Genomic DNA, 57540 nt, shown 5'->3' with positions numbered 1-57540 from the left:
AACTCGGCCGGCCCGGCCGAACGACGAAGATGAATCGTCCGGCCGTCGATCGTCTGCTTCGCGGCGGTGTCATCGCCCTCGCGCCGCTCCATCATACGCAGCAATTGCGCATCTGTTACGCGCTGCTGAGGAGAATAAGTGTCGGCAAAGCGGTTGAACATCTTCACCGAGTGAGAAATCGGGACCGAGCCCTGGAAGCCGTCCTGGATTCCGGCGTACATATGGATTGGGCTCATCTTGGCGGGCATGCCCATGTAGATCGGCGATCGACGGCGCGCTTCAGCAAGGTTCAAGCTGCCACGCGATGCCGTACATTGCATGATGTCGGAGCCATAATTGTCCGTTCGATGCTGATTATACCATTCCTCCAGGTCGGTGATCGACGCCCAAGCGTAATAGCCGCGTGCATTTACCTTGTTGCTCATCGCCGCGCATAGGGTGGTGTAACCGCCGCCGGAGATGCCGACGACGTAGATTGATGTCGGGTCGACCGGGCCGTGCTGTTTGGCATACTCAATCGCCGCCAGCACGCCGTCGATCACGCCAGCACTGCAGCAAGCATCCGGCGTCCTGTTGGGCCCGGCCAGTGCCGGCCGGATGAAGTTCCATCCCTTTGCTTTCACCTGCTCGTCGAGATGTTTGCCGGCGAACCCCCGCGCGTCTTCTCCCCATTGATGCAGATCAACAATGAGCGGTGCCTTTACCTTAGCCGGATAGAATTGGGCAGTCATTTCCTTGGCAGCGCCAAATGCCGGAACGGTAACGTAGTTGCGGGATCGATCCTCCCTGTAAGCGCCTAGCTCTGCCCGGACGCCGGGGCCAAACTGAACCAACGCCCCGCCAAAGATTGCCGCCGCCAACAACAGCAGTACCAAACTCGCTTTACGAACCAAGTGCATTACGTCCCCCGAATCAATAACGTTCTATTAACGACGCTAAACAATTGGCCAATAGGGATTTTATCGCTTTGCGGAATATAAGGTGAGCCCGCCAGCGGGCGGGGGCGTAGAACCGGCTGCTTGAGGTCGATGGCGACGGCCCGACTCACTAGCGGAGCCCTTCCACATGAAGGACCGGCGGATCGTTCGCATGTATTGCGGACGCCACCAGCGTGGCAGTGTCTATGTGGGGGGGGCGGCGCACGGTGAGGCACCTTTGGCGCAGGCAATACGCGGGGGCTGGCAACTGCCGCGCCAAGGCTCTACGCTAATGGAATGTTAATAAGAGCTTTTCACGCACCGCTCCGCGCCTTTTCCGCCTGGATTTCCGAGGTCACCCGCCAGCCGAAAGACGGCGATTGCCGATGCGGCGAGCCTGCGCCAGCGGGTTCAGTGGAGTGCGTTGACTGCTTCAACGAACGGCAAATGTAACCGGCGGCGGTCACGCGACCGGTGCCGATCAGATGAACCGAATGCCTACGGCCCACCCGGTCGCGCTTCTTCGATCGTGCACTCCAGTGCGCGACGCGCGGAGCGGCGACCGGGGGGAGAACTAAGCTGCAGTGGGCAGTTCGTAGCTGGCGTTCGCAGCAGCGCTGGAGCGGGTAGCGGGAATCGAACCCGCGTATTCAGCTTGGAAGGCTGCTGCTCTACCATTGAGCTATACCCGCATGTGGCGCCTCGGCGCGCGCGATCAGCGCTATGTCACGCCGTCGGCGATCCCTGCCACGCTGGCGCTTCTAGCGTCAATAGCCTCGTGCCCTCGGGCCTAGATGCCGTAATAGTCGCGGTACCAGGCGACGAACTTGGCCACGCCCTCGCGCACGCCGGTCTTGGGCGCATAGCCGGTCAGCGATTTGAGCAGGCTGGCCTCGGCCCAGGTCGCCGGCACGTCGCCGGCCTGCATCGGCAGCAGGTTGCGCTTCGCGGTCAGCCCGGTCGCTTCCTCGATCGCGGTGATGAACTCGCCCAGCTGCACGGTCTGTGAATTACCGATATTCACCACGCGCCACGGCGCCACCGGCGACAGGCTATCGCCCGCCGCGACGCCCGCGCCCTCGGCGGGGCGCACCGGCGGCGTATCGATCAGCAGCCGGATCGCCTCGACCAGATCGTCGACATAGGTGAAATCGCGCTTCATCTCGCCGAAATTATAGACGTCGATCGGCGCGCCTTCGAAGATCGCCTTGGTGAATTTGAACAGCGCCATGTCCGGCCGGCCCCACGGGCCATAGACGGTGAAGAAGCGGAACATGGTGATCGGCAGATCGAACAGGTGCGCGTAGGAATGCGCCATGTTCTCGCCTGCCTTCTTGGTCGCGGCGTAGAACGACATCTGGTGATCGGCCTTGTCCGTCTCGCGGTACGGCATCTCGGTATTGGCGCCGTATGCCGACGAGGTCGAGGCGATCAGCATGTGCTGCGGCGGATAGGCGCGCGCTGCCTCGAGCAGTTCGAACGTGCCGACGATGTTGCTTTCCAGATAGGCGCGCGGATTGTCGATCGAATAGCGTACGCCGGCCTGCGCGGCCAGATGGATCACCACCTCGGGCCGTTCGCGCGCGAACAGCTCCATCAGCAGCCCGGGCGTCTCGACATAGCCGATCACCGCCTCGAACGCCGGCGATTCGCGCAGCCGCGCATGGCGCCGTTCCTTCAGCGTCACGTCGTAATAATCGGTCATCGCGTCGAGCCCGATGACGCGGTAGCCATCGGCCAGCAGCCGCGCGCAGACGAACGCGCCGATAAATCCCGCCGAACCCGTCACCAGCGCCGTGCGCATATTTGTTCTCCCTAGGGCGGGCGCACCCGCAAGCCGCCGGTGGTTACCACGGCTTTTACGCAAGTGCAGCGCGAAATAATGCGCCAATCTGCTCAGTTTGGGAATGCCGGCCTGGTTTGGGAATGCCGGCCTGGTTTGGGAAAGCCGGCCTGGTTTGGGAAAGCTGGCCTGGTTTGGGAAAGAAGGTGGGGGAGAGCGGCGTCCCTCCGCGCTCCATCCCCCATCACTGCATCGCGCCGCTGCCGGTCTGACCGGCTGGCTCCACTCCGCGTACGATTATGTTTTTGATTATTCGGCGTGACGACAGTGCACGGGTCGTAGCGTAAGCCGAGCATAAAAAAAAGGGGGTCGACCCCGAAAGACCGACCCCGTGAAAGTTTTAGGAGAGGATGCCTGAAAGGCACCTGCTTTGTGCGCTGCAGCACGGTTTTCCGCAAGTGCGTATAGCGCTAACGCAATTGCATAAACTGCAACTGTCACGGCCGATCGCGCGCCGCCTAGAACCGCAGCTCCTCGTAAACCTTGGACACGTCACCGCCCCACACGCCGTGATATTTGTCCAGCAACAGCTGCGCCGGCACCTTGCCGCTGCGCACCACCTCGCGCAGCGGATCGAGAAACCCGGTCTCGTTGCTGCCGCTTGCATTCATCCGGTTGCGCGCGCTCAGCCCCGCGCTCGATATATCCAGCACGCGCCCGGCAATATCGCGCAGCGTCCGCCCCCCGGCGATCGGCGCATCCAGCCCCAGCCGGGGCACGGCATCGCGTAAGCGCTGGCGCTCCTCGATCGTCCAGTCCTTCACCATGTCCCACGCCGCATCCAGCGCGCCGCCATCATATAGCAGCCCGACCCAGAAGGCGGGCAGCGCACAGATCCGGTTCCATGGGCCGCCATCGGCGCCGCGCATCTCGAGAAAGGTCTTCAGCCGCACTTCGGGGAAGGCGGTCGACAGGTGATCGGTCCAGTCGTCCAGCGTCGGCTTCTCGCCCGGCAGCACGGCGAGCTTGCCCTCGAGGAAATCGCGGAAGCTCAGCCCCGCCGCGTCGATATATTTGCCGTCGCGGTAGACGAAGTACATCGGCACATCGAGCGCATAATCGGCATAGCGCTCATAGCCAAAGCCATCCTCGAACACGAACGGCAGCATGCCGGTGCGCGCCGGATCGGTGTCCGACCAGATATGCGAGCGATACGACAGCATGCCGTTGGGCTTGCCTTCGGTGAACGGCGAATTGGCGAACAAAGCGGTGGCCAGCGGCTGCAGCGCCAGCCCAACGCGAAACTTCTTGGCCATGTCGGCCTCGGTCTCGTAATCCAGATTCACCTGGATCGTGCAGGTGCGCAGCATCATGTCGAGCCCCATGCTGCCGACGCGTGGCATATGCCGCAGCATGATGCCGTAGCGGCCCTTGGGCATGCGCGGCAGCTCGTCGCGCGTCTTGTCCGGCCACATGCCGAGCCCGAGAAAGCCGATGCCGAATTTCGCGCCGATCGCCTTCACCTGCTCCAGGTGGCGCCCCGTCTCGGCGCACGTCTCGTGCAAATTATCCAGCGGCGCGCCGGAGAGTTCGAACTGCCCGGCGGGCTCAAGGCTGACACTGCCATCGGCGCCGGTCAGCGCGATGACGTGGCCGTTCTCGATCACCGGCTTCCAGCCATAGCCCTCCAGCGCCTTCAGCAGATCGCGGATCCCGCCCGGCTCGTCATAGCTCGGCGCATGATGATCGGAGAGCGCGTAGACGAACTTCTCATGCTCGGTGCCGATGCGCCAATCCGCGACGGGCTTTTCGCCCTGCGCGAAGCTCGCGATCAACTGGTCGCGCGATTCGATCGGCGGGGAAAACTTGGTGGGCGTCGGGCTCGTCATAGCAGCGCTTTAACGAGCGGTATGGAAAGGCGCTAGTGGCGCGGATGGACGCTATCGTCACCCCAGCGAAAGCTGGGGTATCAAGCGGCTCCTGTCCCGCGCCTGCCGCTTGAGATCCCAGCTTGCGCTGGGATGACGGGTCGTGGCGAACATGCCGCCGCCGCGCGCTGCCTCACCAATCCCCCTTGGCCGCCATCCACACCGCCACCGCTGCCGCCGCCGCGGTATCCGCCCGCAGGATGCGCGGACCCAACCCGATGCCGATCGCCCCCGGCACGGCGCGGATCGCCGCCCGTTCCTCGTCGTCGAATCCGCCCTCCGGCCCGATCAGGATCGCCGCCGCCGCCCCGCCGCCCCGCATCGCGTCGAACGCCGGCACGCCGCCCGCTTCGTCGGCGAAAAACAAGGTGCGCCCCGCCGGCCAGTCGCGCAGCAGCGCGGGCAGCTTCACCGTCTCGGCCAGCTCGGGGATGGCGGTGCGCCCGCATTGTTCCGCCGCCTCGATCATGTGCGCGCGCAGCCGCTCCTCCTTGGGCTTGTCGACCACGGCGCGCCGCGTCACCACCGGCACGATGCGCGCCACGCCCAGCTCGCAGGCTTTTTCCACCATCCAGTCGATCCGCCCCTTCTTGAGCGGCGCGGCGCACAGCCACAGATCGGGCACCGCTTCGCGCTCGCGCAGGCGCTCGGTCACATCGAGCGTCACATCGCGCTTGCCCACGGCGCTTGCCACGCCAAGCCATTCGCCGCTCACATCATCGAACAGCTTCACCGGATCGCCGATCTTGATCCGCATCACCGCGACGAGATAATGCGCCTGTGGTCCATCGATGCGCAGCGATCCCGGCGCGAGCATCGTCTCGACGAACAGCCGCGGCGTCGATTGCGGCGGCCAGGCGGGGGTGGCGATCATCAAAACTCCTCGTCACCCCGGACTTGTTCCGGGGTCCACTACGCCGCGAGATCAGGCTTCACGGCGCGGCCCGGCCTAGCCGCCCGGTGGACCCCGGAACAAGTCCGGGGTGACGGAAAGCTATTTCCGCTTGCGCCATGGCCAATAGCCACGCGCCAAGCGCCACAGCACGAACAGCGCCACCAGCCCCGCGCCCGCGCCCAGCGCGATTTGCCCCGCGGCCTGCAGCATCGCCCAGAACAACGCCTCGAAAAAGCGCCCCACCGCAACCGATAGGCCTACCATGGGGGGAGGGGGGGAAGCGTCACATCGGCACCGTTAGCCCCCCGCGCCGCCGCTGGCAAAGCGGCGCCCGCGTGTCGCGGCGCGCGGGCGGGGAACGGCATCATCGAAACGCTGTCCTACAAGGGCCGTTTTCGCTACGCTCCGGCATCATGAACGCCAGCCTCCCCACCGCGCTTGCTCACGCACCCGTCAAAACCCCGCCAGCGTCTCAACAGTGTCAACATTCGCGCGCGGCGAGCCGCACCCGCGTCTCAACATTGTCAACATTCGCGGGTCTTGCCGCATGACCGCCCCCGCCGTGCCGACTCCGGATACCGAGCATCGCGGTCTGGTCGGCGCGCTTCCCGCGCGTGTCCGCCCTTTCGCGTTGCTGGCGCGGTTCGATCGCCCGATCGGCTGGTGGCTATTGTTCTGGCCCGGTGCCTGGGCGGTCGCGCTCGCCGGCGGCGCGATCGAGCGCTGGGATTTGTTGTTGTGGATGCTCGCCGGCGCGATCGCGATGCGCGGTGCGGGCTGCGTCTATAACGATATCGTCGATCGCGATCTCGATGCGCAGGTCGCGCGCACACGCAGCCGGCCATTGCCGAGCGGCGCCGTGTCATTGAAAGCCGCCTGGGCGTGGCTGGCATTCCTCAGCCTGATCGGGCTCGCCGTGCTGCTGCAATTGCAGCTTTATGCCGCGATCGTGGCCGTGCTCAGCCTCGCTTTGGTCGCCGCCTATCCCTTCATGAAGCGTATCACCTGGTGGCCGCAGGCGTGGCTCGGGCTGGTGTTCAGCTGGGCGGCGCTGGTCGGGTGGAGCGAGGTGGCGGGCGCGCTGACGCTGCCCGGCCTGCTGCTCTATGCCGGGTCGATCGCCTGGGTGATCGGGTATGACACGATCTATGCGCTGCAGGATCGCGAGGATGATGCGCTGATCGGCGTGCGTTCGTCGGCGTTGCGCATGGGCGCGCGGGTGAAGGCCGGCACGGCGATTTTCTATGCCATTGCGCTGGCCTTCTGGGCCGCCGCCGTCTGGCTGGTCCGCCCCGATGTCCTCGCGTTGCTCGCCTTGGCCCCGCTGGCGCTCCACCTCGGCTGGCAGATCGCCACGCTCGCCCCCGCCGATGGCGCCAATGCGCTGCACCGGTTCCGCAGCAATCGCGTCGCCGGCCTGCTCATGTTCGCCGCCTGCCTGGTGGTCGGCACGGCATCCACGCTTTGACCTTCGCCGCCCGCATACCTAAGTCCGCTCGATGCTGACCACCGAACAAGCGCAGATGCGCGCCGCCGATATCGTTGCCCTCGCGACCGCCGCCGGCGCCGACGCCGCCGATGCCGTTTTCGCCGCTGATACGGCGCTCGACGTCTCCGTCCGCCTCGGCGCGCTCGAAGATGTCGGCCGCTCGGAAAGCGCCGAGCTTGGTTTGCGCGTCTTCGTCGGCAAGCAATCCGCCAGCGTCTCCACCTCCGATCTGTCGGTCGATGCGCTTGCCGCTCTGGTCGATCGCGCCATCGCCATGGCGCGCGAGGCGCCGGAAGACCAATGGGCCGGGCTCGCCCCGCAGGAGCGGCTGCTGCGCGGTGCCCCGCCGCAGCTCGATCTCGATGATGGCGGCCACGTCGAGCCCGCCGCCTTGAAAGAGGCTGCATTGGAGGCAGAGGATGCTGCCCGCGCCGTCCCCGGCGTCACCAACAGCGAAGGCGGCGGCGCGTCCGCCTCGCGCAGCATCTGGGCGCTGGCCACCAGCCACGGTTTTGCCGCCGCGTATGCCGCCACCGGTTACGGCATCTCGGCCAGCGTGCTGGCGGGGGAGGGCGGATCGATGGTCCGCGATTATGATCATCATGGCGCGCGTCATCGCAACCGGCTGATGTCGCCCGCCGACATCGGCCGCGGTGCTGGCGAGCGCGCCGTCGCGCGCGTCAATCCCGGCACGATCAAGAGCGGCGCGATGCCGATCGTGTTCGATCCGCGCGTCGGCTCCTCGATGCTCAGTCATCTGATCGGCGCAATCTCGGGCGCGGCGATCACGCGCAAGACGAGCTTCCTGCTCGAATCGCTCGGCAAGCGCATCTTCGCCGAGGGCGTCACGATCAGTGATGATCCGCATCGCCCGCACGGGCTGCGCTCGCGCCCGTTCGATGGCGAGGGGCTGCCCGTCTCGCCGACCGAATTCGTCTCCAACGGCATGCTGGAGACGTGGCTGCTCGATAGCGCTTCGGCGCGGCAATTGGGGCTCGAGCCGACCGGCCATGCCGCGCGCGGCGTTGGTGGCAATCCCGGGGTGGCCACTAGCAATCTGTTCATGGCGGCGGGGCATGTGCCGGTGGAAACGCTGCTCGGTGATATTGCTGACGGCATTTACGTCACGGAAATGCTCGGCGGCGGCGCCAATGGCGTCACCGGCGATTACAGTCGCGGCGCGGCGGGCTTCCGCATCGAAAATGGCGAACTCACCACGCCGGTCGCCGAATTCACCATCGCCGGCAACGTGAAGGATATGTTCCTGGCGCTGACCCCGGCCAACGATCTGGAATTCCGTTATGGCTCCAACGTGCCGACCTTGCGCATCGATGGGATGACCGTCGCGGGTGCCTGATCCGGCCCCGGAGCTGGCGCCGGATCTGGCGGACGCCATCGCTGCCATCGCCGCCGAGGCCGGCGCGCTCGCGCTGGCGCAGTGGCGCACCGATTTCGCGCGCTGGGAAAAGGCCCATGGCGAGCCGGTCTGCCAGGTCGATCTGGACGTCAATGCCTTGCTCCGCGCCCGGCTCGAAGCGTTGCTGCCAGACGCCGGCTGGCTGTCCGAGGAAACCGCCGACAATGCCGATCGCCTCCGCGCCGATCGCGTCTGGGTGGTCGATCCGATCGATGGCACGCGCGATTTCATTCGCGGTCGCCCGGGCTGGGCCATTTCCGTCGCTCTGGTCGAGCATGGCCAGCCGGTCGTCGCCGTGCTCGATGCCCCGGCGCGCGGCGAAGTGTGGCGCGCGGCGGCAGGGCAGGGCGCCACGCTCAACGGCCAGCGCATCTACGCCGGCGATCGCCGCGATTTCCCCGGCGCGCGCGTCCCGACCGATGCCTTGCCCAAGATCGACAGCGATCTCGTCGCGGTCGACAAGCCCAATTCGATCGCGCTGCGCATTGCCATGGTCGCCGCCGATCGCGCCGATCTCGTCGCCACATTGCGCTGGGGCCACGAATGGGACATCGCCGCCGCCGTGCTCATCGCATCCGAAGCCGGTGCCGCGGTCAGCGATGCGCTCGGCCAGCCGCTCGCCTTCAACACGCCGAGCGCGCAAGCCTTCGGCGTGCTGATCTCCACCCCCGGCATCCATGACGCCGGCATCGAGCGGCTCCGCGAACGCGCGCAGCGGCTGTCGCGCTGATTATGCCGCGGACATCCGCCCGCGCACCGCGCTGCCGCCGAACACCACGTTGCGGCGCATCTCGGGCGAGAACAGCCCATAGATCATCGCCGCCGCCGGCACGCTCGCCGCATCCAGCGCGGCGCGATGCTCGGCTGCCAGCAGCAGATCAGTCGCGGCGATATTGTCGTGCACCTGTTCCACCCGGCTCACCCCCATCAGCGCGGTGTCGACGCCCGGCTTGCCCAGCACCCAGGCCAGCGCCACCCGCGCCGGCGTCTCGCCAATCGCCTCGGCCACGCCGCGCAGTGCCTCCACGATGTCCCAGTTGTGCGGCGTGAACAGCATGTCGCCAAACGGATTGGGCCCATCGAGCCGCTTGTCTCCCTCGGCGCGCGGCGCGCCGTCCGCGGCATCGCTCGGCAAACCGCCGCCGCGCGGCGCGCCCGCCTCCACCGTCGCCCGGTCATATTTGCCGGTCAGCAAACCGTATGCCAGCGGGCTCCACGGCATCATGCCCAGCCCCATGTCCAGCGCCAGCGGGATATGCTCCGCCTCCACCTCGCGGGCGACGAGTGAATAGAAATATTGCAGCGCAATCGGCCCCGGCTTGCCCTGCAGCGCGGCCAGCGTCGCCAGCCGTGCGACATACCAGGCCGGCGCGTTTGACAGCCCCCAATACCGGATCTTCCCCGCCCGCACGAGCGCGGCCATCGTCTCGAGCAATTCCTCCGGCGGCGTCACCGAATCCCACACATGCACCCAGTAGAGATCGATATAATCGGTCTTCAGCCGCCGCAGCGATCCCCCCAGCGCGGCATGGATATGCTTGGCGCCGTTGCCGCCGGCATGCGGCCCCTGGCCCGCGGCAAAGCCCGCTTTGGTCGCCACGACAAGGCTGTCGCGGATACCGCGCTCGGCAATGATCGCACCGAGCATCTCCTCGCCTCGCCCGCCGGCATAGACATTGGCGGTATCGACCAGATTGCCCCCCGCCGCGACATAGGCATCGAACACCGCCGCCGCCGCCGGCTGCTCCATCCCCCAGCGCGCCACGCCGAACGTCATCGTGCCCAAGGCCAGCGGGCTGACCACCAGCCCGGAGCGGCCCAGCGTGCGATAATCGGTAAGCGCCATGACGAATCTTCCATAGTGATCGATATGGAAGCCCTGTCGGCCCATTGCCGGCGATCGTCAATCGTTATATATCGATCGCTATGAAAGCTCTCGCACCATCGGCCATGTCGGCCGAGCGCCCACGCACCGGCCGTCCGCTCTCGTTTGATCGCGCAGCAGCGCTCGATGCCGCGATGCATCTGTTCTGGCGTCACGGTTACGAAGCGACCTCGATCACCGAACTCACCCGCGCAATGCGCATCACCCCGCCCAGCCTCTACGCCGCGTTCGGCGACAAGCGCCGGCTGTTTCACGAAGCGGTCGATCGCTATATGGGCGGCGGCGACGCGGTGCCCGCGCTGATCGCGGCCGCGCCCAGCGCGCGCCAGGCGACGCGCGACCTGCTCACTGCTGCCGCAATCGGCGACACCGGCGAGGATACACCGCCCGGCTGCCTGCTCGCCAGTTCGATCGTCAGCAGCTCGGCGGCGGCGGCGGATGTGCGCGAAACGGTGGCCGCGATCCGCCGCGAGATCGAGGCCTTGCTCCGCGCGCGGATCGAGCGGGACGTGGCCGCGGGCCGCTTGCCCCCGGGCACCGATGCGGAAATGCTCGCCGCGCATGCCATGGCGGTGGTGCAGGGCATGTCCACCTTGGCCAAGGACGGGGCGGGGCGGGGCAAGTTGTTGCGCATCGTCGAGGGCGCGATGGCCGGTTGGCCGGGCGAACCCAGCGAGGTGGCCTAGGACGGTGTTCCGCCGAGCCCATCGCCCTGATATTTGATCTCGAGATAGCGCCCGCGCGTCGCCAGCAGGTTGAGATCGCCCTCGGCCAGCTGTGCCGACATGCCCGCGATCTGCTCGTCGATCACCTTCAGCCCATCGGCCAGTTGTGCATTTGGCGTCTTGCCGTTGCGCTCCACGCCGCGCAACGCGGCCGGCACGCGCGCATAGCCCTTGAGCAGTTCGGGTAGTTGTTCGCCGACCAGTTTGCGGACTTCCGCCGCTGCCGGTTCGCGCTCGTCCAGCGTGGCCAGTTGCGGTGCCAGTCCTTCGAGCCGCGCGCCGATCCCGTCGATCAAGGTCTGCGCCGGCGCGGGCAAGGCCGGGCGTTGTGTCTCCAGCCATTGCTCGGTCTTCAGTGGCAACGCTTTAAGCGGCACCTGCGCCAACGCTTCGGGTTTTAGCTGCGGCGTCAGCGGGAAGATCGCCAGGATCAACGTCGCCGCGATCAGCGCCGCCATCACCAGCATCGCGCCGCCAATGCCCAGCGGTATGATCCACCCGACCACCAGCGCGGCAACGAGGATCGCTGCATCCGCCGCCGCGATCCGGCCAAGCCGCGTGATGATCTGCGTGCCCTGGCGCTTGCGTCGCCTGGCGCTCAGCGACGCAGCGCGCTCGCGCGTGCGATCGAGATATTCGCTGCTGCGCGCGATCTGGCGATCGACATCGGTCATGACCCTGTCCCGTCATCCCCGCGACGGCGGGGATCCATGGTATCGAGCGCCTGGGCGCTGAACGCACGATCAGCCCGTGACCCCCGCCGTCGCGGGAATGACGGATACGTTTTCGACCGAGCAGCGTTTGCCGTCACCTCACAGCGCCTCCAGCTTGAACGTCTCCGCGCCCGCGCCGGCATTCTGCGTCGCGCCCTCGGCGCGCGCGATATAACCGCGCGATTTTTCCACCTCGTTGCCGAGCGTGTTGACCGTCGTCTTCATGCTGTCGAGCGCTTTCAGCTTGAACGTGTCGATCGCATCCATCGTATCGTAGATATTCTGGAACGCGCGCTGCAGCACCTCGATCGGGATCGTCGCGCTGGCCGCTTGCTCGTGGATCGTAGCGGTCTGGCTTTTGAGCAATTTGCCTGTTGAATCGATGATGTTGGCGGTCGTCGTGTTGAGCGCGGTGATCTGTTCCAGCACCAATTTCTGGTTGGTCAGTGCCTGCGCCACGGTCACCGCGGTGCGCAGCGCCGATACAGTGGTGGTGGAGGCGCGATCGACGCCCTTGACCAGCTCGACATTGTTCTTCTTGACCAGATCGAGCGCCAGATAGCCCTGCACCGTCACGGCCATCTGCGTCAGCAAATCCTGCGTGCGCTGGCGGACATAGAATAGCGCGCTTTCGCGGATCGCCTTGGCCTTGGCGGGATCGGTGTGATCCAGCTCATTGGCCTTGTCCTCCAGCTTGGCGTCCATTTCCTTGGAAAGCACGATCATCTGCTCCAGCCGCCCCATTGCGCTCCACAGATTGGCGCGCTCCACGTCGATCGCGGCATTGTCCATCAGCAGCTCGTCCTTGCCGCTGGTCAGCGATTTCAGGATCGAGGCGATGTGCGTCTGCGAGGATTTGTAGCTGTCGAAATAATTGCGCAGGCCCCCGCCGAACGGGATCAGCCCGAACAGCTTTTTCGGCGCGGTGAGATTGCCGCGCTTGCCCGGATCGAGATCCTCGACGGTGCGGCGCAATTCGGCGAGATCCTTGCCGACGCCGGTTTCCTGATCCATCGCCCGCGTCGGCCGATCGAGAAACCGGTTCGATTGCCCCGCAGCCTCGCGGATTTCCTTCTGCCCCATCGCGCTGATCGCATCGACGCGCTTGCCGAATTCGGGCGAATTGACGTCCTGCGCGACGAGATCGTCGATGAACGTGTCGACGCGCTTTTGCAGTTCGCTGCGCTTGGCATCGTCGACCGGCACCAGCCCGACCGCCCTCTCGGCCGATACCACCGGCACCGGATCGGGCGGGGTCAGCACCAGGCTCTGGTCTGCAATCGCAGTATCGGAAGCGGTCGCCATCGTCGGGATCTCCGGAACAATTGAGCCCGATTTTGGGCGCGAATGCCCATGCGTTCAAGTGTGTTATTCAAATAACACGCAAAATGACGGCCGCTCACATCGAATTGTAACATAAACTGCATCAAACCGACGCGAAGTCGCAATGCATCCCGCCTAGCTGCGGCGCAGCAAAACAAAGGGGATTTATGACAAACCTGTTCGTCCGCGGCAGCATTGCCGCGTTGCTCACCTGCGCGTCCAGCGTGGCCATGGCGCAAGCCAATATCCAGCCCGATCAGGAGCTGGGCAGCGATGATATCGTCGTGACCGCGCAGAAGCGCGAACAGCGGATCGAAGACGTGCCGCTCACCGTGACCGCCATTACCGGCGCGCGCATGGCCGATCTCGGCGTCAACTCGCTCACCGAAGTGGCGATGTATATCCCCGGCCTGCGTATCCAGGAGCAGAGTGCGAACAATCCCGGCTTCGTCATCCGCGGCATCACCTCGGATAACGGTTCGTCGCAGCAGGGCGCGCGCGTCACGCTCTATTATAACGGCGTGGATATTTCGCGCTCGCGCGGCGCTTATCAGGATCTCTACGATCTCGAGCGTGTCGAGGTCGTCAAGGGGCCGCAAGCGACCTTGTTCGGCACCGCCGCAGCGGTTGGCGCGGTGTCGATCATCTCGGCGCGCCCGCAGCCGGGCACGTCGGGCGGCATTACCGCCTCTTATGGCAATTACGATCGCACGCAGGTCTCGGGCTTCCTCAACGCCGGCAATGACGTGCTCGCCGGGCGCCTGGCCTTCGCGTACAAATATCGCGACGGCTATGTCCCCAACATCGCCGGCGATGGCAAGATTCCCAATCAGAATCAGGGCCGCGTCGATCAGGACGATCTCAATGGGCAGGATCAGCGCGGCATCCGCGGGTCGCTGCATTTCGCGCCATCGGACAGTGTCACGGCCGATCTCGTGCTGACGTATGATGGTCAGCGCAATCCCGGTACCGCTTTCAAGAGCCGTGCCTTCGCCCCCACGGGCGGGCAGACCGGTGATTATGGCAATGCCGAACTGTCCGGCTCGCCGTTCAGCCAGGAAGTGCTGGGTGATCGCAAACTTGGCCTCAAGCGCAACGTATATGATGCGAACCTGACCGTCGCGATCGATGTCGCGCCCGGCGTCACCTTCACCACGGTCAATGGCTATCGCCGCTTTGATGCCAATGAAGTGTTCGATGCCGATGGCGGCCCCGCTTGGTATCTCGAATTCGCCGAAGACGCGAAGGGCGACCAATGGAGCCACGAAAGCCGCTTCAACTTCACGGGGGACACGCTGCGCGCCTCGTTCGGCTGGAACGCGTTTTTCGAAAACGGCTATCAGCGCGTGCCCTTCTCCACCGAAGAAGGCACGTATCTGGCCTGCTCGGTAAATGCCGCTTATGCCCCGGTCCGCGCCGCGCTTACCGCGCAGGGCATCCCGACCGGCACGGGCTGCGTTGCCGCCAACGGCACCATCCCTGCCGCGACCCGCGCCACCGGCGTACTGAGCGGCGGTCGTTTGACGCAGCTGCCTTATGCCTCGGTGTTCAGCAATTTCGGCAATAACGATACCTATTCGGTGTTCGCCGACGCCACCTGGACGCCGGTGCCAACGCTCGAACTCACCGCCGGTGCGCGTGTGCTGATCGAGGATCGTCAGGCGGGTTACAGCTCGGTGCAGCCCAATTCGGTGCTGCTCGCCGGGCTCGGGATCAACACCAGCCTGCTCGGCACGGCCAATACCGGCGGCCGCAAGTTCGAGGCGGAGCGTAGCTTCGCGGCCTTCCTGCCGCGCTTCAACGCGCTGTACCGCATCACTGATCGCGTGAATATCTACGGCACGATCAGCAAGGGCCGCCGCTCGCCGGTGGTGCAGCTTGCCGCCCGCGCGGCTGGCGCCACCGTGGTGCCAAATCTGCAGATCATCCCCGAAGAAGTGGTGTGGAATTACGAAGGCGGCATCAAGGGCAATGTCGGCGCGTTCACCGGGTCGCTCGGCGTGTTCTACCAGCGCTATGACGGGTTCCAGTTCTCCGTCACGTCAAACGGTACGACCACCACGCAAAGCGCCAATGCCAAGAATTTGGGCGTGGAAGCGGAGGGCAATCTGCGGCTCGGCCAGATGGTCTCGCTGTTCGGTAATTTCGCTTATATCGATGGCAAGCTGAACGAAGACGCGGCCTTTGGGGTCTATTCGGGTGATCGTTTCCGTCTCCAGCCTAAGATCACGGCATCGGGCGGGATCAACGTCCGCGTGCCGCTGAACGACAGCGTCTCATTCTATGCCGTTCCTTCGGCGACCTATCAGAGCAAGGTGTTCTTCGAACTGCCGAACAACGACGCGATCAGCCAGGGCGGCTATACCCTGGTCAACGCCCGCGCCGGCGTCGAGTTCGCTGAGGGCCGCTACCGCCTCGGCGGCTTCGTCCGCAATGCGACCAACGAACGCTATCTGATCGATGCCGGCAACACCGGCGGCGGCTTTGGCGTGCCCACCTACATCTCGGGCGAACCGCGCATGTACGGCGTGGAAATCGGCGCCAAATTCTGATCGCGCCAACACGGTGAACAGGGCAGGGCGCGCCGGCGGACCACGCTGGCGCGCCCTGCTCGTTTGCCCCGCCCTTGTTGCGCCGCGACAATTGCGCTAGGGGCGCGCCCACCACCTTCCCCAAGCTAAAGCACCGGATATACTCATGGCCCTCCGCAATGTGGCGATCATCGCGCACGTCGATCACGGCAAGACGACCCTCGTCGATCAGCTGTTCCGTCAGTCCGGCACGTTCCGCGACAATCAGCGCATCGAAGAGCGCGCAATGGATTCCAACGATCTCGAAAAAGAGCGTGGCATCACCATTCTCGCCAAGCCGACCTCGGTCGACTGGACCCCGCCGGGCGAAAGCGAGAGCATCCGCATCAACATCGTCGACACGCCCGGCCACGCCGATTTCGGCGGCGAAGTCGAACGCATCCTGTCGATGGTCGACGGCGTCGTCCTGCTGGTCGATTCGTCGGAAGGCGCCATGCCGCAGACCAAGTTCGTCACCGGCAAGGCGCTGGCGCTGGGCCTCAAGCCGATCGTCGTCGTCAACAAGGTCGATCGCTCGGATGCGCGCATCCAGGAAGTGCTCGACGAAGTGTTCGATCTGTTCGTGTCCCTGGACGCGAACGACGAGCAGCTCGATTTCCCCGTGCTCTATGCCTCGGGCCGTAACGGTTATGCCTCGACCGATATGGACGCGCGCGAAGGCACGCTGATCCCGATGTTCGAGACGATCGTGAAGCACGTGCCGCCGCCCGCCGTGGAAGTCGCCGGCGTGCCGTTCACGTTCCTCGTCACCTTGCTCGATCGCGATCCCTTCCTTGGCCGCATCCTCACCGGCCGCGTCAATTCGGGCGTGGTGAAGACCAACCAGGCGATCCACGCGCTGGATAACGATGGCAAGATCATCGAAACCGGCCGCGCCTCCAAGATCATGTCGTTCCGCGGGCTCGATCGCGTGCCGGTCGACGAAGCCAAGGCGGGGGACATCATCAGCCTCGCCGGCCTGACCGTCGCCACCGTGGCCAATACCATCGCCGACATCACGGTGACCGAGCCGCTGCACGCCCAGCCGATCGATCCGCCCACGCTGTCGATGCGGTTCGCGGTGAACGATTCGCCGATGGCCGGCCGCGAAGGCACCAAGGTGACCAGCCGCATGATCCGCGAGCGCCTGTTCCGTGAAGCCGAATCCAACGTCGCCGTGAAGGTCACCGAAGCCGCCGACAAGGACAGCTTCGAAGTCGCCGGCCGCGGCGAGCTTCAGCTCGGCGTGCTGATCGAAACGATGCGCCGCGAAGGTTTCGAGCTTGGCATCTCGCGTCCGCGCGTGCTGTTCGGCGAAGACGAGAACGGCAACAAGACCGAGCCGTACGAAACCGTCATCATCGACGTCGATGACGAACATTCGGGCACGGTCGTCGAGAAGATGAACATCCGCAAGGCCGAGATGACCGATATGCGTCCCTCGACCGGCGGCAAGACGCGCATCACCTTCTCCGCGCCGTCGCGCGGCATGATCGGCTATCACGGCGAGTTCCTGTCGGACACGCGCGGCACCGGCATCATGAACCGGCTGTTCGAGAAGTACGGGCCTCACAAGGGCAAGATCGAAGGCCGCAAGAACGGCGTGCTGATCTCCAACGGCACCGGCGAAGCCAATAATTACGCGCTGGGCCCGCTCGAAGAGCGCGGCATCTTGTTCGTCGGGCACGGCGAGTCGCTGTACGAGGGCATGATCGTCGGCGAGAACGCCAAGCCGGACGATCTCGAAGTCAATCCGATGAAGACCAAGGCGCTGACCAACTTCCGCGCGAGCGGCGGCAAGGACGATCAGGTCCGCCTGACGCCCCCCAAGCGCGCCACGCTCGAGCAGGCGATTGCCTATATCGACGATGACGAGCTGGTCGAAGTGACGCCCAAGTCGATCCGGCTGCGCAAGCGTTACCTCGACGCCAACGAGCGCAAGCGCGCGAGCCGCGCCAAGCAGGCGTAACGCGGGCGGGCCGGGCCAGCCGCAGCGCACGCTGCGGCGCGCCAAAAGGCCCGGCCAGCCTCGCTCGGGCGAGGACTGACGGCGCGGCTTTGCCGCGCCGTTTTCGTGTGTGCGCGGCGCCCGCCCTCCGTGATCGAGTGCGGCATTGGCTGTCATCGAGAGAGATCACTTAGCGAAACGCGGTGGATCGTCCACAGGCCCGCCCTGGCCGCCATGTTGGCGTGCCGCGTGCCCCGAACGGGGCCGAAGCTTTACAGGTCTACAGGGGAAGCCGACATGTTCAACCGCCACACCTATTCCGTTCTGGGAACGATGACCGCGCTCGCGCTGCCGCTCGCAGCGCAGGCGCAAAGCGCCGCCTCGACCCAGGTCGAAACGCGGATGACGACCGTTGCCCAGCCTCTGCCCGCCAGCAAGCCGCTGGCGGCACAAGCGGGCGTCGCCGGCACCGTTGACGCAAAGGGCGATGCCGCCAGCGCTGCGGCGCCGCAGTTCACCCGCGACAATGGCGCGCCGGTCGGCGAAAACCGCCACTCCAAGACGGTCGGCGATCTCGGCCCGGTCTTGCTGGAGGACAGCCATCTGATCGAAAAGCTCGCGCGCTTCGATCGCGAGCGTATTCCGGAACGTGTCGTTCATGCCCGGGGCACCGGCGCGCACGGCGTGTTCACCGCCTCCGCCGATCTCGGTGACATCACGCGCGCCTCGCTGTTTGTGCCCGGTAAGCAGACCCCGACGTTCGTGCGCTTTTCGACCGTGATCCATCCCTCGGGCAGCCCGGAGGGCATGCGCGATCCGCGCGGCTTTGCGGTGAAGTTCTATACTGACGAGGGCAATTGGGATCTGGTCGGCAACAGCCTGCCGATCTTCTTCATTCGCGATGCGATTCAGTTTCCCGATATGATCCATTCGCTCAAGCCCTCGCCGATCACGAACAAGCAGGATCCGAACCGCTTCTTCGACTTTTTCTCGGCTACGCCCGAAGCGACCAACATGCTGACCCAGGTCTATTCCAACCTCGGCACGCCCGCCTCGTACCGGACGATGGACGGCAATGGCGTCCACGCCTTCAAGCTGGTCGACAAGAATGGCGAGACGGTCTTCGCCAAGTTCCGCTGGATCAGCCACCAGGGCGTCAAGAATCTGAACGGCGCGGCTGCGGCAAAGGCGCCGTTCAATTACCTGACCGATGATCTGTATACCGAGATCGCCGCCGGCAATTTCCCGACCTGGGATCTGATGGTGCAGACGATGAAGCCGTCCGAGTTCGCCAAGCTGAGCTACAACCCGTTCGACGACACCAAGGAATGGCTAGACGTGCCGTTCAAGAAGGTCGGCGAGATGGTGCTGAACAAGGTGCCCGACAATTTCTTCGAATTTACCGAGCAATCCGCGTTCGCGCCGTCGAATATGGTGCCCGGCATCGAACCGTCGCCCGATCGCATGCTCCAGGGGCGGCTGTTTTCCTATGCCGATACGCAGCGTCACCGGCTCGGCGCCAATGCGCTGTCGCTGCCGGTCAATCGTCCTCTCGTGACGGTGGTCAACAACAACCAGGACGGCCAGCTCAACCATGGCAACCGCAAGGCGGATGTAAACTACTTCCCGGCGCAGACCGCGCAGAAGACGACCGATGCTCAGTATCGCCAGTCGGCCTATGCCGTCTCCGGCATGGCCGACGTCAAGCCGATCTCGAAGACCGACAATTTTGCGCAGCCGGGCACGTTTTATCGCGCGCTGTCGGCGGCGGACAAAGCGGACCTGATCGCCAATCTGGCGGGCGACCTCAACGTCGTCACGTCGGCGCGGACCAAGACGATCATGGTCAGCTATTTCTATCAGGCCGACAAGGACTATGGCACGCGGCTCGCGCAGGCGACCAACGTGCCGCTGGCCGAAGTGACCCGCGCCGTGGCGGAATATCGCGCCGCCACCGCCAAGCTCGCGACCCGCTGAGCGATCGGCCGGGCCCCGCCGGGGTCCGGCCGTTTTCGAGGAAATACCATGCTGCACTATTTTTTCGCGGCGCTGCTGGCGACGGCGCCCGCCCAGGCGTCCCCCGTCCCGCTGTCCCCCGTCCCGGCGTCCCCCGTCCCGGCAAAGCCCGCCCCGGCCACCGCGCTGCCCTCGCCCGAGCGTCGTCAGGAATTACTGTTCGATGCCGCCAGGCTGGGCCGCGCCGATCTGATCGCGCCGCTGGTCAGGACCGGCGCCAACATCAATGCGCGCGACGCACGCGGTTTTACCGCGCTGATCCTGGCGGCCTATAACGCGCATCCCGATACGGTCGAGGCGCTGATCGCGGCCGGGGCGGATGCGTGCCTGCCCGATCGTGATCAGGGCAATACCGCGCAGATGGGCGTCGCGTTCAAGGGCGATGACGCCATCGCCGCCCGCTTGTTGCTGGCCGGGTGCGATGTGAACGTGCGCAACAGGGCGGGTCAGACCGCGCTGATGATGGCGGCATTGTTCGCGCGGCCCAAACAGATCGAAATGCTGCTCGCCGCCGGTGCGGATCGCACCCTGGTCGATGCCGCCGGCAGGTCGGCAATGGCGGTAGCCGCGGCCCAGGGCAGCGACGCGACGGTGCGGTTGCTCGGCCACTAGGCCGTGCCCAATCCGATTGCACGGCCTCTTCCCCAAGGTCAGGTGAATGCTTCATAAATGCCGCATTCCGGGGCCGTTCAGGCCGACTCGGCTAGCCCCTGGAAACAAGCTCGGTGGGTCACGCGTTATCGGACCCAACGCGAACAAGGGCTTGCTGGCATGAGGAGTATGAACATGAACAGCTTGATGAAGAAAGCGGGTTTGGGCGTCGCGCTCGCCGCGACGGCCCTGACCGCGTCGGCGCCGGCCGAGGCGCAGCGCTATCGTGGTGGCTGGGGCGGCGGTTATGGTGGCGGTTATGGTCGCCATCACGACAGCACCGGCCCTGCGCTGGTCGCCGGCATTGCCGGTCTGGCGATCGGCGCCGCGATCGCGTCGAATGGCCGTGATCGGTACCGCGACGATTATTATCGTGGCCGCGGCTTCCCGCGCAATTACGATTATAACTATTATAATCAGCGCGGTTACTATCCCAATGATGGCTATTATGCGCAGCGCTTCCGTGGGCGCGGTTACGGCGGTTGCCGGGTCGAGCGCCGCTGGGATCCCTATTATGGGCAGCCGGTGCGCGTGCGCGTCTGCTACTGATCATTTGACGCTAACGATACGGCGCCGGAGCGATCCGGCGCCGTTTTCGTGTCTGGCGTCGGCGGGAATTTTACGCCAAAGGGCGAACCATGACCGATACGCCCCCAGACCGCCTCTCCTCCAACCCGCGCAGCCCGTTCTTCGATGAAGACAAATTGGCCCGTGGCATCGGCATCCGCTTCAAGGAGCGCGAGCGCAATGACGTCGAGGAATATTGCCTGTCCGAAGGCTGGATCCGTGTCGCGCTCGGCAAGAAGGTCGATCGCAAGGGCAATCCGCTGACGATCAAATATAGCGGCCCGGTTGAGGCCTGGTACGAGCGCCCCGCCGACGGCGATGCGCCAGCGCAAGACGCAGAAGCTTAACGGCCACACCGCACTTCCCCGGCGAGGGCCGGGGAAGCCCTATCGTTGCCAGCCAGCCCTCAGTGTACGAACCGCGCCACCACGTCGCGGTAGCTGCGCGACACCTTCACCTGCGCGTTCGATTGCAGCACCAGGAAGCATTCGCCATTGGTGTGCGGCTTCACCTCTTTGACCAGGTCGAGATTGACGATGGTCGAGCGGTGCACGCGCTGGAAGCGGCGCGGATCGAGCCGTTTCTCCAGATCCTTCATCGTCTCGCGCAGGATCAGCGTGTTGTCGCCGGTATAGATGCACATGTAATCGCCCGCCGCATCGATGCGCTCGATCGTGTCGACATCGACGCGGAAGATCTGCCCGCGATCCTTGATGTTGATGAGCTTCTCGAAGCGGTTGGAGGAGACCTGCTCGCCGCCTTCGCCAAGCTCTGTCACCGTGTCCGGCGCCACTTCGGCCAGCACTTCCTTCAGCCGGTCGACTTCCTCCGCGCCGCGCTTTTCGCTCAGCCGCAGCCGCACGCGGTCGAGCGTGTCGGCGAGGCGCGATTCATCCACCGGCTTCATCAGATAATCCACCGCCTGCGCCTCGAACGCCTTTAGCGCATGATCGCTATAGGCGGTGACGAACACGAACAACGGCGGCTCGACCTCCATCAGACCCTGCACCACCGAGAAGCCGTCAAAGCCCGGCATCTGGATGTCGAGGAAGACGAGATCGGGTTTGTGCGTCTTGATGCTGCGGATCGCCTCGCGGCCGTTTTGGCAGCGATCGATGATCTCGACATCCTCGTGGGCGGCGAGGCGGAGTTCCAGGCCCTGGATCGCCAGCGACTCGTCATCCACCAAAATCGTTCTAATCGTCATGCAACCTCTCTTGCCAACCCTCTCGACGCATCGTCGAGCTGGAACGGAATTTCGATCTCGACCTCGAAGCCGCCATCCGGGCGGCTTCGCGCATCAAAGCTGTGATCCGGCCCGAACGCCTGCGCCAGGCGTTCTCTGATATTGGCAAGCCCGACCCCGGTTGAAAGGCTTGGACGTGCTTTCATTTCATGCAAGCCCGGGCCGGTGTCGGATACGGCGATCTGCACGCGATCTCCGGCGAGCCGCGCGGTAACGCGGATTTCGGCGCCTTCTTCCTTGGGCGTGACGGCATATTTGATCGCGTTTTCGACCAGCGGCTGGAGCAGCAGCGAGGGCAATTGCGTCTTCTCGACGCGCGGATCGATGTCGAACACCGGGCGCAGCCGCTCCTCGAAGCGCATCTTTTCGATCTCGAGATACAGTTTCAGCGTCTCCACTTCCTGCGCCAGCGTCACGTTCGCGGTCGCCTCGTTGGCCAGCGTGTAGCGCAGGAACGAGGAGAGGCGGCTGAGCATCGTATTGGCGCGCTCGGTCTGTTTCAGCAGCACCAGCGTGGAAATCGAATTGAGCGTGTTGAACAGGAAATGCGGGTTGAGCTGATAGCGCAGCATCGCCAGCTGCGCGGAGCTCGCCTGGTTGCCCAGCGTCTCCAGCTGATCGATCTGCTCCTCGACGATCAGGTAGAAATTGATCCCGAAATACAGCGCCGACCAGCCCGCCAGCACGGTGAAGCTCAGGAATACCGTGCCCAGCACCAGGTTCAGGTTGAGCCCGGGATTGTCGAGCTTGATGAACGAGAAGGAGAAAGCGTTGAGCACCGAATACAGCAACGTCGCTGCCGCCAGCGTCAGGATCGTCAGCAGCACGCCGCTGATCCGCGGCAGCCGGCGATACACGCCGTACAACGTGGAGAGCAGCAAGGTGATGCAATAGCCGACGATCGATTCGATGATCACCGGGATCAGCACTTCCAGCGACGGGCCGTTGGAGATGCTGGAAACGCTGCGCAGGATCAGATAGCCGCTCCACCCCGCCGCCTGCAGCGTCCAGAACGCGCGGCTCTTCTCCTCGAAGAAGGGGCGGGAAAAGATGTCGGGCTTTTTCAGCGCGTGTACGGGAAGGGGCGTGGGCATCGGGCCAGCCTTACAGCGGCTGACAAGGCAGCGCAAAGCGCGCTATGGTCGTCGTCATAGGAGAGACGCCATGAACGCACCGCAAGACCGGGCACAGTTCACCGCCATGACCGAGGGCACGCAGGAAGATTGGCGGCTGATCAGCGGCCATTTCATGCAGTTTGCCAGCAAGCTGCCCGATCGCGTGCTGACGCATCTGAAATTGCTCGATGGCGATTATGGCGGCTTCCCGGTCGATCGGCTCGAACATTCGCTGCAGACGGCCACGCGCGCGCATCGCGACGGGCGCGACGAGGCCTATGTCGTGATGGCGCTGCTGCACGATATCGGCGACACGCTCGGCAGCTATAACCATCCCGAGATCGGCGCGGCGATGCTGCGCCCGTTCGTGTCGGAGGAAGTGCACTGGATCGCCAACACGCACGGCGTGTTCCAGGGCTATTATTTCTTCCACTATATCGGCGGCGATCGCGATCTGCGCGAAAATTATCGCGGCCACCCGCATTTCGAGGCCTGCGCGGAATTCTGCGAGAAATATGATCAGGCGGCGTTCGACCCGCATTATGAAAGCGCGCCGCTGGCCTTTTTCGAGCCAATGGTCGGGCGCGTGATGTCGCGGCCGATCAACAGCATCTATGCCAAGGCGGCGGCGGAAGCGGCGGTCTAGCGGCGCTGCGCCGCCGGTCGCCGCGCGGGCAGCGCCGCCATCACCGCGGCGCGCCATTCGGGCGTGCCGCTGCTCCAGCCGCCGATCTCGTCCAGCGAGCGCCAGCATCCGGTGCACAGGCCCTGCGCATCGATCTTGCAGATATTGATGCACGGGCTCTCGATCTGCACCACCGGCACGGTCTCGACCCCGTCCATGGTCAGTCGACGATCAGCCGCGCGTTGAGGAAGCTCGGCATCGGGCCGTTCCAGCCGCCATCATCGGGCGCATCCTGCTGCTGATAGCGCGGCGGTGGCGCATCGCTGCGCGGCGGGCGGCTGTCGCGCGCCGGGCGCGGGGCGCGCTCTTCGCGGGCTGGTCGTTCCTCACGCGCGGGACGCTCCTCACGGGACGGGCGTTCGTCGCGGGCAGGACGCTCCTCACGTGCCGGGCGCTTCTCGCGCTCGGGCCGTGGTGTGCGGGCCGGGCGTTCCTCGCGTGGCGCCCGCGCCTCGCGCGCGGGCGGCGCTTCCGGCTCGATCGGTGCGGCCACCGGCGCGCTGCCGCGCGCCGCCGGGCGACGCCGCGCGCGGGGGCTACGCTCCTCGCGTGGTGCGTCCGCCGCGGGCGCGGCCCCATCCGCCGTATCGTCCGCCGTCTCCACCGGCGCATCGGCCGCAGCATAGCGCTCGATCTTCATGCCGGTCAGTTTTTCGATATTGTCGATATTCTCGGCATCGTCGGGCGTCACCAAAGTAAACGCCACGCCCGTCGCGCCGGCGCGCCCGGTGCGGCCGATGCGGTGGACATAATCGTCCGGATGCCACGGCGCATCGAAGTTGAACACATGGCTCACGCCCTTGATGTCCAGCCCGCGCGCCGCCACGTCGCTCGCCACCAGGATGTTGACGTCGCCCGCCTTGAACCGGTCGAGCTCGGCGATGCGCTGCGATTGCTCCATGTCGCCGTGGATTTCCGACGAGCGAAAGCCCAGTTTCTGCAGCGATTTGTTGAGCTCGCGCACCGTCGTCTTGCGGTTGGAGAAGATGATCGCGGTGGTCACGTCCTGCGCGCGCAGCAGTTGCGTCAATTTGTCGCGCTTCTTGGCGCTCGAAACAGGCACCACCCACTGCTTGATATTGACGTTGGCGGTCGCCGGGCGCGCCACTTCGATCGTCTTGGGGTTGGACAGGAACTTGTCGGCCAGCTTCTTGATCGGCGGCGGCATCGTCGCCGAGAACAGCAAAGTCTGCCTCGTCTTGGGCAGCTTGGTGCAGATTTCCTCGATATCGGGGATGAAGCCCATGTCGAGCATGCGATCCGCCTCGTCGATGACGAGCAGTTCGCAGCCGTTGAGCATGATCTTGCCGCGCCCGAACAAGTCCATCAGCCGCCCGGGCGTCGCGATCAGCACGTCGACGCCCTTTTCCAGCGCCTTCTGCTGATCGCCCATCGACACGCCACCGATCAGCAGCGCCATGCTCAGCTTGTGATATTTGCCGTATTTCTCGAAATTCTCGGCCACCTGCGCGGCCAGTTCGCGCGTCGGCTCGAGGATCAGGCTGCGCGGCATGCGCGCGCGGCTGCGGCCTTCGCCCAGAATGTCGATCATCGGCAGCACGAAGGCGGCGGTCTTGCCCGTCCCCGTCTGCGCCACGGCAACCAGATCGCGCATCATCAGCACGGAGGGAATCGCGCTCGCCTGGATCGGCGTCGGCTCGGTATAGCCGGATTCGCCGATGGCTTTCAAAAGCGGGTCGGAAAGGCCGAGATCGGCGAAGGTCATGCAGTATCCGGATGTAAAGGGCAGGGGAGAAGCCGCCATGCCAACCGGCAGAGCGCTTGCGGATTAAGGGCCAAATGTCAAGATAAACGGCGTTTCGGGGGGTGCGCCACCGCCGTCATCCCAGCGCACGCTGGGATATCAGGCGGCACAGGGCGGGCAGGAGCGCCATCAGACCCCAGCGTTCGCGGGGGTGACGGCGGCGGTGCGTCCCGCCCTATTTCTTCGGCTTCAGCTTCTTGAACGAGGAGATCGGGCACGCGCCGCCCGATCGCGCGCGGATCACGTCGCGCTTGCCGCACAATTGCCCGTCGGGCGTCTTGCGCAGATACATCCCGCCATAGAAATTCAGCGCCTTGCAATCGTCATCCAGCTTGGCGCGCAGCATCGTGCCATCGGTCAGCAACAGGTCCACGCTGTTTTTGCGCGTCACCCCGGTGCCCGCCAGCCGCTCGATCGGCACGCATTTCGGCCCCTTTTTTTCCGACACGCGCGGGCCATCGTCCGGCATGGGCAACGGCCGGCTGACTGGCGCCACCTGGCGCTGCGTGCGGATGATGATGCGCTGGCGGATGGTCATCTGCGTCATGCCCCAGCCGCGCGGCGGCGGCGCGGCGCCACGCGGCGGGGACGCCGGCGCCGGCGCGACGAGCATCAGCAGCAATAAGGAGGGGAGGGGATTCGCCATCGATGCCCCATGGTACGCGAAACGTTTGAACGCGCGATGAATTTGTCACCGCTGCTGCCGCCGTGATAGTCGAGCGGCATGAACCCCGCGCAATCCCGCCTGCTCCACGCTGTCCGCGCCGCGCTCGGCGACAAGGTGGTGATCGATGATCCCGCCGCGATCGAGCCCTGGCTGCACGATTGGCGCGGCCGCTATCACGGGCGCACCGCCGCGATCCTCGCGCCGGACAGTACCGCCGCGGTCGCCACGATCGTCCGGCTCGCCGCCGAACACCGCGTGCCGCTCGTGCCGCAAGGCGGCAACACCTCGATGGTCGGCGGCGCCACCCCGCCGGCAGATGGCAGCGCGCTGATCCTCTCGCTGCGCCGGCTGAACCATATCCGCCAGGTCGATCCGGCGGCCAATCTCGCCATCGTCGAGGCGGGCGTGATCCTCGCCGATCTGCACGATGCCGCGCTGGCGGCAGGCCGCCGTTTCCCGCTCACGCTTGGCGCGCGCGGCAGCGCCACGCTTGGCGGGCTCGCCTCCACCAATGCCGGCGGCACGCAGGTGCTGCGCTTCGGCACGATGCGCAGCCTCGTCGCCGGGGTCGAGGCGGTGCTGCCCGATGGCCAGATCCATGACGGTCTCACCGCGCTCAAAAAGGATAATCGCGGTTACGATCTCGATCATTTGCTGGTCGGTGCGGAGGGCACGTTGGGGGTGATCACCGCGCTCGCCGTGCGGCTCGTGCCAGCGATCGCCGCGCGCGCGGTCGCCTGGGTCGGCCTGGCCAGCCCGCACGCCGCGCTGGCGCTGCTGCGCCAGTTGGAAGCCGCGACGCAGGCGGTCGAAAGCTTCGAACTGCTGCCTGCGGAATCGCTCGCCGCGGTGCTGCGTCACATCCCGGCCACGCGCGCGCCGCTCGCCGGTCTGCATCCCTGGCACGTGCTGATCGAGGCCGTGACGACGGATCCCGCCGCCGAGCCCCCCGCGCAGGTGCTCGAACGCCTGCTCGCCCCCGCGCTCGCCGCCGACCTGGCCGCCGATGCGGTGATCGCGGCGAGCGAGGCGCAGGCCGAAGCCTTCTGGCGCATCCGCGATTCGCTGTCCGAATCCGAACGCGCGCTCGGCCCCGCCGCGCAGCATGACATTTCCGTGCCGGTCGCGCGGATGCCCGATTTCATGCTCGATGCCGCCGCCGCCTGCGATGCGCGTTTTCCGGGTACGCACGCCAGCGGCTTCGGCCATCTGGGGGACGGCAACGTGCATTTTCACGTCCGCGCCCCCGCCGGCATGGATCCGGCGCATTGGTATGGCGATCTCGCTCCCGTGGTCACCGCCTTCGTCCACGATCTCGTCACCGCGGCGGGCGGCTCGATCTCGGCTGAACACGGCATCGGCCAGATGAAGCTGGCCGAGCTGCAACGGCTCGCCGGGCCTGCGCGCATGGCGGCGCTGCGGGCGATCAAGAGCGGGCTCGATCCGCACAATCTGCTCAATCCCGGCAAATTGGTCGCGCTTGCGCGGGCGCCCGCCACGCCATAGAGCGACACACCTGTATGCCGCCGGGGGGGCGGCCTTTTGTCGATGGAGATACCGATGGCCAGCGCGCCGCAGAACGTCCAGCTCCCGCTTTTCTACAAGGCGCTCGAGCCTCTCTCGTCCGAGGTGCATGCCAATTTCAAGGTCCGCGAGGCGACCAGCGCGCCTTTCGTCGTCGGCCAGCATGCCGTGCCCGTCACGGTCGAGGAATTCCCGCTGGTGCAGCGTCACATGCCGATCGTCTTCACGCTGGGTGACGATGCCGTGCCGATCGCGCTGATGGGCATGAACGAGGGCGTCAACGTGTTCTTTGACGATGAAGGCCGGCTCAACGATCCGACGATCTATCTGCCCGCTTATATCCGCCGCTATCCCTATCTGCTCGCCAAGCTGCGCCCCGATGCGCAGGAATTGTCGCTGTGCTTCGATCCCACCACCGAAACGCTCGGCGCGTTCGAGGATGGCCGCCCGCTGTTCGAGGATGGCAAACCGACCGAAATTGTGACTAATATCCTGAGCTTCAACGAGTCGTTCGAGGAAGCCGGCGCGCGCACCGGCAATTTCATGAACGATATCAAGGAAATGGGCTTGCTCATGGATGGCGAGATCTCGATCCAGCCGGATGGCGCAGCACAACCGTTCATCTATCGCGGCTTCCAGATGATCAACGAAGAGAAGCTTGCTGATCTTCGCGGTGATCAGCTGCGCAAGATTCACAAGAACGGCATGCTGCCGCTGATCTATGCGCATCTCTTTTCGCTGTCGCTGATGCGCGACGTGTTCGGCCGCCAGATGGCGCAGGGCAAGCTGCCCACGCCCGAACTGCAGCTGCAGTAGGCGCGATGGCCGGCGCGCTGCTCCATGCCGAACGCTACCACCGCGTAGCGATCTGGTTTCACTGGAGCATCGCGCTGTTCGTGCTCGCCAATCTGGCGCTCGGGCTGCTGCACGAAAATCTGTTCGATGGGCTCGGCTGGGTCATGCCGGTGCACAAGTCGATCGGGCTCACCGTGCTGGCGCTTACGCTCGGGCGTATCGCCTGGCGCCTCACGCATCGCCCGCCGCCGTATTCGACGGGCATCGCGCCGTGGGAGCGGACGGTCGCGGGGGGCACGCATTTCCTGTTCTACGCGTTGATGCTGGCCTTGCCGCTCAGCGGCTGGGCGATGGTCTCGGGCGCGGCCAAGCGCCGCCCGCTCGATTTCTTCGGTCTGTTCGACGTGCCATACCTGCCGGTCGGCCCGTCGGTCGGCAGCGCCGCGGGCAACGCGCACGGTCTGCTCGGCTGGGTCATGCTGGCGCTGGTCGTGCTCCACGTCGCCGCCGCGCTGCGCCATCACTACGTGCTGCGCGATGCCGTGCTCGGCCGCATGGTCCCCGGCCTGCGCGGCCGCGGCTAGGAATAGCACTCCCCCACCGTCAGCAGCGGCATGACCGCCAATTGCGCTGACGATATTTCATCATCAGTCGGCTGCGAGACGGTCTTGCGCCGCGCTGGCGAAAGCCGCGCACCGTCCCTATTTGCAAGGACTAGCCTCGAAATCAGAACAGAAGTAGAACTCCCGGCATGCTGACTCATATCTCCGTGCGCGGCGCGCGCGAACATAACCTCAAGGATGTCTCGATCGACATCCCGCGCGATACGCTCACGGTGATCACCGGCCTCTCCGGCAGCGGCAAATCGAGCCTCGCCTTCGATACCATCTATGCCGAGGGTCAGCGCCGCTACGTCGAATCCTTGAGCGCCTATGCCCGCCAGTTCCTCGAGCTGATGCAGAAGCCCGATGTCGATCATATCGAGGGCCTGTCGCCCGCCATCTCGATCGAGCAGAAGACCACCAGCCGCAATCCGCGCTCGACCGTCGCGACGGTCACCGAGATCTACGATTACATGCGACTGCTGTGGGCGCGTGTCGGTATCCCGTACAGCCCCGCCACCGGCCTGCCGATCGCCGCGCAGACCGTCAGCCAGATGGTCGATCGCGTCCTGGCGCTGCCCGAGGGTACGCGGCTGTATCTGCTCGCCCCGGTCGTGCGCGGCCGCAAGGGCGAGTATAAGAAGGAGCTGCTCGAATGGCAGAAGGCCGGCTTCACCCGCGTGCGCATCGACGGCGAGATTTACGAGATCGACGAGGCGCCGGCGATCGACAAGAAATACAAGCATGACATCGAGGTGGTGGTCGATCGCCTGGTGGTGGGCGAGGGCGTCGCCACGCGCCTGGCGGAGAGCTTCGAGGCGGCGCTGAAGCTGGCGGAAGGCCTCGCTTATGTCGATCCGGCCGATCCGGTCGAGGCGCATACGCCCAAGCAGGAAGTGCTCGGCGACAATGCGCCGCCGGGGCGCATCGTGTTCAGCGAGAAGTTCGCCTGCCCGATCAGCGGTTTCACCATCGCCGAGATCGAACCGCGCCTCTTCTCGTTCAACGCCCCGCAAGGCGCGTGCCCGGCCTGCGACGGTCTGGGCGAAAAGATGCTGTTCGACGCCGATCTCGTCGTCCCCAATCACGCGCTCAGCATCAGGAAGGGCGCGGTGTTCCCCTGGGCCAAATCCAACCCGCCCAGCCCCTATTACATGCAGGTACTGGGCAGCCTCGCGCGCGAGTTCAGCTTCGATCTCGACGCCGCCTGGGCCGATCTGGACCCGCAGATCCAGGACACGATCCTCTATGGCACCAAGGGCAAGCCCGTCACGCTGACCTTCATCGACGGCAAGAAGTCGTATGACGTCAAGAAGCCGTTCGAAGGCGTGATAGGCAATCTCAACCGCCGCCTGATGCAGACCGACTCCGCCTGGATGCGCGAGGAACTGAGCAAGTACCAGTCCAGCGCCCCGTGCGAAGTGTGCCACGGCGCGCGGCTCAAGCCCGAGGCGCTCGCGGTCAAGATCGGCATGCGCGACATTTCCTCGGTCACCCGCCTCTCGGTGGTCGATGCGCTCGCCTGGTTCGAGCAGGTCCCCAGCCAATTGGGCGACCAGCAGAACGCCATCGCCGAACGCATCCTGAAGGAAATCCTCGAGCGGATCGGCTTCCTCAACAATGTCGGGCTCGATTACCTCAACCTCAACCGCACCTCGGGCACCTTGTCCGGCGGCGAATCGCAGCGCATCCGCCTCGCCAGCCAGATCGGCAGCGGCCTGTCGGGCGTGCTGTACGTGCTCGACGAGCCCAGCATCGGCCTGCACCAGCGCGATAACGACATGCTGCTCAAGACGCTCCGCCGCCTGCGCGATCTCGGCAACACCGTGCTCGTCGTCGAACATGACGAGGATGCCATCCGCACCGCCGACTATGTCATCGACATGGGGCCGGGGGCAGGGGTGCATGGCGGGCAAGTCGTTGCCCAAGGCACGTTGGAAGAAGTGCTCAACACCGAGGGCAGCATCACCGCCGACTATCTAATGGGCCGCCGCGAAGTCGCCGTCCCCAAGACCCGCCGCAAGGGCAACGGCAAGAAGCTCACCGTGCACAATGCCGTCGCCAACAATCTCCGCGGCGTCACCGCCAGCCTGCCGCTGGGCACCTTCACCTGCATCACCGGGGTCAGCGGCAGCGGCAAATCCAGCTTCACGATCGACACGCTCTATGCCGCCGCCGCGCGCGAGCTGAACGGCGCGCGCATCGTCCAGGGCAAGCATGACAAGATCACCGGGCTGCAATATCTCGACAAGGTGATCGATATCGATCAGTCGCCGATCGGCCGCACCCCGCGCAGCAACCCCGCCACCTATACCGGCGCCTTCACGCAGATTCGCGACTGGTTCGCCGGCCTCCCCGAATCCGCCGCGCGCGGCTACAAGCCCGGCCGCTTCAGCTTCAACGTCAAGGGCGGCCGCTGCGAGGCGTGCCAGGGCGATGGCCTGCTCAAGATCGAGATGCACTTCCTCCCCGATGTCTATGTCACCTGCGACGTGTGCCACGGCGCGCGCTACAATCGCGAGACGCTGGAGGTGAAGTTCAAGGGCAAGAGCATCGCCGACGTGCTCGATATGACGGTCGAGGATGCGGTCGAATTCTTCAAGGCGGTGCCGCCGATCCGCGACAAGATGGCGATGCTGGTCGAGGTAGGCCTGGGCTATGTCAAGGTCGGCCAGCAGGCGACGACGCTGTCGGGCGGCGAAGCGCAGCGCGTCAAGCTCGCCAAGGAACTCTCCCGCCGCGCCACCGGCCAGACGCTGTACATCCTCGACGAACCCACCACCGGCCTGCATTTCGAGGACGTGCGCAAGCTTCTCGAAGTGCTCCACCAGCTGGTCGAGCAGGGCAATACGGTGGTGGTGATCGAGCATAACCTGGACGTCATCAAGACCGCGGACTGGGTGCTCGATCTCGGGCCGGAGGGCGGCGTAAAGGGCGGCGAGATCGTGGCCCAAGGCACGCCGGAGCAGGTGGTGAAGGTCGCGGCGAGCTTTACCGGGCGGTATTTGAAGCCGTTGTTGAAGTCGAAGGCAGCCGCCGCCTAATTCCTCCCCGAGCTTGTCTCGGGGAGGGGGACCGCTCGGCGCAGCCGAGTGGTGGAGGGGTAGGGCGCCAACCTTGACGCCCGCCCCAACGCTCCGCATGTTGCGCACATGAATTCGCGCATCGTCATCGATCGGGATGTTTGCGGCGGCCGGCCGATCGTCGCCGGCACGCGCATGCGCGTCAGCGACGTGCTCGACGCGCTGGCCTCGCCGGTCAGCATCGACGAGCTGCTGGCCGACTTTCCCTATCTGTCGCGCGAGGACGTCAACGCCTGCCTCGCCTATGCCGCCCGCGCGGTCGATCATAGCGTGGTGCAAGCCGTATGATGCGACGGCGCTAAGCCCAAGGACTTGGTAATCGATCGGGCGGCGAGAAGGTCGCCGAAGGCACGCCCGACCAGGTAAAGTCGCGGCAAGCTTTATCGCGCGGTATTTTGAAGCCTTTGTTGAAAGCGAGATAGTGGCATCAAAGAAGCGGTCCAGCAAACACTCCGGGGCCAGCCTCGATCAGCATCACCGCGAAGGCAAGACGCTGATCCCCCCGTATGCACGCCTGCCCGGAAAGATTGAATTATCTTCGTGGCGCGATGATCGTTTGCCTGAGATGGTATGGGCTACCTTGATATGTGCTCAAAATAAACGTGATAGTTATCTTTCGATATTTCGTGAGCTGGCTGACTCAGCTCACGACAATCAAGATATTAAATGTGATGGCATGGGGCACTCGCGCTTCGCGACGCTTACTGACGTTCAGTTTGATAAATTATTCGATCCGATCTTAAGTAGCAAAGATCGGCTATTTCAGCTAAGTCCGTTGCTATTACTTAAAAACTTGCCCGATCGCGATCACTGGCTTCGCCATCTGCCGATCCTCGAAGAAGAGGAAACGGCTTGGCAGTTGCTTGGAAAGGGGATTGCCGAGAATCTCTGGCATCAATCACAGGCTGCGACTGACATTAGGTGGCTACGGGTAATCTGTTTGATTGCTAGTGGTAAGATGCATTTTGCGGAAACGATGCGTGAGCATTTACGCGAGGTCATGGAATACCCGACGTACGGCGACATGCGTAAAGTAAGACCATCAATCAGGGCCGCAGAAATGGCGTTTGTTGTGCCGGAAGATGGCCCGACGAGTGGGTGGCCCATAGCATTTTGGCAGGAATGTCTCAACAGTACAAAATGCCATCCCGCCCCTTTCCGGAAGCCGAAGGCTATCAAAATAGAGCGGATGGCCGACGAGGCGTTCAAGCTATATGATGCTGTAAGCAATCATTTTTATGATTCACTAAAGACGACGGATATTGATCCGCGCATGGATGGCGTTTTTGGTATGTGTCTATATGCTATTACGCTGCACATTACTTTATTGTCGTCGGGCTCGCATAGAAGGCTTCAGGGAAGATTCTTCATAAGAACAATTGTTGAGATATATGTAACGTTTGCATTCTTGCTCAAAAATGACACCGAGACATTTTGGAAGCGTTATCGCGTTCACGGAAACGGCCAAGCGAAGTTGGCTTTTTTGAAGCTCGTTGATTTGTCCGATAGCGAAGTTCCATCTTACGTTCGTCCGGACGAATTGGAACAGTTGGCCAATGAGGATCGTTGGCAAGAGTTCCTAGAAATTGACTTAGGAAATTGGGCCAAATCAGATCTTCGTAAAATGAGTGAAGAGGCAGGAGTTAAACCGGTCTACGATAAATTTTACGGATGGCCGTCGGGATATGTTCACGGACACTGGGGCGCCGTAAGGGATACTGTTTTTGATCTTTGTCTAAATCCGCTTCATAGATATCACCGTGTTCCTGCTCCGCCAAGGCTGGATATGGGTAGCGTAGCGCCGGATAGTGTTAAGCTGATCAATCTTATTCTCGATCAATTATCTCAAGCTTATCCGCCATTTAAGGCGAGGCTGCGCATAAAGGAGCCGGATACGGTGACGGAAGCCGCGCCGACGTCGGAGAAATGATATCAACTCGATAAGACTGCGGACTTCATTTTCTGGCGGTGCCTCCGGCTGGCGTCGAAGCCCAGCGCCGCGGCAAAGCCGCGTCGTCGGTCGCGGCTTGAGGCCGCGCCGGCCGGCCCCGCCTTTAGCGCTAAATTCGCCCCGCAAATTTATTTGCCGGCGGGGCTGTCCTACAAGCCCCATTCCAGCATATCTAGTTCTCCTTATGTTCTCATGAGGAGGTTCCGATGACCCTGCACATTCCCAGCGACACGTTCCTGCCCGCAGACGAAACGCCGCTCCTGTCCTCGCGCCGCGCCGATGGCTGGTCTGCCGCCAATCAGCGGCTGTTCCTCGAAGGCATTGCCGAGGGCTATGGCATCGAGGTCGCGTGCGGGCGCGTCGGGCTGTCGCCGGCGTCCGCTTATGCCTTCCGCCGCACCGCCAAGGGCGCTGCCTTCGCGCTCGGCTGGCGCGCCGCCACGCTGGTCGCGCGCGATTGCATCGCCGAAACATTGCTGGTCCGCGCGCTGGAAGGGCAGGTGGATACCGTGGTGCGCCCCGATGGCACCAGCGTCACGCGCCACCGCCACGATAATCGCCTCGCTCTGGGGCTGCTCACGCGGCTCGATCGCCAGGTCGAGCAGGCCCCCGATGCCGATGTGAAGGCGGCGCGGCTCGTTGCGCAGGAATTCGATGCCTTTCTCGATCTCGTCGCGCGCGATGATGGCCCGGCGCGCGCCGGGCTGTTCCTCGCCATGCGCAGCGCGAGTCTGTCGGGGGAGGGGGAGGCGCTGGCCGATCTCGCGCCGATCGCCGCGCTCGCTGCCGCCGATCGCCTGGTCCGCACCGGCGTCGCCACTGCCGGCGAAGTGGATATCGCCGATCTCGATCCGCATGATCGTGCGGGGTGGAGTGCGGAGCAATGGGCGCGTGCCGAGGCCGCCGGGCTGCTCGCCTTCGCCGCCCCCACCGATTCCGCGTCCGCGTCTCAACATTGTCAACATTCGCCCGATCCCGACGAGGTGGAGGATCCGGTCTGGTGGGATGAGGAGGATCAGCAATGGCACACCTTCTTCCCCCCGCCCGCGGCGTTTGACGGGCGCGAATATGGCGAATTCGGGCATATCGAATACGAACGCCGGTTGACTGCGGAGGAAGCCGCCTTGGTCGGCGATCCGCTGCATTTCGATGCGCAGCAATGCGCCGAGCTGGCCGAGCGCCGCGATCTGTTCTTCAGCGATATGGATGCCGCGCGCCAGGCCCTGTTCGGTGGTACTGCGCTTACCGCCGCCGCGCCCGCCGCGCCCGCCGCGCCCGCCGCGCCATCCGCATCCCCGCCCGCCGGAACGCTGGCGCTGCCCGCTGGTTACGCTTCCGACGATCCATTCAAGGGAAGCACCAATGGCCAAGCATACCAAGCATCCGCGCCCGGCTGATACCAGCGCCACCGACACCCGCGCCGACGCGCGCGGCGCATCGCCCCGGCCCGCCCGCTCGCGCGGCGCCACCGCTCTGTCGATCGGCGCGGTCGTGCTCACCATCGGCGCGGCGGTCGCCGGCTTCCTCTCGCGCCGCCGCATCGCCGATCTGGTCGCACCGGGCTCGGCCGAGCATCAGGCGCCCGATCTCGCGCTGGATCAGCCGCACAATGATGGCTCGGTGCGCGCGCCGGTCGATTTCCGGCCCGATATGGATGCGCCGATGTCGGCGGCCGAGCGCGAGGCGCTGCGCCCCGCCACCGGCCCCGCGCCCAGCCTGGTCGCCGATCGTGGCGAGATGAACAGCCAGACCGGCGCGGATAATTGAGCGGCCGATACCGGAGGAATGAGCATGACGCAGGACAAGCCGACGACCACGCAGCCGTCGCCCAACATCTCCACCGGGAATCATGCCGGCGAGGACAGCGCCAACGCGCCCACCACCACGCAGCCCGCGCCCAATATCTCCACCGAGCATCAGGCGCCGGGCGATGCGCGTCGCCCCGGCGATCAGCTCGATCGACAGCAGGATGATACCGGCGAGCAGCAGCGCAAATCGTCCCTAACAAAAGGCGATTGATGGAACGAAGTGTCGGCACGCTGCATTGGGCTGGTATTCAACAGGGAGATGCCAGATGCGCGCACTTACACTCGGTCTGATCGCCGCTTCGACCATGGTCGCCGGCTGCAGTACATATGATCAGGGCGGCCGCCCCGGTTATGCCGGCGCCGGCGATTATAGCCGTTATGATTATAACAATCCGGATCCCGCTTATGGCGGTTACGATGCCGGGCGTTACTATCGCGAGGATAACCGCCGCTATCGTGAGCGTCAGCTCTCGGCCAACGATCGCGTCTATCGCGGTAACGATGGCCGCTATTATTGCCGTCGTGACGATGGCACGACCGGGCTGATCGTCGGCGGTCTCGCCGGTGGTGCGCTGGGTGCGGTGATCGCGCCGGGTGGTTCGGGTCTGCTGGGGGCCGTGATCGGCGCGGCCGGCGGTGCCCTGGCTGGCCAGGCGATCGACAAGAGCGGCAACAACAACAACAACAATCGTCGCGGTAACCGCGGCAACACCGCGGCCCGCTGCCGCTAAGCTGCCGGACGGGCGGGGTCGTCGGCCCCGCCCGCCGTTTAGCCTAGGCTGGCAAGCGGCGAGAAAGTTGCTAGAGGCTGGGGTCACATGGTTGCCCCAGACTCCCCGCCCGTCGCTTTCCGCCTCCGTCGCGATGTCGATGGCGGCGATACTGTCCTCCGCCGCTGGTGGGGGCGCTGGTGGGTCAAGGCGCTCGTCGTCCTCGCCGCGCTGGGCGGTATCGGGCTGCTGCTGATCTGGCTGCTGGTGGCGCGCGATCTGCCCTCGGTCGATAAATTGCGCGCCTACGAACCGCCCTTGCCGACCAACGTCCGCGGCATCGATGGCGATCCGATCTACAGCTACGCCCGCGAGCGCCGCGTCGAATTGAGCTACGCCGAATATCCCAAATTGCTCGTCCACGCCTTCATCGCCGCCGAAGACAAGACGTTTTTCCAGCATCACGGCGTCGATTATCCCGGCATCGCCGCGGCGTTGGTCAACAATCTGCGCAGCAACCGCCGCCCGGTCGGCGCCTCGACGATCACCCAGCAGGTCGCCAAGAACCTGCTGATCGGCAATGAAACCAGTTATATGCGCAAAGCCAAGGAAGCGATCCTGGCCTACCGCATCGAAGATACGCTGACCAAGCCGCAGATCCTCGAGCTGTACCTCAATCAGATCGCTTTGGGCCGCAACGCGTTCGGCGTCGCCGCGGCGAGCTATGCCTATTTCGGCAAGGATCTGAAGGATCTGGATCTGGCGCAGCTGGCCTATCTCGCCATTCTGCCCAAGGGCCCGGCCAATTACGATCCGATCCGCAACACCGATCGGGCGCTCGCCCGCCGCAATTATGTCCTCGGCGAGATGCTCAAGAACGGCTTCATCACCCAAAGCCAATATGCCGCGGCCAATGCCGAGCCGCTCGGCACCGTGCCTCGCCAGACGCCCAAGGCGCAGGTTGCCGGTTCGGGCTATTTCGTCGAGGAAGTCCGCCGCCAGCTGATCGACAAGTTCGGCGAGGATGCGCAGGGCGGGCCGTACAGCGTCTATGCCGGTGGCCTGTGGGTGCGCACCTCGTTTGACGAGAAGCAGCAGAATTTCGCCCAGGAAGCGCTGCGGGATGGCTTGCTCCGCTTCGAGCGCGGCCGCGGCTGGTCCGGTCCGCTGCTGCACGTCGACATTGCCGGTGACAATTGGCAATCGGCGATGCTCAACACCAATGTCGGGCTCGACTATCGGGACTGGCGCCCGGCGATCGTCATCGCCACCGGTTCGAGTGCGGCGACGCTCGGTTTCTCCAACGGCGAGACCGGCGAACTGCCCCGCTCATCGGCGCAAATGCCCCCCCGCGGGCAGGGCGGTACCGCGTTCAACGCGCTGAAGGTCGGCGACATCATCGCCGTGGCGCCGGAGGGTGGCAGTTTCGCCCTGCGCAGCGTGCCCAAGATCTCCGGCGCCTTCGTCGTCGAGGAGCCGGCGACGGGCCGGGTGCTGGCGATGCAGGGTGGGTTCGATGCCCGCATCCAGGCGTTCAACCGCGCCACCCAAGCGCAGCGCCAGCCCGGCTCGACGATCAAGCCGATCGTCTATGCCGCTGCGCTCGCCAATGGCATGACGCCCGCTTCGATCATCGTCGATGGTCCGTTCTGCGTCTATCAAGGCGCCCGGCTGGGCCAGAAATGTTTCCGCAATTTCAGCGGCGGTGGCGCCGGGCCGCACACCATGCGCTGGGGCGTCGAGCAATCGCGTAACCTGATGACGGTGCGCGCCGCCAGCCAGACCGGCATAGACAAGGTCGTCGGGCTGATGGATCAGATCGGCGTCGGCAAATATCCCGCCTATCTCTCTTTCGCTTTGGGTGCCGGCGAAACCACCGTGTCACGCATGGTCAACGCTTACGCCATCCTCGCCAATCAAGGCCGCGCGCATCCGTCGACGTTGATCGACTTTGTGCAGGATCGTCACGGCACGGTCGTATGGCCGGAGAATTGGCGTGCCTGCGATGGCTGCAACGCGCCCGACTGGAACGGCAAGGCGATGCCGCGCCCGGTGATCCGCGGCAAGCAGGTGCTCGATGCGATCAGCGCGTACCAGATGGTGCATATCGCAGAGGGCGTGATCCAGCGCGGCACCGCCACCGTGCTGCGCGATCTCGATCGCCCGATGTTCGGAAAGACCGGCACCAATTCCGGGCCGACGGACGTATGGTTCATTGGCGGCACGCCGCAGATGATCGCTGGCGTCTATATTGGTTATGATACGCCGCGGAAGCTTGGCAGTGCGGTGCAGGGCGGCACGGTCGCTGCGCCGATCTTTAAGCAGTGGGCTGTCAAAGCCTATGAAGGCATGGATAAATTGCCGTTTCGTGCGCCCGAAGGCGTGCGCATGGTGCGGATCGATCGCGCCAGCGGCAAGCCCGTATACGGCACATGGCCCGGCACCGATCCTAAGGCCGCCGTGATCTGGGAAGCGTTCAAGCCAGAAAGCGAACCGCGCCGCGCAATCCGCCGGGCAGGGGTCGTGGCCGATCCCGCAATTGCCGCCGCTGCCGCCAAGGCACGTGCCGCCCGCGCTCAGCAGCGGGCCGAGCAACGCGTCGACAGCGATTTCTTGCAGAGAGAGGGCGGAATCTACTAGTCGCCCTATATTGCGATAGCCGGCGGGTCCGGCTCCCCTATCCATCCGGAGTTACCACCATGCGCGCCGAAGCGCAGGCACATGTCGAAACGATCAACGCCGCGCTGGCTCTGTTGCGCCGTTCCCTCGATTGGGACCGCGCGCTGCGCCGGCTCGACGAGTTGAACGCGCGCGTCGAAGATCAGTCGCTCTGGAACGATCCCAAGGCCGCGCAGGACGTGATGCGCGAACGTCGCCGGCTGGACGAGGCGATCACCGCCACGCGCAACATCGAACGCGAACTGAGCGACAATGTCGAGCTGATCGAGATGGCCGAGGCCGAGGGCGATACCGAGATGGAGACGGAAGGCGTCGCCGCGCTCGCGGAGCTCGCCGAACGCTCGGACCGCGATAAGGTCACGGCGCTGCTCTCCGGCGAGGCCGATGCCAATGATACCTATGTCGAGATCAATTCCGGCGCCGGCGGCACGGAGAGCCAGGATTGGGCCGGCATGCTGCTGCGCATGTATACGCGCTGGGCCGAGCGACATGGCTACAAGGTCGATTTGATCGATTACCATGCGGGCGAGCAGGCCGGGATCAAATCGGCGACGCTGCTGGTCAAGGGCGAGAATGCGTATGGCTATGCGAAGACGGAAAGCGGCGTGCACCGTCTCGTGCGCATTTCGCCCTACGACAGCGCGGCGCGTCGCCACACGTCGTTCTCGAGCGTGTGGGTCTATCCGGTGATCGATGACGACATCAACGTCGAGTATAATGAAAGCGACCTGCGCATCGACACGTACCGCGCAAGCGGCGCTGGCGGTCAGCACATCAACACCACCGATTCCGCTGTGCGGATCACGCATATACCGACCGGAATCGTCGTCCAGTGCCAGAACCAGCGCTCGCAGCACAAGAACAAGGCCGAAGCCTACAATCAGCTTCGCGCCCGCTTGTACGAACGTGAGTTATCGATCCGCGAAGAAGCGGCCAATGTCGAGAATGCCAGCAAGACCGACATCGGTTGGGGCCACCAGATCCGATCCTACGTTCTCCAGCCTTATCAGCTGGTCAAGGATCTGCGTACTGGCACGACCTCTACCGCGCCCGCGGACGTGCTCGACGGGGCGCTTGATCCGTTTATGGCCGCCGCGCTGTCGCAGCGCGTGACGGGCGAGGCGGTTGAGGTAGAGGACGTCGATTGAGGCGTGGGCGCGGTCATCTTCCGACCCTGGTGGTCGTGGGTTTGCTGATGTTGGCCGCGTGCGAAGCCGCGCCCAGTGCGCCCAAACCGCCGGAGGAAAGGATTGCCGCCTTTCCGGCCGCGGATCGCCCGGTTGCGACGATCGTGTCGTCGCGCTGGTCGACCGAGGAAGCACGTGACCGGCTGAACGAAGCGGGGCGGGTGATGGACAAATCGGGCATCAAGCCCGGGATGACCGTCGCCGATATCGGCTCGGGCGAAGGCTATTACACCATCCGCCTGGCCCAGCGTGTCGGCAAGGACGGTCGCGTGCTGGCCGAGGATATCGTGGAGGACGTGCGCGATGCCCTCGCCGAGCGCGTTGCGCGCGAGCGGCTGGACAATGTCAGCGTGCGACTCGGCACCCCGTCTGATCCGAAATTGCCCGATGCGAGCTTCGATCGGATCTTTATGGTGCATATGTATCACGAGATCGCCGAGCCCTACGAGTTCCTTTGGCGCATGCGCCCGTCGTTGCGCCGCGACGGCACCGTCGTGGTGGTCGACGCCAATCGCCCGACGCGCGATCACGGCACGCCTCCGGCGCTGCTGAAATGCGAATTCGCGCGCGTCGGTTACACCCAAGTATCAATGGAGGAGATGCCGAGCGTCGGCGGCTATCTCGCAACGTTCCGCGCCGAGGGGCCACGGCCCGATCCCAAAACGATCAGGCCCTGCCGTTTGCGATAAGGCACCGGGCGTCGCGGACGCAGCACGGCTTGGGAAGCACAGGGATCCTACAGTGTAGGCGATTCGATCCCGCAGGATCGCGGGACCCTTGGCGTGCTGCATTGCCCCGGCTAAGCTCGGTCAATGCAGGCATATCTCGATCTCATGCGCCGTGTACTCGACACCGGCGCCGACCAAATGGACCGTACCGGTACAGGCACGCTCAGCGTGTTCGGCGCGCAAATGCGCTTCGATCTGGCCAAGGGTTTTCCCGTCCTCACCACCAAGAAGCTGCATTTGCGTTCGATCATCGTCGAGCTGTTATGGTTCCTGCGCGGCGACACCAATGTGCAGTGGTTGCAGGAGCGCAACGTGCGCATCTGGGACGAATGGGCCGATGCCAAGGGCGATCTCGGCCCGGTCTATGGCAAGCAATGGCGTGATTGGGTCACTGCCGATGGCCGGCAGATCGATCAGATCAAGGAATTGGTCGAGCAGATCAAAGCCAACCCGGCTTCGCGGCGGCAGATTGTAACGGCCTGGAATCCCGGCGATTTGCACGCGATGGCGCTGGCGCCGTGCCATTGTCTGTTCCAGACCTATGTCGCGAACGGCAAGCTGTCGCTGCAACTCTACCAACGCAGTGCGGACATTTTCCTCGGCGTGCCTTTCAATATCGCGAGCTATGCGCTGCTGACGCACATGCTGGCGCAGCAGTGCGGGCTGGAGGTCGGCGAGTTCATCTGGACTGGCGGCGATTGCCACCTGTATTCCAACCATCTGGCGCAGGCGCGCGAGCAACTGACGCGCACGCCGACCGCGCTGCCGCGGCTGGAAATCCGGCGCGATCCGGGCGCGATCGATGCCTATGAGTATGAGGATTTCGCGCTGACGGGTTATGAGGCGCAGCCGCATATCAAGGCGGCGGTGGCGGTGTGATCACGCTGTATCTCGCGCGCGCCGATAACGGGGTGATCGGCAAAGACGGCAAAATGCCGTGGCATCTGCCCGCCGATCTCAAGCGCTTCAAGGCGCGGACCATGGGCAAGCCGATGATCATGGGGCGTAAGACGTTTGAGAGTTTCCCCAGTCCGTTGCCGGGACGGCGGCATATCGTGTTGACGCGCGATGCGGGCTGGTCGGCGCCAGTGGCGGAGGTGGCGCATTCGGTGAACGAGGCGCTCGCGCTGGCTGGGCCGGGCGATGTCGCGGTGATCGGGGGGGCAGAGATTTATGCGCTGTTGGTTGATCGCGCGGATGCGGTGGAGCTGACGGAAATCCATGTGACGCCCGAGGGGGATGCCCACGTGCCTGCGTTTGCTGGCTGGCGGGAAACGGCGCGGGAAAATTTTGCCGCGGAGGGCGCGCGGCCGGCGTATAGCTTCGTGACGTTGGTGCGCTGAGTGCTTGAGAAGTCTGGCGCCGCTTTCAACTGGCCCCTATAGCCGCCCCATGCAGCGGCTGGAGGGCGGCGCTATCATTCCTGCGGCGCTGGCCGGCGGGATTGTCGCGCTGGGTAATTTCGACGGATTTCATCTTGGCCACCAGGCGGTGATCGGGGCCGCGGTGGCCCGCGCCCGGGCCGAGGGGCGGCCCGCGCTGGTGGCGACGTTCGACCCGCACCCGGTGCGCTATTTCCAGCCCGATACGCGCCCCTTCCGGCTGACCACGCTCGATCAGCGCGAGGAATTGTTTGTGGCAGCGGGCGCGGATGCGATGGTCGTGTTCAGCTTCGATGCCGTGCTCGCCAGTCTGACGGCGGCAGAATTTGTCCAGCAACGCCTGGTTGATGGCCTGGCGATCGGCGGGGTTGTGACGGGCGAGGATTTCACCTTTGGCAAATCCAAGGCCGGCAATGTCCGGGTGATGGCGGAGTTCGGCGCGGCGTTGCGCTTTTCGGTCGAGACTGTCGGCGCGGTGGCGCTGGACGGAGTACCCGTCTCGTCGAGCCGGATTCGCGACGCACTGATCGCCGGCGATCCACGCGAGGCGGCACGGCTGCTAACGCGGCCATTCGCAATCCGCGGTGTCGTGCAACATGGCGACAAGCTCGGCCGTACGATCGGCTATCCCACCGCCAATGTCGACATGGGCAAGTATCTTCGCCCCGCATACGGCATTTATGCGGTGCGCGGGCGGCTTCCCGACGGGGGCGTGCTGCACGGTGCAGCCAATCTGGGCATCCGCCCGACGTTCGATCCGCCCAAGGAATTGCTCGAGCCGTATTTCTTCGATTTTGCCGAAGACCTGTATGGGCAGGAGATCGAGGTCGAACTGATCGAGTATCTGCGACCCGAGGCGAAGTTCGATAGCCTGGACGCGCTGACCGCGCAGATGGACGCCGACTGCGCCCGCGCGCGGCTGCTGCTGGCGGCGGCATAGACAAGGGCTTTCACGCGAAGGCGCGCACCATGAGCTTCGCGCCTTCGCGTGAACCACCTTGTTTAGGCATATTATGGTTCGCGCAGAGGCGCAGAGGACGCGGAGCTAGAAGGAGAAGCGGCGGTCGTCGTCATTTCCCTCTATGTTCTCCGCGCCTCTGCGCGCGCCAATCTTCCTTTCACAAGCCCGCACGAACGCCGTTTGTGTCCGGCCCCGCCTCCCGCTAAAGCCCGGCGCTATGACCGATACAGCGCCCGACTACCGCGATACCGTCTTCCTGCCGAAGACCGACTTCCCGATGAAGGCCGGCCTCGCCGCCAAAGAGCCGGAAATTCTCGCGCGGTGGGGAAAACTCGGCCTGTATGATCGCCTGCGCGAGCAGCGCCAGGGGCGCGAGCGCTTCATCCTGCATGACGGCCCGCCCTATGCCAATGGCGACATCCATATGGGCCATGCGATGAACAAGGTGCTGAAGGACATCATCGTCCGCAGCCAGTCACTGCTGGGCAAGGATGCGCCGTACGTGCCGGGCTGGGACTGCCACGGCCTGCCGATCGAATGGAAGGTCGAGGAAGCGTATCGCGCCAAGAAGCTCAACAAGGACGAGGTGCCGGTCGCGCAGTTCCGCGCCGAATGCCGCGCCTATGCCGAGAAATGGGTCGCGGTGCAGCGCGCGCAGTTCGAGCGGCTGGGCGTGATGGGTGACTGGGCCGATCCGTATCTGACTATGAAGTTCGACGCAGAAGCGGCGATCGTCGGCGAACTGCTCAAGTTCGCCGAGAGCGGCCAGCTCTATCGCGGCGCCAAGCCGGTGATGTGGTCGCCGGTCGAGAAGACCGCGCTGGCCGAGGCCGAGGTGGAGTATGAGGAGGTGGTGTCGACGCAGATCGACGTGGCGTTCGAGATCGTCGACGCGCCGAACGCGCCGGAACTGGTCGGCGCGCATGCCGTGATCTGGACGACCACGCCATGGACGATCCCGGTCAACCAGGCGCTGAGCTATGGGCCGGAGATCGAGTATGTTCTCCTGTCGGAGGGCGACCGCCGATTTCTGATCGCGGAATCGCTTATCGACACTTTCTATTTCCGGGTTTTTGCCTCCCGTCATCCCGGCGAAGGCCGGGATCCACTCACCCCCTTGGGCGAACGCGGCTTGGTGGATCCCGGCCTTCGCCGGGATGACGACGGCGATGCAGCCGGTCGGGGTGCGACCCTCTGGCGCGGCAAAGGCGCGCAACTCGAAGGTGCCACCGCGCGCCACCCGATGCACGCGCTCGGCGGCTTCTTTGCGAAACCCCGCCCGTTCCTGCCGGGCGATTTCGTCACCACCGATGCCGGCACCGGGCTCGTCCACATGTCGCCCGACCACGGCGAGGACGATTTCCTGCTGTGCAAGCAATATGGCCTGGATCCGGTGTTCGCGGTCGATGGCGCGGGCATGTACCGCGCCGACTGGGCGTGGCTCGGCGGGCAGGGGAGCGTGATCAACAAGAAGTTCGTGTCCGCCGATGGCCCGATCTGTGCTGATCTGCGCGCGGCGGGCGCATTGCTCGCCGCGAGCGACGATTTCGCGCATTCCTATCCGCATTCGTGGCGCTCGAAGGCGAAGGTGATTTTCCGCGCGACGCCGCAATGGTTCATCCCGATGGATCGTGAACAATCCCCCTCCCGCTCGCGGGAGGGGCTAGGGGAGGGCGTGTCCGCGGATGCAGCGCTCGCCGTGACAAGCCCTCCCCCAACCCCTCCCGCAAGCGGGAGGGGAGATAATGGCGCCACCCTGCGCGAAATCGCGCTTGATTCCATCGCGCGCACCCGCTGGGTGCCGGCCCGCGCGGAAAACCGTATCCGCGCGATGGTCGAAGGCCGCCCGGACTGGGTAATCAGCCGTCAGCGCGCCTGGGGCGTGCCGATCGCGCTCTACGTCAATCGCGCGACGGGCGAGTATCTTAACGACGCGCACGTCAACGCGCGCATCCTCGCGGCCTTCAAGGAAGCCGGTGCCGACGCCTGGTTCGCCGCCGATCACCAGGCGCTGCTCGGCGCGGACCATAATCTCGCCGATTACGAGGTGATCAACGACATCCTCGACGTGTGGTTCGACAGCGGCAGCACACATGCCTTCGTGATCGAGGCGCGCTACGGCGAGGGCACGCGTGCCAACCTCTATCTCGAAGGCTCGGATCAGCATCGCGGCTGGTTCCAGTCCTCGCTGCTGGAAAGCAGCGGCACGCGTGGCCGTGCGCCCTATGACGCCGTCCTCACGCACGGCTTCGCGCTCGACCAGACCGGGCGCAAGATGTCCAAGTCGCTCGGCAACGTCGTCGATCCGCTCAAGATCATCCAGGAATCGGGCGCGGACATCCTGCGCATGTGGGTCGCCTCGACCGACTATTTCGACGATGTGAAGATCGGCAAGGAAGTGCTCAGCACGGCCAGCGACGCGTATCGCAAGCTGCGCAACACGTTCCGCTATCTGCTCGGTGCGCTCGACGGGTTCACCGATGCCGAAAAGGTGCCGGTGCGCGAAATGCCCGAGCTGGAGCGCTATGTGCTGCACCGCCTTGGCATGATCGATGTCGAGCTCAAGGCGGCGGCGGAAGGCTATGAGTTCAACCGCTATCTGCGCCTGCTGACCGATTTCGCGCAGGAGGATCTCTCCGCCTTCTTCTTCGATATCCGCAAGGATTCGCTCTATTGCGACGCCCCCACGGACATTAAACGCCGCAGCTACCGCACGGTGCTCGACATCCTGTTCCACGCATTGGTGCGCTATGCCGCCCCGATCCTGTGCTTCACCGCCGAGGAAGTGTGGCAGGTGCGCTTCCCATCGGAAGACGGTTCGGTCCATTATCTCGAATGGCCCGAATTGCCCGCTTTGCCGGGCGACGATGCCGCCTCGACCGAGTGGAGCGATGTCCGCGCGCTGCGCGTGCAGGTGACGGAGGCAATCGAGCCGCTGCGCCGCGAGAAGCGCATCCGTTCCAGCCTGGAAGCCGAGGTGACGGTGCCCGAGGCGTTACTGTCGCCCGCCGCGCTTGCCGAGTTGTTCATCGTGGCGAAAGTCACGGAGGGCGATGGGATTACGGTGACTCCAAGCGATTATCATAAATGCGGTCGCTGCTGGCGCTTGCTGCCCGAAGTGACGGACGATGGCGCGCTGTGCGACCGTTGCGCCGAAGTCGTGCAGCCGGGGGTAGTGGCATGAGCCGCGTCGCGGCTGGCGGGTTCGTCACCGCCGCTGCCGTTTTCCTGATCGATCAGGCGGTGAAATTGTGGGTCACCGTTTCGCTCGGCATCGATCATCTTGGGGCGTATCGCGAAATCGTGTCGTTCTTCGACCTGCGCTTCGTGCCCAATATCGGCGTGTCGCTAGGGCTGTTGCCGGCGGGCAGCGATGCCATGCGCTGGGGCATTGTCGCGCTGACCGCGGCGATCGCTTTGGGCGTCGCGGTGTGGATGACGCGCGAGGCCAACCGGTATGATCGCCTGGCGCTGGGGCTAGTGTTTGGGGGGGCGATCGGCAACATCCTGGACCGCATTCGGCTCGGTTACGTGATCGATTTCGCCGATCTGCATATCGGCACGTGGCGGCCGTTTTTGGTATTCAATGTCGCCGATGCGGCGATTACGATAGGCGTGCTTGTCTTGCTCGTCCGCGCGCTTCTGATACGGGACAAGAAGACGGATGCCGCCCAGGCACCAGTGGAGAATTCGAATGCGTAAGTTGGTGTCGATCGCCGCCGCGAGTGTCGTGGTGATGAGTCTCTCGGCCTGTGGCAAAAGCGGCTATGATCGCGCCCGTCCGGACGAATTCGCCGTCGCGCGCCAGGCGCCACTCGTGATCCCGCCCGATTTCTCGCTCGTGCCGCCCAAGCCCGGCGCGGCACCAACTTCGGCCGGCAACCCTAACGCGCAGGCGCTCGACGCGCTGTTCGGCGGCACGGCGGCGCGCAGCGCCTCGGAAAGCGCGACGCTGACCGCGGCGGGGACCGACACCGCGGCGGATGGCATCCGCTCGGATGTCGGCGATCCCGATACCGCAGTGGTCGACAAGGCTGGCACGACGCGCGACATCGTCGCAGCGCCGGAAGGCGATGGCCAGGACGCGCGCGCGACCACGCCGCAGAATTAAGGCTGTTCCCCTGCGCAAGCGGGGGCAGGTTCAGTCGCCGCTCGGCATCTCCATCTGTCGCAGTCGCACGTCGCGCTGCGGATAGGGGATGACGATGCCGTGCTGTTTGAACAGCAGCCACAGGCGGTTCAGCACGTCCGATCGGACGTTACCGACCCCGCCTTCAGGATCGCCGATCCAGGCGAGAATATCGTGCTCCACGCCATTCTCGCCAAAACCGGTAAGCCACACATTGGGGGGCGGATCGTTGAGCACCCGCGGTGACTCCGTGGTTGCGCGCAGCATCAGTTCCTGGGCGAGTTCAAGATCGCACTCATAGGCGACGCGCACCGGTATGCGCACGCGCACGTTGCGATCGGTGAACGACCAGTTTTCCACCTCCTGCGTCATCAAGTTCTCGTTGGGAATCAGATGCTCCTTGCCGTCGCGCGTCAGCACGGAGACGGCGCGGACGCCGATCTTGTTGACCCAGCCGAAACTGTCGCCGACCACGATAACATCGCCCGGCTTGATCGATCGATCCATCAGCAGAATGATCCCGGCGATGAGGTTGCCGATCGTCTTTTGTAAGCCGAAGCCCACCGCCAGGCCGAACGCGCCGGAAAACACCGCAAAGGCGGTGAGATCGACGCCCAGTAAGTCGATGCCAACAAAAAAGGCCCCGATGATCACGGCGATGGCGGCCAATTTCTGCGCGAGCAACTTCTGCGTCGCATCGAATCCGCGGGTCGCCGCGATCCAATGGCTCAGCGCGCGATTGACCAGGCGTACGCCGGCGAACAAGGCGACGACGGTGATCAGCATGGTGATCAGCGTGAGCAAGGATAACCGTCGGCGGCCGATATCGACGCCGATCCGTTCCATCATACTGGTGATTTCGGCAAGGCCACCGACCGAACGGCTGAACAATGCGACGAACAGGATGAGCGTCACGGTCCAGGTCACCGGTCGGGCAATGCCGACGCCGCGCAGAATCTCCCGGGCGGCCAGCACCGTTGCGGCGCCCAGCGCGAGCCCGATCGGGATCCCTGCCACCGGCGGCCAAGGATAAGCAGTCAGCACGATCGCCAATAGCAATGCTGCGGTGGCGTGGCGGATGATTGGCGTCAGCCGGTCGGCTAACCCCTCGCCACGTTGGTCCAGCCGTCGGTGCCAGGCATTGGCCGCCGCACGACCCAATTTGCGGCTTACGAACAACCCGATGGCAAGCGACAGCAGTACGAGCCCGCCGGCGATCGCGCCTTCGGTCAGTGTCCGCTGGTTGAGCAGTATGCCGCCGGCTGCGAACCACGCGGTGATATCGTTCACGTGGGCGTCGCCGCGAACCGCGCCAGACCCGCGGCGAGATCGGCGATCAGATCGTCGGTATCTTCCAGCCCGATCTGCAGCCGCACCATCGGCCCGGCATCGTCGCGTTCCGTCACGCTGCGATAGCGCTGCGGATCGACCGGCAAGGCCAGGCTTTCGAACCCGCCCCAACTATAGCCGATGCCAAAGAGATCTAGCCCGTCGATCAGCGCCGATCGCGCCGCATCGCTGCCACCGTTCAATACGAACGAGAACAGCCCGGACGATCCGTTGAAATCGCGCACGAACACGTCATGCCCGGGGCAATCGGGCAGCGCCGGATGCAACACCCGCGCGACTTGCGGTTGTCGTTTAAGCCAGCGCGCGATTTTTAGTGCGCTCGCCTCGTGCTGTTTCAGGCGCATCGCCATTGTGCGCAGCCCGCGCGCGGCGAGCCAGCAATCGTCCGGGCTGGCGACCTGGCCCAATTGAAAGCTGGTATCGCGCAGCCGCGCGAAATGGCCCGGCGCGGCGGTCACCGAACCCAGCATGACATCGGAATGGCCGACGACATATTTGGTGCAAGCGAGCACCGTGAGATCCACGCCATGCGCGATGGCTGGGAACAGCAGAGGCGTTGCCCAAGTATTGTCGAGCAATGTCGTCACGCCACGCGCCTTCGCGGCAGCGACGATCGCCGGCACGTCCTGCACCTCGAACGTGAGGCTGCCGGGGCTTTCCATCAGGATCGCGCGCGTTTTGTCGCCAATCAAATCGGCGATGCCAGCGCCGATCAGCGGATCGTAGAAACGCGTCGTGATGCCCATGCGCTTGAGCAGGCCGGTGGCGAGCGACCGCGTCGGATCATAGGCGCTATCGACCAGCAGCAGCTCGTCCCCCGGCGACAGCACGGAGAGCAAGGCTGCAGCCAGCGCCGCGACGCCCGAGCAATAGAGGAACGTGCCCTCGGCGCCCGGCTCGAGCTCGGTCAGTGCATCGGCGAGTGACCATTGCGTCGGCGTGCCGCGCCGGCCGTAAAACCATTTGTGATGCGTGTCGGACAGGCGCCCGCGCAGCTCGGCGACCGAATCATACAGGATGGTCGAGGCGCGCCATACCGGCGGGTTGACCACCCCGCCGGTCCATTCCTTGCGCCGCCCCGCCGATACGACCCGTGTCGCGTCGTCGATGGGTCGGTCCGTCGGTTCGCTCATGCTGATCCTGTTGCTTTCGGGGTGTCGCTGGCCGCGCCCCATTCGGACCAGCTGCCGTCATATACCGCCGCGTTATTGCCCAGCAGATGCGCGCCGAATGCCAACACCGAAGCGGTGATGCCAGACCCGCACGTGGTGACCAGCGGTTTGCCAAGATCAATCCCGGCGCCTTCGAACGCCGCCTTCAGGTGTTCGCCCGTCTTGTACGTCCCATCGTCGTTGAACAGCTGGCCGACCGGCAAATTTTTCGAGCCCGGAATGTGCCCGGCATGCGTGGCCGGGCGCGGATCGGGTTCCGCGCCGGTGAAGCGCGCGGCCGAGCGCGCATCGAGCACTTGCTCCCCCGCGCTCTCGATATTGGCCTTCATTTGCTCTTTCGTGCGCACGCCCTTGTCGTCGGCCCAGACGGTGAAGTGGCGATGCCGCACCTGTTCCTTTCCGCTGCTGGTTTCGCGGCCTTCCGCCTGCCATTTGGTGAGGCCACCATCGAGGATCGCCACGTCATGCGCGCCGAACGTGCGCAGCATGAACCAGGCGCGCGCCGCCGTGTGCAGCGGCGAATTGTCGTACAGCACGATACGGCTGCCATCGCCCAAGCCCAGCGATTGCATGCGGCTGGCAAATTTCTCCGGCGGCGGCAGCATCGAGGGCAGATCGCTGGTTGTATCGGCGATTTCGCTCAGATCCATGAACACTGCGCCCGGGATATGCGCTGCCGCATATTCGGCTGCCGGATCCCGATCACCGACACCACCGAAGAAAGTGGCATCCACGATCCTGAGATCGTTCGCACCGAGTTCGCCTGCCAGCCATTCCGTAGTCACCAGCGAGTCCATGAGCCGTCTCCTGTTATCGTTGGGGCGATCCTAGCCATAGCCGGGGGCGGCGTCGAGCGATGCGAGCGTGGCAGCGGCGCTGGCGCGGATATCGGCTTGCGTCCCGGCATTCATCCGCGCCCAGTTGCGATAGGGCATGGCCAGCCGCTGATTGCGGCCAAGCCTGTCCTCATTGCGCACCAGGAAATCCCAATAGAGCGCGTTGAACGGGCAGGAGTCGGGGCCGGTGCGCTGCTTCACGTCGTAGCGGCAATGCCGGCAATAATCCGACATGCGATTGATGTACGCGCCCGCGGATGCATATGGCTTGGAGCTCAGCAGCCCGCCATCGGCGAACTGGCTCATCCCCAGCGTGTTGGGCAATTCAACCCATTCGTAGGCGTCCAGATAGACTTCGAGATACCATTGATGGACTTGGCGGGGGTCGGCACCGATCAGCAATGCATAATTGCCGGTGACCATGAGCCGCTGGATATGATGCGCGTGCGCGGTCTCCAGCGTCTGGACGATCGCCTCTTTCAGGCAGTGCATGTCGGTCTCGCCGGTCCAGTAGAACGCGGGGAGGGGGCGATGCGCATCGAGGAAATTGCGCTCGACATAGTCGGGCCCCTGCGACCAATAGATGCCGCGCATATATTCGCGCCAGCCGATGATCTGACGGATGAACCCCTCGACCGAGTTGAGCGGTGCGCGGCCGGCGCGATATTCCGCCTCCGCCGCTTGGCACAAGGCCAGCGGGTCGAGCAGCCCGGAGTTGATGTAAGGCGACAGGATCGAGTGCCACAGGAAGCGCTCTCCGGTCAGCATCGCGTCCTGATAGTCGCCGAAGCAGGGCAAGGCGTGCTCCAGAAAATAAGCTTGCTGGCGGAGCGCGTCCTCTTTGGTGACGGCATAATCAAATCGGTCGAGCGTGCCGGGATGATCGGCAAAGCGGTCCGCGACCAGGGCCAGCACCGGCGTCGTGATGTCATCCTGCGCGAAGGCCAACGGGCGCGGCATGAGCAGGCTGGCCCGCGCGGGCTTGCGGTTCTCGGAATCGTAATTCCACTCGCCCCCGGCCGGCTTGCCGTCATCGAGCAGCAAACCGGTTTTGCGGCGCATCTCGCGGTAGAAGAATTCCATGCGCAATTGCTTGCGCCCCTCGATCCAGGTCGTGAACTCGGCATGGCTGGCGATGAAGCGGTCGTCGGGGCGGATATCCACGGGCACACCGAAGATCGTCTCCCACGCCTCCAGCATAGCCATCACGCGCCATTCGCCCGCTTCGGTAACGATGATGCGTTCGGGCGCGAGGCGCGCCACCGCGCGGGCGATCTCACCGGTGAAGCTGCCACTATTTTCGGGATCGTCGAGCGTGATGTAATCGACCGTCCAGCCACCGGCGCGCAGGGTCGCGGCGTGGTGGCGCATTGCCGCGAAAATATAGGCGATCTTCTTCTTGTGATGGCGGACATAGGTCGCCTCGTCGGCAACCTCCATCATCAGCAGGCGAACGCTGGCTTGGTCCGCATCACGTAGCGAGGAGAGACCGAGGCTGAGTTGGTCACCGAGAATGGGGATAAGCGTGATCACTTGGGTCATACCACCATCCTTATCGGTTATTCGCTGTTCGACCAAAGCTTCTGCCCGGCGAACGCCGGGTTGGCGCAGGCAAGGTTTGGCCCGTCCGGGGTGACGGTTGAGATTAGCCGTCCTATATTGGCCTCATGAACCCGACCTATCTTGGCAAGCCCAGTGCGCTGCCCGCTTCGCCTGAAGACGCCCTTCTCGATTACGTGCCCAATCCGCGCACCGGCCGCCTCTATCTGGTCCGCTTCACAGCGCCCGAGTTCACCTCGCTCTGCCCGGTGACGGCGCAGCCCGATTTCGCGCATCTGGTGATCGATTATGCGCCCGGGGCAACGATCGTTGAATCCAAGTCGCTCAAGCTGTTCCTTGGCAGCTTCCGCAATCACCAGGCTTTCCACGAGGATTGCACCGTTGGCATCGGCGAGCGGCTGTTTGCCGAGATGCAGCCAATATGGTTGCGCATCGGCGGCTATTGGTATCCACGCGGCGGTATTCCGATCGACGTGTTCTGGCAATCCGGCGCGCCGCCTGAAGGGCTTTGGCTGCCATCGCAGGACGTACCAAGCTATCGCGGTCGGGGCTGAAGAATCCGTTCGTCGCAGGAATCCGTTCACCTGCCGTCAATGTCGAGCGCTACCAGTAGTCTGCCGTATTGCAGTGCAACATCACTGCAACCATATTGACTGCAAGCCGTTTCAGGGAGGCAGACGTTCGGAGCTCCCAGCTCCATCTCACATTTAAGGTCAATGAGGTATGGTGCACGCGGCAGAGGGCGCTTCCGGGATAGATCGTATCGCGTTGATCGGCAATTTCCTGCCTCGCAAATGCGGTCTGGCCACCTATACCACAGACACTTTCACCGCGCTGCGCGGCCGCTATCCTGACATGGCAGTCGATGTCTATGCCATGGATGACCATCCCGGGCTGTACGATTACCCGTCCGATGTGACGATGAGCATCGCCGACCAGGATCCTGCGGCGTACCTCGCCGCCGCCCGCGCGATCGAGACGAGCGGGGCCAAAGCAATCTGGCTGCAGCACGAATATGGCATTTTCGGCGGCGCGGCTGGCGAATATATCCTGACGCTGCTCGATCGCGTTTCGATCCCGGTGATCGTGACGCTGCATACGATTTTGGAAAAGCCCAACGCCGATCAACGCCGCGTTATGGAAGGCCTGCTCCGGCGGGCGTCGCGGATCGTGGTGATGGCCGAGCGCGGTCGCGAAATCCTCGAGCGCGTTTATGGTGCTAGCGGCCGGGCCATCGTCATGATCCCGCATGGCGTGCCGGATCGCGATTTCGTGGCGCCCGATACGCTCAAGGGCCGCTTTGGCTGGGAAGGCCGCAAGGTCGTGCTGACCTTCGGTTTACTCGCGCCCAACAAAGGCATCGAAACGCTGATCGCCGCCATGCCGGCGATCGCCGAGTCCAATCCGGATGTGCTGTACGCCGTGCTCGGCGCGACGCACCCCAATCTCGTTGCCCAGGAAGGGGAAAAATATCGCGATCGCTTAAAGGCGCTGGCCGCCGATCTCGGTGTCGCCCAGCACGTGCAGTTTATCGATGCGTTTCTCGAGCATGACGAGCTTATCGGCTATCTGCAGGCGGCGGATGTCTACGCCACGCCCTATTCGAACCCCGCGCAGATCACCTCGGGCACGCTCTCCTATGCAGTGGGCGTCGGCAAAGCGGTAGTTTCGACGCCCTATGTTCATGCCACGGAAATCCTTGCCGACGGGCACGGCGTATTGGTTGATTTCGGCGACAGCGCGGCATTTGCGCGCGAAATCAACTTGTTGCTCGGCAGCGAGCGCAATCGCACGCGGCTGTCGCAGCGCGCCTATGCGCGTGGCCGCACGATGATCTGGCCGGTCCTGGCCGAGCGCGCGATACACGAGATCATGACGATGATCGCGGCTAAACCACAGCGATTATCCAAAAGCGGCATCGCGCCGGCGGCACTTAAGCCCGACTTCGCCGCAGTTGAGCGCATGAGCGATTCGACCGGCATGTTGCAGCATTCAATCTATTCGGTGCCCGATCGGCGCCACGGATACTGCATAGACGATAACGTCCGCGCGCTGATGCTGCTGACGCGGATGGACGAGGTCGATGAGACCACGCGCGACAAGTGGATGACGATCTACGAATCGTTTATTCAATATGCGTGGAATCCGGACGTTTCGCGCTTCCGGAATTTCATGAATTTCGATCGTACCTGGTGTGAAGAGTTCGGCTCGGAAGACTCGAACGGTCGCACCTTGTGGGCGTTGGGCATCACCGCACGTGACGCCAAGTTGGCCAAGCATCGCGATTGGGCGATGGCGATGTTCGATATGACCGCTTCACTCGCGCTCGATCTTGGCTCGCCCCGTGCGCATGCCTTCTGCATGCTGGGCGCCGCTGCGGTGCTCGATGCGCATCCCGGGCATGTTATGGCCAAGCAGATTCTGGTGCGTTTCGCTGATGAGCTGCTTGCCTTGCTTGCCGTCGCCCGCCGGCCGGAATGGGAATGGTTCGAGATCGTGCTGGCCTATGACAATGCCCGCCTGCCCGAAGCGATGATCCGCGCCGGCCAGGCGCTCAAGCGCGATGATTTGATCAAATCGGGCAGCGACACGCTCGATTGGATCATCGCCCGGCAAACCTCACCCGAAGGCCGCTTCCGCGCCGTCGGCACGGAAAGCTTCGGTCGGGCCTATGCCGAGCCGCTGCCATTTGACCAGCAGCCGCTGGAAGCGCAGGCGACCGTCGATGCCTGCGTTACGGCATTTGAGGTGACGGGCGAGAAGCGCTGGGTCGATGAAGCCCAGCGTGCCTATCGCTGGTATCTCGGGCAGAACGATCTTGATCTGCCGCTCGCCACATCGGCCGATGGCGGTTGTTTCGATGGCTTGATGCCCACCGGATTGAACCGAAATCAGGGTGCCGAGTCGATTCTCGCACTGCAATTGGCCTCTTGCGCCATTTCTGCACTATCAAAAAGCGCGCAAACCGTGGCAGGGCCTTCGAGCGCTGTCGCGTAGCCTCGCTCGCGACGCCGCATCGGTGGGGTCGACGACGAGGCATTTGGTGACTGATCTGTTCCATCACGCATTGCGGCTGCATGCCGATCCATCACGTGTCGTCGTGCGGCCGTTCCATCTCGCCTGGTCGGGCAATGGCGGCAGCCGCACTGAGCGGCTGGTCCGCGAAGTGCTTGCCATGGATGCGCAACAGACGCGCGCCGAGCTTGAGATCGTGCTCAAGGATTTCGAGGCGCGGCATTGGCAGACGCGGCGCGTGTTCATGACTCGCTATGACGAGATCGAGGCCATGATGGGGCTCGACGGCAGCGAGATCGGCGACGAGAAGCGCCAGCTAATCGGCGCCTATTTCTGCCACGAATATAGCTATGCCGCGGCCGCGCTGATGAACCCGAGCGCCACGCCGCATTTCGATCAGTCGGGCATGCCCAAGGGTAGCTTGCGCATCCTGATGTCGTTGCGGGCGGTCGGCGAGGGGCATATTTCTTCGGTGGCGTTTCGCGAGGGCATCATCACCGATCATAACCAGTTGAAGCTGGCGCCGGAGCCGCCCTTTGCGACCGCCACCGATGCCGTCGGCGCGGAGGAAACGGAGCTGCCGGAGGGGCCGATCACCGTCTATCGCCACCGCGATTCGACGCTGTCGGGCACGGTGATCTTCCCGATCACCGCGGCGCAATCGAAGGGGCTGGAGGATCTCCGGCTCGTTCAGTTCACGCATGACGATGGCAGCGTGGAATGGCTCGGTACGTACACCGCGTATAATGGCTCAGTGATCCAGTCCGAATTGATGCGCACGCGCGATTTCCGCGCGTTCGATCTGGTGCCGATGTCGGGGCCCGCCAGCCGCAACAAGGGCATGGCGCTGTTCCCCCGCAAGATCGGCGGCAAATATCTGATGATCGGGCGGCAGGACGGGGAGAATTTGTTCCTGCTGCAATCGGACACGCTGACGCATTGGGAAGAGGGCACGCGGCTGCTCGAACCCAAATTCCCGTGGGAACTGGTGCAGATCGGCAATTGTGGCCCGCCGATCGAGATCGACGAGGGCTGGCTGCTGCTGACCCACGGGGTGGGCGCGATGCGCAAATATTCGATCGGCGCGGTGCTGCTCGACAAGCAGGATCCCTCCAAGGTGCTCGGCCGCACGGTGCACCCGATCCTGGCGGCGGCGGACCAGGACCGCGAGGGCTATGTGCCCAACGTCGTCTATACCTGCGGCGCGATCCGCCACGGCGATACGCTGTTCGTGCCATATGGCGTGGCGGACAGCTCGGTCGCCTTTGCGTTCATTCCGATCCCGGCGCTGCTCGCCGACATGTAAGCGGCGGACCTAGCGCGCCAGCGCGGCGGTCCGCCGATACAGCCACACGATCAGCAGCACGAACACGATCGGCGCGGCGAGCTCGGCAATGCTGGCAAAGCGCTCGCCGACGCCGCCGGGCACCTGACCGCTGCGCGCGGCGATGACGCCGGCGTAGCCGACGCCGAACAGGCTTTCGCCGACGATCAGCCCGGTCGCCGCGAGCACGCCCATGCGCTGGGCGAATTCGGGATTGGCGGCGCGCGCGGCGCGGCGCTCGTACCAATGGCCGATCAGCGCGCCGATCGGGATCAGCAGCGTCAGCGACATCGGCAGATAGATGCCCATGCCAACGGCGAGCGGCGGCAGACGGAATTTGCCGCTGCGGCCGAGCAGTTCGTCGATCACGATCACCACCGCGCCGATCAGCGCGCCGAAGCCGAGCAGATTCCAGTTAAGATCGCCGCCGAGCACGCCC

Annotated in this window: 51 protein-coding genes and 1 tRNA gene (2 of these 52 only partly in view); 33 read left to right on the top strand and 19 right to left on the bottom strand. The window is 64.5% G+C overall.

Annotation, left to right across the window (positions count from 1 at the left end):
• The 6 genes from ABC969_RS12230 to ABC969_RS12205 all read right to left on the bottom strand — a co-directional run.
• Nucleotides 1-899 carry the 5' portion of an alpha/beta hydrolase family protein gene (locus ABC969_RS12230; protein ID WP_345865286.1) on the bottom strand. Its footprint begins 88 nt before the window's first position, so only the first 899 of its 987 coding nucleotides appear in the window; its start codon is at nt 897-899; the stop codon falls past the left edge of the window.
• A 636-nt stretch (nt 900-1535) separates the two neighbouring features.
• A tRNA-Gly gene (locus ABC969_RS12225) sits at nt 1536-1609 on the bottom strand.
• 98 nt (nt 1610-1707) lie between these two features.
• Nucleotides 1708-2721 (bottom strand): NAD-dependent epimerase/dehydratase family protein, encoded by a 1014-nt coding sequence (locus ABC969_RS12220; protein ID WP_345865285.1) that lies wholly within the window; start codon nt 2719-2721, stop codon nt 1708-1710.
• A gap of 497 nt (nt 2722-3218) precedes the next feature.
• Entirely contained in the window at nt 3219-4589 is a 1371-nt protein-coding gene (locus ABC969_RS12215; protein ID WP_345865284.1) for a glutamate--cysteine ligase, read from the bottom strand.
• A 172-nt stretch (nt 4590-4761) separates the two neighbouring features.
• Nucleotides 4762-5502, bottom strand: coding sequence for a 16S rRNA (uracil(1498)-N(3))-methyltransferase (locus ABC969_RS12210; protein ID WP_345865283.1), 741 nt, complete (start codon nt 5500-5502; stop codon nt 4762-4764).
• A 120-nt stretch (nt 5503-5622) separates the two neighbouring features.
• Nucleotides 5623-5766 carry a hypothetical protein gene (locus ABC969_RS12205; RefSeq protein WP_345865282.1) on the bottom strand — a complete coding sequence of 48 codons (144 nt, stop codon included), beginning with the start codon at nt 5764-5766 and terminating at the stop codon, nt 5623-5625.
• 304 nt (nt 5767-6070) lie between these two features.
• Here ABC969_RS12205 and ubiA point away from each other — a divergent pair, with 304 nt between their 5' ends.
• From ubiA to ABC969_RS12190, 3 genes are read left to right on the top strand one after another with little or no spacing between them, the layout of a single operon-like run.
• Nucleotides 6071-6991: a 4-hydroxybenzoate octaprenyltransferase gene (ubiA, locus tag ABC969_RS12200; RefSeq protein WP_345865281.1), complete on the top strand. Its 921-nt coding sequence runs from the start codon at nt 6071-6073 to the stop codon at nt 6989-6991.
• Nucleotides 6992-7022: 31 nt separating this feature from the next.
• On the top strand, nt 7023-8369 hold the full coding sequence (locus tag ABC969_RS12195) for a TldD/PmbA family protein (RefSeq protein WP_345865280.1): 1347 nt from the start codon (nt 7023-7025) through the stop codon (nt 8367-8369).
• Complete coding sequence (locus ABC969_RS12190) at nt 8362-9159, top strand: 3'(2'),5'-bisphosphate nucleotidase CysQ (RefSeq protein ID WP_345865279.1); 798 nt, start codon at nt 8362-8364, stop codon at nt 9157-9159. The genes ABC969_RS12195 and ABC969_RS12190 overlap by 8 nt, the downstream gene beginning before the upstream one ends.
• On the opposite strand, the gene ABC969_RS12185 is transcribed toward ABC969_RS12190, so the two are convergent.
• Nucleotides 9160-10275, bottom strand: coding sequence for an aldo/keto reductase (locus tag ABC969_RS12185; protein ID WP_345865278.1), 1116 nt, complete (start codon nt 10273-10275; stop codon nt 9160-9162). It lies immediately after the preceding gene.
• 80 nt (nt 10276-10355) lie between these two features.
• Between ABC969_RS12185 and ABC969_RS12180 the strand changes: the two genes are divergently transcribed.
• Entirely contained in the window at nt 10356-11000 is a 645-nt protein-coding gene (locus tag ABC969_RS12180; RefSeq protein WP_345865277.1) for a TetR/AcrR family transcriptional regulator, read from the top strand.
• Here ABC969_RS12180 and ABC969_RS12175 read toward each other — a convergent pair.
• Together ABC969_RS12175 and ABC969_RS12170 are read right to left on the bottom strand one after the other, a co-directional pair.
• Nucleotides 10997-11713 (bottom strand): hypothetical protein, encoded by a 717-nt coding sequence (locus ABC969_RS12175; protein WP_345865276.1) that lies wholly within the window; start codon nt 11711-11713, stop codon nt 10997-10999. The two genes, ABC969_RS12180 and ABC969_RS12175, sit on opposite strands and share 4 nt — an antisense overlap.
• Before the next feature lie 138 nt (nt 11714-11851).
• Complete coding sequence (locus ABC969_RS12170) at nt 11852-13057, bottom strand: toxic anion resistance protein (RefSeq protein ID WP_345865275.1); 1206 nt, start codon at nt 13055-13057, stop codon at nt 11852-11854.
• A 185-nt stretch (nt 13058-13242) separates the two neighbouring features.
• Here ABC969_RS12170 and ABC969_RS12165 point away from each other — a divergent pair, with 185 nt between their 5' ends.
• The 6 genes from ABC969_RS12165 to ABC969_RS12140 all read left to right on the top strand — a co-directional run bounded on the left by ABC969_RS12165 (nt 13243) and on the right by ABC969_RS12140 (nt 21174).
• Nucleotides 13243-15627: a TonB-dependent receptor gene (locus tag ABC969_RS12165; protein ID WP_345865274.1), complete on the top strand. Its 2385-nt coding sequence runs from the start codon at nt 13243-13245 to the stop codon at nt 15625-15627.
• A gap of 145 nt (nt 15628-15772) precedes the next feature.
• Complete coding sequence (gene typA, locus ABC969_RS12160; RefSeq protein WP_345865273.1) at nt 15773-17614, top strand: translational GTPase TypA; 1842 nt, start codon at nt 15773-15775, stop codon at nt 17612-17614.
• A 276-nt stretch (nt 17615-17890) separates the two neighbouring features.
• Nucleotides 17891-19570 carry a catalase gene (locus tag ABC969_RS12155; protein WP_345865272.1) on the top strand — a complete coding sequence of 560 codons (1680 nt, stop codon included), beginning with the start codon at nt 17891-17893 and terminating at the stop codon, nt 19568-19570.
• A gap of 48 nt (nt 19571-19618) precedes the next feature.
• Complete coding sequence (locus ABC969_RS12150; RefSeq protein ID WP_345865271.1) at nt 19619-20221, top strand: ankyrin repeat domain-containing protein; 603 nt, start codon at nt 19619-19621, stop codon at nt 20219-20221.
• Between the two features lie 174 nt (nt 20222-20395).
• Complete coding sequence (locus ABC969_RS12145) at nt 20396-20809, top strand: hypothetical protein (RefSeq protein ID WP_345865270.1); 414 nt, start codon at nt 20396-20398, stop codon at nt 20807-20809.
• A gap of 89 nt (nt 20810-20898) precedes the next feature.
• The gene (locus tag ABC969_RS12140; protein WP_345865269.1) at nt 20899-21174 is read left to right on the top strand and encodes a DUF3297 family protein; all 276 of its coding nucleotides are present in this window, start codon (nt 20899-20901) and stop codon (nt 21172-21174) included.
• Between the two features lie 59 nt (nt 21175-21233).
• Here the strand turns inward: ABC969_RS12140 and ABC969_RS12135 are convergent, their stop codons facing one another.
• Nucleotides 21234-22034: a LytR/AlgR family response regulator transcription factor gene (locus ABC969_RS12135; protein ID WP_345865268.1), complete on the bottom strand. Its 801-nt coding sequence runs from the start codon at nt 22032-22034 to the stop codon at nt 21234-21236.
• Nucleotides 22031-23167, bottom strand: a complete 1137-nt coding sequence (locus ABC969_RS12130; protein ID WP_345865267.1) for a sensor histidine kinase — start codon at nt 23165-23167, stop codon at nt 22031-22033. The genes ABC969_RS12135 and ABC969_RS12130 overlap by 4 nt, the downstream gene beginning before the upstream one ends.
• Nucleotides 23168-23237: 70 nt before the next feature.
• Between ABC969_RS12130 and ABC969_RS12125 the strand changes: the two genes are divergently transcribed.
• A complete protein-coding gene (locus ABC969_RS12125; RefSeq protein ID WP_345865266.1) occupies nt 23238-23834 on the top strand; it encodes an HD domain-containing protein in 597 nt (198 codons plus the stop codon).
• Here ABC969_RS12125 and ABC969_RS12120 read toward each other — a convergent pair.
• The 3 genes from ABC969_RS12120 to ABC969_RS12110 form a co-directional block, all read right to left on the bottom strand.
• On the bottom strand, nt 23831-24031 hold the full coding sequence (locus ABC969_RS12120) for a DUF1289 domain-containing protein (RefSeq protein WP_345865265.1): 201 nt from the start codon (nt 24029-24031) through the stop codon (nt 23831-23833). The two genes, ABC969_RS12125 and ABC969_RS12120, sit on opposite strands and share 4 nt — an antisense overlap.
• A 2-nt stretch (nt 24032-24033) precedes the next feature.
• A complete protein-coding gene (locus tag ABC969_RS12115) occupies nt 24034-25599 on the bottom strand; it encodes a DEAD/DEAH box helicase (protein WP_345865264.1) in 1566 nt (521 codons plus the stop codon).
• 214 nt (nt 25600-25813) lie between these two features.
• Nucleotides 25814-26284: a hypothetical protein gene (locus ABC969_RS12110; RefSeq protein ID WP_345865263.1), complete on the bottom strand. Its 471-nt coding sequence runs from the start codon at nt 26282-26284 to the stop codon at nt 25814-25816.
• A 78-nt stretch (nt 26285-26362) separates the two neighbouring features.
• On the opposite strand from ABC969_RS12110, the gene ABC969_RS12105 reads away from it, so the two are divergent.
• The 19 genes from ABC969_RS12105 (at nt 26363) to ABC969_RS12015 (ending at nt 47826) form a co-directional block, all read left to right on the top strand.
• Nucleotides 26363-27811 carry an FAD-binding oxidoreductase gene (locus ABC969_RS12105; RefSeq protein WP_345865262.1) on the top strand — a complete coding sequence of 483 codons (1449 nt, stop codon included), beginning with the start codon at nt 26363-26365 and terminating at the stop codon, nt 27809-27811.
• A gap of 54 nt (nt 27812-27865) precedes the next feature.
• Nucleotides 27866-28645 carry a SapC family protein gene (locus ABC969_RS12100; protein ID WP_345865261.1) on the top strand — a complete coding sequence of 260 codons (780 nt, stop codon included), beginning with the start codon at nt 27866-27868 and terminating at the stop codon, nt 28643-28645.
• Between the two features lie 5 nt (nt 28646-28650).
• Nucleotides 28651-29208: a cytochrome b gene (locus tag ABC969_RS12095; RefSeq protein ID WP_345865260.1), complete on the top strand. Its 558-nt coding sequence runs from the start codon at nt 28651-28653 to the stop codon at nt 29206-29208.
• 167 nt (nt 29209-29375) lie between these two features.
• Entirely contained in the window at nt 29376-32270 is a 2895-nt protein-coding gene (uvrA, locus tag ABC969_RS12090; RefSeq protein ID WP_345865259.1) for an excinuclease ABC subunit UvrA, read from the top strand.
• Nucleotides 32271-32378: 108 nt separating this feature from the next.
• Nucleotides 32379-32597: a DUF433 domain-containing protein gene (locus ABC969_RS12085; protein WP_345865258.1), complete on the top strand. Its 219-nt coding sequence runs from the start codon at nt 32379-32381 to the stop codon at nt 32595-32597.
• Nucleotides 32598-32730: 133 nt separating this feature from the next.
• Nucleotides 32731-34239: a DUF5677 domain-containing protein gene (locus ABC969_RS12080; RefSeq protein WP_345865257.1), complete on the top strand. Its 1509-nt coding sequence runs from the start codon at nt 32731-32733 to the stop codon at nt 34237-34239.
• Nucleotides 34240-34466: 227 nt separating this feature from the next.
• Nucleotides 34467-35657: a hypothetical protein gene (locus ABC969_RS12075; RefSeq protein ID WP_345865256.1), complete on the top strand. Its 1191-nt coding sequence runs from the start codon at nt 34467-34469 to the stop codon at nt 35655-35657.
• Nucleotides 35623-36027 carry a hypothetical protein gene (locus tag ABC969_RS12070; RefSeq protein ID WP_345865255.1) on the top strand — a complete coding sequence of 135 codons (405 nt, stop codon included), beginning with the start codon at nt 35623-35625 and terminating at the stop codon, nt 36025-36027. Before ABC969_RS12075 ends, ABC969_RS12070 begins: the two co-directional genes overlap by 35 nt.
• Before the next feature lie 24 nt (nt 36028-36051).
• Nucleotides 36052-36279, top strand: coding sequence for a hypothetical protein (locus tag ABC969_RS12065; RefSeq protein WP_345865254.1), 228 nt, complete (start codon nt 36052-36054; stop codon nt 36277-36279).
• Nucleotides 36280-36334: 55 nt separating this feature from the next.
• Nucleotides 36335-36799, top strand: coding sequence for a hypothetical protein (locus ABC969_RS12060; RefSeq protein ID WP_345865253.1), 465 nt, complete (start codon nt 36335-36337; stop codon nt 36797-36799).
• A gap of 87 nt (nt 36800-36886) precedes the next feature.
• Nucleotides 36887-39418, top strand: a complete 2532-nt coding sequence (locus ABC969_RS12055; RefSeq protein WP_345865252.1) for a penicillin-binding protein 1A — start codon at nt 36887-36889, stop codon at nt 39416-39418.
• Between the two features lie 59 nt (nt 39419-39477).
• A complete protein-coding gene (gene prfB, locus ABC969_RS12050) occupies nt 39478-40605 on the top strand; it encodes a peptide chain release factor 2 (protein ID WP_345865251.1) in 1128 nt (375 codons plus the stop codon).
• Between the two features lie 47 nt (nt 40606-40652).
• The gene (locus tag ABC969_RS12045) at nt 40653-41333 is read left to right on the top strand and encodes a class I SAM-dependent methyltransferase (RefSeq protein WP_345865250.1); all 681 of its coding nucleotides are present in this window, start codon (nt 40653-40655) and stop codon (nt 41331-41333) included.
• Between the two features lie 123 nt (nt 41334-41456).
• Nucleotides 41457-42251 (top strand): thymidylate synthase, encoded by a 795-nt coding sequence (locus ABC969_RS12040; protein ID WP_345865249.1) that lies wholly within the window; start codon nt 41457-41459, stop codon nt 42249-42251.
• On the top strand, nt 42248-42715 hold the full coding sequence (locus ABC969_RS12035) for a dihydrofolate reductase (RefSeq protein WP_345865248.1): 468 nt from the start codon (nt 42248-42250) through the stop codon (nt 42713-42715). The genes ABC969_RS12040 and ABC969_RS12035 overlap by 4 nt, the downstream gene beginning before the upstream one ends.
• Nucleotides 42716-42764: 49 nt before the next feature.
• Nucleotides 42765-43694, top strand: coding sequence for a bifunctional riboflavin kinase/FAD synthetase (locus tag ABC969_RS12030; RefSeq protein ID WP_345865247.1), 930 nt, complete (start codon nt 42765-42767; stop codon nt 43692-43694).
• Between the two features lie 238 nt (nt 43695-43932).
• Entirely contained in the window at nt 43933-46899 is a 2967-nt protein-coding gene (locus ABC969_RS12025; protein WP_345865246.1) for an isoleucine--tRNA ligase, read from the top strand.
• Nucleotides 46896-47417, top strand: a complete 522-nt coding sequence (lspA, locus tag ABC969_RS12020; protein WP_345865245.1) for a signal peptidase II — start codon at nt 46896-46898, stop codon at nt 47415-47417. The genes ABC969_RS12025 and lspA overlap by 4 nt, the downstream gene beginning before the upstream one ends.
• Complete coding sequence (locus tag ABC969_RS12015; protein WP_345865244.1) at nt 47410-47826, top strand: DUF3035 domain-containing protein; 417 nt, start codon at nt 47410-47412, stop codon at nt 47824-47826. Before lspA ends, ABC969_RS12015 begins: the two co-directional genes overlap by 8 nt.
• A 30-nt stretch (nt 47827-47856) precedes the next feature.
• On the opposite strand, the gene ABC969_RS12010 is transcribed toward ABC969_RS12015, so the two are convergent.
• The 4 genes from ABC969_RS12010 to ABC969_RS11995 are packed head-to-tail and all read right to left on the bottom strand — an operon-like array spanning nt 47857 to nt 52744.
• Nucleotides 47857-49125 (bottom strand): mechanosensitive ion channel family protein, encoded by a 1269-nt coding sequence (locus tag ABC969_RS12010; RefSeq protein ID WP_380808144.1) that lies wholly within the window; start codon nt 49123-49125, stop codon nt 47857-47859.
• A 5-nt stretch (nt 49126-49130) separates the two neighbouring features.
• Nucleotides 49131-50327 carry a cystathionine beta-lyase gene (gene metC / locus ABC969_RS12005; RefSeq protein ID WP_345865242.1) on the bottom strand — a complete coding sequence of 399 codons (1197 nt, stop codon included), beginning with the start codon at nt 50325-50327 and terminating at the stop codon, nt 49131-49133.
• Nucleotides 50324-51163 carry a 3-mercaptopyruvate sulfurtransferase gene (gene sseA / locus ABC969_RS12000; protein WP_345865241.1) on the bottom strand — a complete coding sequence of 280 codons (840 nt, stop codon included), beginning with the start codon at nt 51161-51163 and terminating at the stop codon, nt 50324-50326. Before sseA ends, metC begins: the two co-directional genes overlap by 4 nt.
• Before the next feature lie 30 nt (nt 51164-51193).
• Complete coding sequence (locus tag ABC969_RS11995) at nt 51194-52744, bottom strand: cryptochrome/photolyase family protein (protein ID WP_345865240.1); 1551 nt, start codon at nt 52742-52744, stop codon at nt 51194-51196.
• Between the two features lie 125 nt (nt 52745-52869).
• On the opposite strand from ABC969_RS11995, the gene queF reads away from it, so the two are divergent.
• The 3 genes from queF to ABC969_RS11980 all read left to right on the top strand — a co-directional run bounded on the left by queF (nt 52870) and on the right by ABC969_RS11980 (nt 57083).
• Entirely contained in the window at nt 52870-53316 is a 447-nt protein-coding gene (queF, locus tag ABC969_RS11990) for a preQ(1) synthase (protein ID WP_345865239.1), read from the top strand.
• A 322-nt stretch (nt 53317-53638) separates the two neighbouring features.
• On the top strand, nt 53639-55759 hold the full coding sequence (locus ABC969_RS11985; protein ID WP_427916132.1) for a glycosyltransferase family 4 protein: 2121 nt from the start codon (nt 53639-53641) through the stop codon (nt 55757-55759).
• Nucleotides 55760-55805: 46 nt separating this feature from the next.
• The gene (locus ABC969_RS11980) at nt 55806-57083 is read left to right on the top strand and encodes a glycoside hydrolase family 130 protein (protein WP_345865237.1); all 1278 of its coding nucleotides are present in this window, start codon (nt 55806-55808) and stop codon (nt 57081-57083) included.
• A gap of 9 nt (nt 57084-57092) precedes the next feature.
• Here ABC969_RS11980 and ABC969_RS11975 read toward each other — a convergent pair whose 3' ends face one another.
• A protein-coding gene (locus tag ABC969_RS11975) for an OPT family oligopeptide transporter (protein WP_345865236.1) crosses the window boundary here: on the bottom strand, nt 57093-57540 show its final stretch. The gene runs 1493 nt beyond the window's last position; 448 of the gene's 1941 nt are visible here — the last part of the coding sequence; the start codon falls outside the window, past its right edge — the gene reads right to left on this strand; its stop codon occupies nt 57093-57095.

Origin of the sequence: Sphingomonas qilianensis (assembly GCF_039614825.1) — a bacterium.
GTDB classification, from domain to species: Bacteria; Pseudomonadota; Alphaproteobacteria; order Sphingomonadales; family Sphingomonadaceae; genus Sphingomonas; species Sphingomonas qilianensis.
Note: the sequence above shows the minus strand (reverse complement) of the source record. Positions and strands in the feature narration are given on the sequence as shown.

What these genes read in the sequence shown, in the direction of transcription:
- ABC969_RS12220 (WP_345865285.1), bottom strand. Translation starts at nt 2,721, where the DNA reads ATGCGCACGGCGCTGGTGACGGGTTCGGCGGGATTTATCGGCGCGTTC.
- ABC969_RS12215 (WP_345865284.1), bottom strand. Translation starts at nt 4,589, where the DNA reads ATGACGAGCCCGACGCCCACCAAGTTTTCCCCGCCGATCGAATCGCGC.
- ABC969_RS12210 (WP_345865283.1), bottom strand. Translation starts at nt 5,502, where the DNA reads ATGATCGCCACCCCCGCCTGGCCGCCGCAATCGACGCCGCGGCTGTTC.
- ubiA (WP_345865281.1), top strand. Translation starts at nt 6,071, where the DNA reads ATGACCGCCCCCGCCGTGCCGACTCCGGATACCGAGCATCGCGGTCTG.
- ABC969_RS12195 (WP_345865280.1), top strand. Translation starts at nt 7,023, where the DNA reads ATGCTGACCACCGAACAAGCGCAGATGCGCGCCGCCGATATCGTTGCC.
- ABC969_RS12185 (WP_345865278.1), bottom strand. Translation starts at nt 10,275, where the DNA reads ATGGCGCTTACCGATTATCGCACGCTGGGCCGCTCCGGGCTGGTGGTC.
- ABC969_RS12180 (WP_345865277.1), top strand. Translation starts at nt 10,356, where the DNA reads ATGAAAGCTCTCGCACCATCGGCCATGTCGGCCGAGCGCCCACGCACC.
- ABC969_RS12175 (WP_345865276.1), bottom strand. Translation starts at nt 11,713, where the DNA reads ATGACCGATGTCGATCGCCAGATCGCGCGCAGCAGCGAATATCTCGAT.
- ABC969_RS12170 (WP_345865275.1), bottom strand. Translation starts at nt 13,057, where the DNA reads ATGGCGACCGCTTCCGATACTGCGATTGCAGACCAGAGCCTGGTGCTG.
- ABC969_RS12165 (WP_345865274.1), top strand. Translation starts at nt 13,243, where the DNA reads ATGACAAACCTGTTCGTCCGCGGCAGCATTGCCGCGTTGCTCACCTGC.
- typA (WP_345865273.1), top strand. Translation starts at nt 15,773, where the DNA reads ATGGCCCTCCGCAATGTGGCGATCATCGCGCACGTCGATCACGGCAAG.
- ABC969_RS12155 (WP_345865272.1), top strand. Translation starts at nt 17,891, where the DNA reads ATGTTCAACCGCCACACCTATTCCGTTCTGGGAACGATGACCGCGCTC.
- ABC969_RS12150 (WP_345865271.1), top strand. Translation starts at nt 19,619, where the DNA reads ATGCTGCACTATTTTTTCGCGGCGCTGCTGGCGACGGCGCCCGCCCAG.
- ABC969_RS12145 (WP_345865270.1), top strand. Translation starts at nt 20,396, where the DNA reads ATGAACAGCTTGATGAAGAAAGCGGGTTTGGGCGTCGCGCTCGCCGCG.
- ABC969_RS12140 (WP_345865269.1), top strand. Translation starts at nt 20,899, where the DNA reads ATGACCGATACGCCCCCAGACCGCCTCTCCTCCAACCCGCGCAGCCCG.
- ABC969_RS12135 (WP_345865268.1), bottom strand. Translation starts at nt 22,034, where the DNA reads ATGACGATTAGAACGATTTTGGTGGATGACGAGTCGCTGGCGATCCAG.
- ABC969_RS12130 (WP_345865267.1), bottom strand. Translation starts at nt 23,167, where the DNA reads ATGCCCACGCCCCTTCCCGTACACGCGCTGAAAAAGCCCGACATCTTT.
- ABC969_RS12125 (WP_345865266.1), top strand. Translation starts at nt 23,238, where the DNA reads ATGAACGCACCGCAAGACCGGGCACAGTTCACCGCCATGACCGAGGGC.
- ABC969_RS12120 (WP_345865265.1), bottom strand. Translation starts at nt 24,031, where the DNA reads ATGGACGGGGTCGAGACCGTGCCGGTGGTGCAGATCGAGAGCCCGTGC.
- ABC969_RS12115 (WP_345865264.1), bottom strand. Translation starts at nt 25,599, where the DNA reads ATGACCTTCGCCGATCTCGGCCTTTCCGACCCGCTTTTGAAAGCCATC.
- ABC969_RS12110 (WP_345865263.1), bottom strand. Translation starts at nt 26,284, where the DNA reads ATGGCGAATCCCCTCCCCTCCTTATTGCTGCTGATGCTCGTCGCGCCG.
- ABC969_RS12105 (WP_345865262.1), top strand. Translation starts at nt 26,363, where the DNA reads ATGAACCCCGCGCAATCCCGCCTGCTCCACGCTGTCCGCGCCGCGCTC.
- ABC969_RS12100 (WP_345865261.1), top strand. Translation starts at nt 27,866, where the DNA reads ATGGCCAGCGCGCCGCAGAACGTCCAGCTCCCGCTTTTCTACAAGGCG.
- ABC969_RS12095 (WP_345865260.1), top strand. Translation starts at nt 28,651, where the DNA reads ATGGCCGGCGCGCTGCTCCATGCCGAACGCTACCACCGCGTAGCGATC.
- uvrA (WP_345865259.1), top strand. Translation starts at nt 29,376, where the DNA reads ATGCTGACTCATATCTCCGTGCGCGGCGCGCGCGAACATAACCTCAAG.
- ABC969_RS12085 (WP_345865258.1), top strand. Translation starts at nt 32,379, where the DNA reads ATGAATTCGCGCATCGTCATCGATCGGGATGTTTGCGGCGGCCGGCCG.
- ABC969_RS12075 (WP_345865256.1), top strand. Translation starts at nt 34,467, where the DNA reads ATGACCCTGCACATTCCCAGCGACACGTTCCTGCCCGCAGACGAAACG.
- ABC969_RS12070 (WP_345865255.1), top strand. Translation starts at nt 35,623, where the DNA reads ATGGCCAAGCATACCAAGCATCCGCGCCCGGCTGATACCAGCGCCACC.
- ABC969_RS12065 (WP_345865254.1), top strand. Translation starts at nt 36,052, where the DNA reads ATGACGCAGGACAAGCCGACGACCACGCAGCCGTCGCCCAACATCTCC.
- ABC969_RS12060 (WP_345865253.1), top strand. Translation starts at nt 36,335, where the DNA reads ATGCGCGCACTTACACTCGGTCTGATCGCCGCTTCGACCATGGTCGCC.
- ABC969_RS12055 (WP_345865252.1), top strand. Translation starts at nt 36,887, where the DNA reads ATGGTTGCCCCAGACTCCCCGCCCGTCGCTTTCCGCCTCCGTCGCGAT.
- prfB (WP_345865251.1), top strand. Translation starts at nt 39,478, where the DNA reads ATGCGCGCCGAAGCGCAGGCACATGTCGAAACGATCAACGCCGCGCTG.
- ABC969_RS12045 (WP_345865250.1), top strand. Translation starts at nt 40,653, where the DNA reads ATGTTGGCCGCGTGCGAAGCCGCGCCCAGTGCGCCCAAACCGCCGGAG.
- ABC969_RS12040 (WP_345865249.1), top strand. Translation starts at nt 41,457, where the DNA reads ATGCAGGCATATCTCGATCTCATGCGCCGTGTACTCGACACCGGCGCC.
- ABC969_RS12030 (WP_345865247.1), top strand. Translation starts at nt 42,765, where the DNA reads ATGCAGCGGCTGGAGGGCGGCGCTATCATTCCTGCGGCGCTGGCCGGC.
- ABC969_RS12025 (WP_345865246.1), top strand. Translation starts at nt 43,933, where the DNA reads ATGACCGATACAGCGCCCGACTACCGCGATACCGTCTTCCTGCCGAAG.
- lspA (WP_345865245.1), top strand. Translation starts at nt 46,896, where the DNA reads ATGAGCCGCGTCGCGGCTGGCGGGTTCGTCACCGCCGCTGCCGTTTTC.
- ABC969_RS12015 (WP_345865244.1), top strand. Translation starts at nt 47,410, where the DNA reads ATGCGTAAGTTGGTGTCGATCGCCGCCGCGAGTGTCGTGGTGATGAGT.
- metC (WP_345865242.1), bottom strand. Translation starts at nt 50,327, where the DNA reads ATGAGCGAACCGACGGACCGACCCATCGACGACGCGACACGGGTCGTA.
- sseA (WP_345865241.1), bottom strand. Translation starts at nt 51,163, where the DNA reads ATGGACTCGCTGGTGACTACGGAATGGCTGGCAGGCGAACTCGGTGCG.
- ABC969_RS11995 (WP_345865240.1), bottom strand. Translation starts at nt 52,744, where the DNA reads ATGACCCAAGTGATCACGCTTATCCCCATTCTCGGTGACCAACTCAGC.
- queF (WP_345865239.1), top strand. Translation starts at nt 52,870, where the DNA reads ATGAACCCGACCTATCTTGGCAAGCCCAGTGCGCTGCCCGCTTCGCCT.
- ABC969_RS11985 (WP_427916132.1), top strand. Translation starts at nt 53,639, where the DNA reads ATGGATGACCATCCCGGGCTGTACGATTACCCGTCCGATGTGACGATG.